Origin of the sequence: Komagataeibacter melaceti (assembly GCF_003403295.1) — a bacterium.
GTDB lineage: Bacteria > Pseudomonadota > Alphaproteobacteria > Acetobacterales > Acetobacteraceae > Komagataeibacter > Komagataeibacter melaceti.
Genome location: NZ_QUWV01000209.1, coordinates 1 through 53,871 on the forward strand (window position 1 = coordinate 1; position 53,871 = coordinate 53,871).

The window sequence follows — 53,871 nt, forward strand, 5'->3', positions numbered from 1 at the left end:
CCATCTTCATGCCCTTGGGCGGGCGGCCACTGGTGATGGTGAACAGGATGCCGCGCTCACGCAGGCGTTCGACCGCCCTGATCGCGCGCGGCGTCAGGATCTTGTCCTTCGTGACCAGCGTGCCGTCCACATCCGCCAGTACAAGCTTAATCTGACTGGCTGATGGTTTAGCTGCGTCCTGAGGCATATTTACTCGTCTCCCTTATGTGCCGCGACATCATGCGCGGGACAGTACAAAACTTTCCATTGCATGCGCCCATCCATCCTGCGTGTTGGGCCTGGTCACGTAACGGGCCTGGGCTTTCACATTCTCCGGTGCGTTGCCCATGGCGATACTGACACCAGCTTCCTTCAGCATGGGAATGTCGTTGTTCATATCGCCTATGCATGCCGTTTCATGGATGCTGATATCCAGCAGGCGCGCCAGTTCCTTGGCCGCGTATCCCTTGTTCGCGCGCGGATGGGTAATGTCCAGATAGATGGGTGAGGAGCGATGCACGCTGGCTTCTCCCCCCAGCAGGGCCGCCAATTCACGCTCCACCACCGGCAGGTGCGCGGTGTCGGGCGAGACACCCATGATCTTGCCGACATCGTGGTAATGCCCGGCAAAATCAGCCACCTGCACCGGGGTGGTCTGCACCACCTCACGCTCATGGCGGACCTGTGGGGTATCCATCTTGCGCACCAGCCAGTCATGGCCAATGAACAGCCAGGGTTCGACATCATGGGCGATCAGGAATTCCACCGCCCTGTGCACGGCTTCCGGGGCAAGTGACAGGCGTTCGCGTATCGTGCCGTCGGCATTACAGATCAGGCCGCCATTCAGCCCCGCTATGGGAGTGCTGATGCGCAGTGCCCGGACATACTGCATCATCCCGCGCGGCGCGCGGCTGCTGACAAGGCTCAGGCGTATGCCCGCGTGCCCCAAATCATCGGCGGCCTTGTGGGCAGCCGGTGTGATCTCGCGTTCGGGGGTGATGAGGGTGCCATCAATATCGGACACGACAAGGCGTACGCCGCCTGCGGGGGAAACGGATACGGACATGCGGATTATCCAATTTTCAGCCAGTGACGGTGGTCACGCGCCAGAAGCGCATCGGCGGCCTTGGGGCCTTCGCTGCCCGCGGTGTAGAGCGCGAGCGTCTGGCTGTCCTGCCCCCAGTCCAGAACCGGCTGTACGGCCCGCCATCCGGCCTCGATATTATCCGCGCGCTGGAACAGTGTCGCATCCCCGATCATGCAGTCATAGATCAGGGTTTCATATCCGGTGCTGGGGCCTTCACTGAACCATTCGGCGTAATCGAACTTCATGCGCACGCCGCCCAGCCGCACGGCGGGGCCGGGAATCTTGGCTGAGAACTGCATGGTCACACCCTCGGTGGGCTGGATGTGCATGACCATGATGTTGGGGGCCAGACGGTCCACCGGCGTATCACGGAACAGGGCATACGGCGCCGACTTGAAGTGAATCGCGATCTCGGTCTTGCGCGCGGCAAGACGCTTGCCCGTGCGCACATAGAACGGCACACCGGCCCAGCGCCAGTTGTCGATCTGGAATTTCATGGCCACGTAGGTTTCGGTCAGGGAATGGGGGTCAACACCCGGTTCCTGCCGGTAACCGGGCACTTCCGTCCCCCCTACCGTGCCTGCGGCGTACTGCCCGCGCACCACGTCATCGGGTGACAGGGTGTGGATGGCGTCGAGAACCTTGGTCTTTTCGTTGCGCACGGCGTCGGCATCAAACGAGATGGGTGCTTCCATCGCCGTCATGGCCAGAAGCTGCATGACGTGGTTGGGCACCATGTCGCGCACGGCGCCGGTGCCTTCGTAAAACCGGGCGCGCTGTTCCACGCCGACCGTCTCGGCGGCGGTGATCTGGACGTGGTCTATGTTCTGGCGGTTCCACAAGGGTTCGAAAAACCCGTTGGAAAAACGCAGGGCAAGGATGTTCTGGACCGTTTCCTTGCCCAGATAATGGTCGATCCGGTAAATCTGCTGTTCGGTCAGCGTATCCAGCAGCCGGGTATTGAGCGCTATGGCCGAGGGCAGGTCATGGCCGAACGGCTTTTCCACGATCACGCGGCGGAAGGCATTGCGCCCCTCACGCACGAGGCCGGCCTCACCCAGCCGGTCCACGATGGGACCGAAGAAAAGGGCGGCCACCGCAAGGTAGAAAATGCAGTTCCGGTCCCCCACGATGGTGGAGATGTCCTGATAGGTCTGCCCGATCTCGAAATCACCGCGCACGTAGCGGATACGCGGCGCAAGCCAGTCCCATATATCCGCGCGCAGGGCCACGGCCTCGGCCCCGCGACGGGCGACGAAATTCTCCAGCGCCACGTACATGCTCTGGCGCAGTTGCGCATCGGTCAGGTCCGCGCGGTCAACGGCAACGACACTGAACCCATCATCGAGCAGCCCGGCGCAGGCGAGGTTATAGATGGCGGGAAGCAGGAGGCGATGCGTCAGATCCCCACCCCCGCCAAAAATGACGAATGATCCCGGCGGACAGCGCCGGGGCGCGTTTTCGGTGCCGGAATCCCCCACCTGCGAGACCGCTGAGGCGATAATATTTTCCATGTCTGCTACCGTTCCTGAACTGTTTTCCGCCAGCATCCCCCTTCCGGCTGTTCCGAACGCAGTCTTGTCATGCTGTCTTTTCCGGAAAGCAGCCGGGGGCGGGAATGGTGGCGCCCGGGGGACCCGGTCAGTAACCGACCGGGTCTCGGATCAGTTGTTCGTGCCTTCGATGTGGCCACCAAAGCCGAAGCGCATGGCCGACAGCATCTTCTCGGCAAAGTTGTTGCCGGTGCGCGAACGGAAGCGGGTGAACAGCGATGCGGTGATGACGGGAACCGGCACCGCTTCCTCGATCGCGGCCTCGATGGTCCAGCGGCCTTCGCCGGAATCGGCCACATCGCCCTTGTAGTTGGACAGGTCCGGGTTGCCCGCCAGCGCGCTGGCCGAAAGGTCGAGCAGCCAAGACGACACCACGCTGCCACGGCGCCAGACCTCGGCAATGTCGGTCACGTTCAGGTCAAAACGCTGGTCTTCGGGCAGGTCGGTGGAGTTCTTGGACTTCATCACGTCGAAGCCTTCGGCAAAGGCCTGCATGATGCCGTATTCGATGCCGTTATGGACCATCTTCACGAAGTGGCCGGAACCGGCGGGACCGCAATGCAGGTAGCCCTGCTCGGCGCGCGGGTCGAAGCCGGGCTTGTCGCGGTTGGGCGTGCGCGGGATGTCACCGATCCCCGGCGCCAGGGCGGACAGGATGGGATCGATATGGTCAGTCGCTTCCTTGGTGCCGCCGTACATCATGCAGTAGCCGCGTTCCAGCCCCCACACACCGCCGGACGTGCCCACGTCAATATAGTCGATGCCCTTTTTCGCCAGTTCGGCGGCGCGGCGGATGTCATCCTTGTAGAAGGAGTTGCCGCCATCAATCACGATATCGCCACGCCCCATCAGCGTGCCGAGTTCCTGCACCGCCTGTTCCGTCACCTCGCCCGCGGGCAGCATGAGCCAGATGATCTTGCGGCCGGACAGCTTGCCAACCATGTCCTTAAGCCCGGTGGCCGCCGTGGCCCGGCCACCTTCGGCCTGTTCGCACACTTTCGCGGTAACGGCGGGATCGCGATCATAGGCCACCACGTCATGACCATGGCGGGTGAGGCGGATTGAAATGTTGCCGCCCATCTTGCCAAGACCAACAATACCGATTTGCATAATAAAATACTCCTGAAGATGGGATAGGGGTCCATCCCTATAGCCTTCATGGCCATTTCCCAATGACCGCTATCAAGAAACCCGCCTTTTCGTGAGAAAAGGCGGGTCGGAAATCACGGTTCAGACCGCGCGGGCGATATCCTGCCCCAGTTTTTCAAGACCTGCTTTCAGGTCCCCGTGGATATGGACGCGCAGCACGCGGCGGCCCCGTTCGGCCAGCACCTCCATGTCACCACGGGCCTGAGCTTCCTTCACGATGCCGAAGGTGTATTTCTCACCCGGCACCGGCAGGTTCACCACGTCATCGCAGGTGATCTGCACGAACACACCCGTGTTGGGCCCGCCCTTGTAGGCCTGCCCTGTCGAATGCTGGAAGCGCGGGCCGAATTCGGCCGCCGTGGCGACCTTCAGCCCATCGCGCACGGACAGCCGCACCTTCTGTATCCATTCGCGCGTGGCCATGTCACGGTCGATATAGGCCAGCAGCGCCACGTAATCACCCGCCCCGGCACGGGCGAAATGCGCCTTGAGGATCGCCTCCGCCGTCGTGCCAGCCTTCAGCGCCGCCGCGTTTTTCGGGTCGGCATAGAAGGAGAACGGGCCATCCTTGGCAAACGGCTCGTAAGGCGGCAGCTTGCCGGTTTCGTTATAGGCGTTGGTGATCTTCTTGGTCTCGATCTTCGAGGCCTCGACATCAGGCTGGTTGAAGGCATTGATGCCGATGATCGAACCGGCCACGGCGGTGGCGAATTCCCAGCGGAAGAACTCCTCAAGCACCTGGCGGCGCTCATGCAGTTCAATGGTCACCACCGGCTCGCCCGCCTCGGCCAGCGCGGCGAAGGCCGCGTCCTGCCGGGGGCACGGATCTTCAGCCAGGCGCAGGTAGGCGAAGACACGGTCCTTGCCATATACATCGGGCTTGCCGATCGTCTCGTCATCAATGGGGATCAGGCCCTTGCCGTCCTTGCCCGTTGATTCCGCCAGAAGCTGCTCCAGCCATGCACCCATGTCGTAAATGCCGGGGGACGCGATGATGGTCACCTTGTCACGCCCGAAATCACGCGCGGCCACGCCAAGCACACTGCCCAGCACCACGCCGGGGTTCTGCGCAGGCGGGACGGAGGCGGCGCAGGACTTTTCACCACGCTGCGCGGATTCAAGCAGGAGCTTCAGCGGCAGGCCCGCCACTGCGGCAGGCACCAGACCGAAATCGGACAGAACGGAATAACGGCCACCGATCTGCTTTTCACCGTAGAAGATTTTCCAGAAACCGTCCTTCTTCGCCACGTCTTCCATGTGCGAGCCGGGATCGGTCACGGTGATGAAGTGCGATCCGACCTTGTCGCCCAGCACCTTTTTCGCCTGATCGAAGAAATAGGCCTTGAGGATGTTCGGCTCCAGCGTGCCGCCGGACTTGGACGAGACGATGAACAGCGTCTTGCTGATGTCGATCTTGTCCTGAAAATCCCTGATCTGCTGCGGGTCGGTGCTGTCGAGGACATAAAGATACGGGAAACCTTCATGCTTGCCAAATGTCTGGGCCAGCACTTCCGGGCCAAGGCTGGAGCCACCCATGCCCAGCAGCAGCGCATGCTGGAAGCCGCGCGCCTTTACCTCCGCCTGGAATTCCTCAAACTTCGACAGGGCGGCGATCTGGTCATCGGTGATGTCCAGCCATTTCAGCCAGCTTGCCTCGTCCTGCCCGGTCCACAGGCTGGCATCCTTGTTCCACAGGCGACGGACCTTGCCGGCCTTGCGCCATGCATCCTGTTCCGCCTTGACCGCCTTGTCCAGATCGGCCGGCAGCTTGAGGGCGGTGGACGTGACCTTCTTGCCCAGGAACGCCGCCTGCTTGGCCGCGACCGAACCCAGCAGGTCGTCAAACGCATCGGCGAAGGAAGCAACACCCTCATCCACCAGCGTTTTCGTTACACCTGCCAGATCAAGGCCAAGGCGCTCGGCTTCCGCCAGCACCTTGCGCGCGCCGGGCAGATCCTGCGTCAGGGTCTCGGCCACCTTGCCGTGGTCACGGAAGGCGTCGAACGTTGCAGGCGGGATGGTGTTGACGGTCTCGGGGCCGATCAGCCCGTCCACATACAGCACGTCGCTGAAGGACTTGTCCTTCGTGCCAGTGCTGGCCCACAGCAGGCGCTGCGGCATGGCCCCGGCATCGGCCAGCTTCTTCCAACGGGGGCTGGCGGTGACTTCGCGCCAGTATTCATACGCCATCTTGGCGTTGGCGATCGCAACCTTGCCGCGCAGGGCCTTGAGGCTGGCCGCTTCCTTGTCACCAGCGGCGACGCGGGTGTCGATTTCCTTGTCGATCTTCACGTCGATGCGGCTGACGAAGAAGGAGGCGACGCTGGCGATGCCCTTCACGCTCTCGCCACGGCCCAGGCGGTCTTCCAGCCCGGCGATGTAGGCTTCGAGCACCTTCTTGTACGCATCGAAGGAGAACAGCAGGGTGACGTTGATGCTCAGCCCGTCCGCAATGGCGGTGCGGATGGCGGGAACGCCTTCATCCGTGCCGGGAATCTTGATCATGAGGTTACGGGCATCGACCGCCTTCCACAGGCGGCGGGCCTCGTGCAGCGTGCCGGCCGTGTCGCGCGCCAGATAGGGCGAGACCTCAAGGCTGACATAACCGTCCACGCCCTTCGTCTGTTCATAGACGGGGTACAGCACCTTCGCGGCGGCGCGGATATCGTCAATGGCTAGCAGTTCGTACAGCGTCCCGGCATCGACAATGCGGTGCTCCAGCACCGAGCGGATCTGCGCGTCGTAATCCGTGCCCTGCCCCATGGCTTTCTGGAAGATGGCAGGGTTGGAGGTCACACCCTTCAGGCCGTCCTCATCCACCAGTTTTTTCAGGCTGCCATTTTCGGTATAGGACCGCTGGATGAAGTCCAGCCAGGGGGACTGACCGTAACGGGCCAGTTCCTTCAACGGATTTTCTTCACCAGATTCACGCGCATTCATGGCTGTCGCACTCATGGCTGTGCTTCCTTTGCTTCCCGGCGGCGGGAGGGACCGCGCCGCCTGACGTTCCACGACGGGGCGGGCGGGAACGCAAAGCCCCGCCCGCCCTGCCGTCCCTTTTATTTCCCGGCCTGCCTGCGGGCGGCGGCCACGACGGCCTCGACCGTGAAGCCGAACTTGACCTCCAGCTTCTCCGCCGGGGCGGAGGCACCAAAGCCGTGCATGACGATCGTCTCGCCCGCAAGGCCGGTGTAGCGGTCCCAGCCAAGCTGCGCCGCCTGTTCCACCGCCACGCGCGCGGTCACGTCCGGCGGCAGCACGCTGTCACGATAGGATTTGGGCTGGGCCTCGAACAGGTCCCACGACGGCATGGAGACGAGCCGCACCTTGATGCCGTCCGCCTTCAGCTTTTCCGCCGCCTTGATGATGAGACCGACCTCGCTGCCCGTTGCCATGAGTATGACATCGGGACGCCCCTCGCTATCCGCAAGGATATAGGCCCCTTTTGCCAGACCCGTGGCAGGCGCATAGGTCTTGCGGCAGATGGTGGGCAGGTTCTGGCGGCTCAGCGCCAGCACGCTGGGGCGGTCCGTGATCTTGATCAGCGTGCGCCAGGCTTCCGCCACCTCGTTGGCATCGGCGGGGCGCAGCACGGTCACGCCGGGGGTCGCACGAAGCTGGGCAAGCTGCTCGATGGGCTGGTGGGTCGGTCCATCCTCGCCCACGCCGATCGAATCATGGGTGAAGATGTAGGTCACCGGCAGCTTCATGAGCGACGACAGGCGGATGGGCGGCTTCATGTAATCGGAGAAGATCAGGAAGCCCGAGCAGTAGGCCCGGATGCCATACAGCGCGAGACCGTTGCTGATCGACCCCATGGCGTGTTCACGCACGCCGAAATGCAGGTTGCGCCCGCCATAGCTGCCGCCCCACTGCGGCGGCTGGAAATCACCCGCGCCATCAAATGTCAGGTGCGTCTTGGTGGAGGGCGAAAGGTCGGCCGAGCCGCCGATCATCCACGGATAGTTCTTCGCGATGACATTGAGCACCTTGCCCGAGCTGGCGCGCGAGGCGACACCCTTGGCATCCGCGTCGAACACCGGAATGTCCGCGTCCCAGCCCTCGGGCAGGGTGCCGGCGAAGATATGGTCAAGCTGCTTCGCCGCATCGGAGAACTTGGCGCGATAGGCGGCGAACAGCTCTTTCCACGCCTTGCTGGCCTCGGCCCCACGCGGGCCGATTCCCTGCTGGAAGTGCTCGGGCACGCCCTCGGGCACATAGAAGCTCTTGTCTTCCGGCCAGCCGTAGAATTTCTTGGTCTCGCGGATTTCCTCCACACCCAGCGGCGCGCCATGGGCTTCCGCCGTGCCGGCAAGGTGCGGCGCGCCCCAGCCGATGATGGAATGGACGATGATCAGCGTGGGGCGGGAGGTCTCGGCCTTCGCCTCGGCCAGCAGGCGGCGGAAATCACCGGTGTCGTTGGCGTCCTTCAGTTCAAGGACGTGCCAGCCATAGGCCTCGAAGCGCTTGTGCACGCTTTCGGTGAAGGCGATGTTGGTCGAGCCTTCGATGGAGATCTGGTTGCTGTCATAGATCCACGTAAGGTTGCCCAGCTTGAGGTGCCCCGCGATGGACGCGGCCTCGCTGGAAATGCCTTCCATGTTGTCGCCATCACCGCACAGCGTATAGATGTGGTGGTCAAACAGCTTGAAGCCGGGGCGGTTGTAGCGCTCCGCCAGCCATTTTTCGGCAATGGCCATGCCCACCGAGTTGCCGCAGCCCTGGCCCAGCGGGCCGGTCGTGGTCTCGACACCGGCGGTGTGGTGGTATTCCGGGTGGCCGGGGGTGAGCGAATCAAGCTGGCGGAACTGTTCCAGGTCTTCCAGCGTCAGCGCCGGGCGGTTGGCCGCGGGCTTGCCGGGGCGCACATCGCGGATGCCCGCCAGGTAGATCAGCGAATACAGCAGCATGGATGCGTGCCCGATGGAGAGCACGAAACGGTCACGGTTGGGCCACAGCGGGTCGGCCGGGTCGTAGTTCAGCACATCACGCCACAGCGTATAGGCCACGGGGGCAAGCGCCATGGCGGTACCCGGATGGCCGGAATTCGCTTTCTGCACCGCATCCATGGATAGCGTGCGGATGGTGTTGATGCACAGCGTATCGATATTAGTGGGCATGCTGCCGCCTCCTTCTGGCGCCATCGGGGGAGATGTAAACAGGGAACGCATAAAAACCGGCCTCCTTACAGCCATGGTTGTCGTCCTGCCCCGACCAGGCCAGAGACATGGGCCAGACAACCTTTCTTCTTTTTCTTTCCATACGACCCGTCCCGCCCGGCGGGCAGGATGGGGGTGCAAGGTCAAAAGGCTTTGTCGGCACGCACCTTCTCACGACCTTGGGGACGGAACAAGCCATCTCATCAAGCCGTTACCGGCGCCATTCGCCGGGCAGCCATCTGGCGGGCCTGCACCTGGTACCAGCGCAGGCGCCACAGGCCGGTTGCAGCCTTGCCCCATGCTGCCCGGAATTTGACACAGCCACCCGCCATCCCTCTCCTGTCGCGTCAGGACACACCACGGTCAGGGAGGTCGTGCATGCCGCTGTTACCCGCCAGCGATCACACCGATGGCATCCGTTTTTTCAATCCGGCCGCCATCCGTCCCGCAAACGCGCCACCTGCGCGCCTGCGCTGGCAGGCCATCATGAAATGGCAGTTCAGCCGCCCGCGCTCGGACTGGCCGCGCTGGATCGAGAACCCGCCCCCCATGGGCGACCCGTACGCCCCGCCCGCGCCTGATACGGTGCAGATCACGTTCATCGGCCACAGCACGTTCCTGATCCGCCTGCCCCGGCCTGATGGCACGGTGCTGAGTGTGCTGACCGACCCGGTTTTCTCGCCGCGCTGCTCGCCGCTGTCATTCATGGGGCCGAAACGGGTGCGCGCACCGGGGCGGGCGCTGGCGGACCTGCCGCCGGTTGATGTCGTGCTGGTCTCCCATGCCCATTACGACCATATGGACCTGCCCTCGCTACGCGCGCTGGCGCGGCGGGGAGATGACCCGCTGGTGGTCACCCCGCTGCGGAACGCCCGCTTCATGCGCGCGACGGGCCTGCGCCGCATCATGGAACTGGACTGGTGGCAGGACGTGGGCGTGCCCGGCCTGCGCGTGACCTGCACCCCGGCCCGCCACGGGGCCGCCCGCACGCCCTTTGACCGCAATAAGAGCCTGTGGGGTGGGTTCATGCTGCGCGACGGGGCGGGCCATCAGCTTTTCTTCGCCGGGGATACGGCCCATGGCCGCCACTGGTCGCTGATCCACGCGCGCCTGGGCGCGCCGGACATCGCGCTGCTGCCCATCGGGGCATATGCGCCGCGTGCGCTCATGGCCGGGGTGCACACCACACCGGAGGAAGCGCTGTCCGGCCTGCACGAACTGGGGGCAGAGCAGGGAATCGGCATGCATTTCGGCACCTTCCGCCTGACGGATGAACCGATGGACGAGCCCGTCCAGCGCCTGCGCGCCGCCATGCGCGCGGCAGGCCCCACGGCGCGGGGCATGGACGTGCTGGCGCATGGGGAATGTCGCAACATGGCATGGCGGCCACCTCCCGCCACATGATTGCCCGATGTTCTTTTCAGCCAAACCATCCTATGATGCGCCACGCCCGCAGGGGCAGCCCCCATCTTGCACAACCCGACCAGTCAGGCAGGCACATGACCGATACAATCGCCAGCGGCGACCAGGCCGCAGCCCCCGAATCCTTCAGCAATGCGGAAATCGAGGCCCTGTTCCTGTCCGCCGCGCGCGATGGGCAGACCGACCTTGTGACCGAATTCGTGAATGCGGGCCTCAACCCGGACATACGCAATGACAAGGGCCACACCGCGCTGATTCTCGCGGCCTATAACGGCCATGCCGAGACGGTGCGCGCCCTGCTGGCTGGCGGGGCGAAGCCGGACCTGCGTGATGACAAGGGATCAACCGCGCTGGCCGGTGTCGCCTTCAAGGGGGATCTGGCATGCGCGCGCATCCTGCTCGAACATGGCGCGGGCATTGACGTGCCCAACAATATCGGCCGCACGCCGCTGATTTTCGCGGCAATGTTCAACCGCGACTCCATGGTCACCTTCCTGCTTGAACACGGCGCCGATCCCGACCTGCGTGACGGGGAGGGTATCAGTGCCCGCAGCTTCGCCACGCGCCAGGGCAACACGGCCCTGCTGGCCGCCATGGACCGCCTGAAAGCCCCCGTGCGGGGCTGAACGCCCGCCCTTCCCCATCGCGCCACCCGACACCATGCGCCGCCCGCGCCATGCCGCGCGGCGCGCCTTCGTTCATACCCTGACCAAGCTGGAATTCCCCCTGATGAGCCGTTTCTGGAGTCCTGTCGTTCACACCCTGACCCCGTATGTGCCGGGGGAACAGCCCAGACTGGCCAACCTGATCAAGCTCAATACCAATGAGTGCCCGTACGGCCCCTCACCCAAAGCGCTCGAGGCCATCCGGGCCGCAACCGACGATACGCTGCGCCTCTACCCCGACCCCACGGCCCACGCGCTGTGCGCCGCCATCGCGCGCGCGCATGACGTGCCGGCCGACCATGTGTTCGTGGGCAATGGCTCGGATGAGGTGCTGGCCCATGCGTTCCAGGGGCTGCTCAACCATGATGACCCGCTGCTGTTCCCTGACATCAGCTACAGCTTCTACCCCGTCTATTGCGGGCTGTATGGCATCCGGCATGAGACCGTGCCGCTGGATGAGGGCATGCACATCGACATTGCCGATTACCGCAGGCCGTGCGGCGGCATCATCATCCCCAACCCCAACGCACCGACCGGCATGGCGCTGCCGCTGGACGACATACGCACCCTGCTGACCGACCACCCCGATGCGGTGGTGGTGATTGACGAAGCCTATGTCGATTTCGGGGCCGAGACGGCCATTGCCCTGGTTGCCCGGCACCCCAACCTGCTGGTGGTGCGCACGCTGTCCAAATCCAGCGCGCTGGCGGGGCTGCGGGTGGGTTACGCCATTGGCCAGCCCGACCTGATTGCGGCGCTGACGCGGGTAAAGGACAGCTTCAATTCCTATCCACTGGACCGGCTGGCGCAGGCCGGGGCCATTGCCGCGATCGAGGATCGGGAATGGCTTGCCAAAACCCGTGAGAAGATCATAAGCTCCCGGAACAGGCTGACAGACAGCCTGGGGAAGATGGGGTTCGTGGTTCTGCCGTCACAGGCGAATTTCGTATTTGCCCGGCATCCGGACCGTGATGGCGCATATCTGGCATCCGCCCTGCGGGAGCGGGCGATCATCGTGCGCCATTTCCGGACCCCGCGCATCGCGCAATGGCTACGCATCACCATTGGCACGGACGCCGAATGTCAGGCCCTGATAACGGGGCTGGCCGAAGTGCTTGCGCAGAACAGGGGCTGACCAGCCCCCGGTTCACCACATACCGCGCCCGTCCACCCCGCCCTGACCGGCGGGCAGGGGCGCATTACGTGCCGCGCGTCTTTCCAACCACATGGTTAATTGGCAACTCATTTCCTGGACCCGAGGTCCACAGGATACCTATCATGCGCGCATTCCACGGACAGATGTCCGACAACCAGCCGATCCGTCGCTCGCTGCCTGAAAAGCAGAAACAGCTACGCGACCTGCGTGAAACGCTGGCGACGATGAAATCGCACACATCCCCTGCCCTGCGCGAAAGCGTGCAGAAACGCATCCGCCAGCTTGAAAGCGAAATCAGCGCCGCGCCGGCCCTGAAAACCGATGCGAAACGCCGCGCGCCTTCGGGCAGCACCGGCACCGGGCCGCAGCGCTCCCCGCGCAGGCGACCCGAACGCGGGATCTGAACACAACAGAAAGCCGGGTGCTGGTTCAGCCCCGGCTTTTTTTGTGCCCGCATTTTCTCAGCATAAAAAAAGGGGCCTGCCGGAAATGGCAGGCCCCAAAGTCAGTCAGGCTGGAAGAACGAACCGATCAGTGACCGGTCAGTTCCTCGGCAATGTCGCCACGCATCGCGGCTTCATCCAGATGGCGGCGCGCCTCGGGTGAGATGGTCAGGACCATCGTCATCGCGGCGGAAGCCACATACAGGCCACAGAAGATCCAGATGATCCCCTCAATCCCGTGCCAGGATTCGAACCACGTCACGATGGCCGGGCCAACCCAGGTGCTCGCACCGGCACCCAGCCCAAGGGCGGACAGTGCGGCGGCCTTTTCCTTGGGGCAGATCTGCGGCACGAGACCCGACAGCGGCACGAAGGCGGCGATCGTCGCGCCATACAGCACGCCCATGATGGCGGCGATGGTGAAGTTGCCGGGGAACATCTGCGGCACATAATAGAACAGCGGCACGGTAATGGCGGCGCCGATGCCACCACCAATCGCCACGACCGCACGGTGGCCAAGGCGGTCCGCCGTCATGCCGGACATGAGGTTGACCAGGATGTTCGACAGGAAGATCAGCGACAGGAGCTGAAGCCACTGCGACAGCGAAAACCCGATCTGCTTGGTGAAGAACGCCGGCATGATCACCAGGAACGCATATTCCGACGACGTGTTGATGGTGCGCACCAGCATGGCGATGAACGTCTTGGGTTCGCGCCACAGGATGCTGATGGAGCTGAAGAAGATCGTGCCGACAGGCGTGCCCGGGGTGGCCAGGCGCTTCATGCCGGTCGGTTCATTCGTCATCATCAGGGCAAGCAGGCCACCGAACATGACCAGCGCCAGCGAGGACCAGAACGTCGCCATCTCACCGATCAGCGGAATGGTGAAGCTGGCGAACAGCGAACCCAGCGTGGGCAGCCCGCCCGAGAAGGCGAACCAGAACCACCCGGCGGCCGAGCCAAGCTGGCGCGGCGGGGTCGCTGCCGCGATCCAGACCAGAAAGCCGTAGGTGAACAGCGGGTAGCCAAAACCACGCATGGTGTAGGCGGCCAGCATGATCGGGTAGCTGTTCACCGCCACGCCGAAGGTCAGGAACGCCACCTCGAATACCGCCCAGATGCCAAGCCCGATCCACATGACCCGCTTGGGGCCCCACAGGTCGGACAGCGGCCCCGATGCCCATGAGGACAGGGAGACGGTTACGCCATAAATGGTGAACAGAAGCGCGGTGTCACGCGATGAGATACCATGCCCCTCAAGATAGGGGGCCAGATAGCCAGCCTCGACCCCGTCACCGATCATGAAGAACAGCAGGCCGACAAAACCCCAGAACAGGGGGGCGGGAATGCCAAGCCGGTCGGCGAAGGACGGGGATTCGGACAGATTGTCTGTCTGTTTCAAGGGGAGATTCTCCTCTTTCACAGGCAGCCGACACGAAAATGAGTGGCTCCGCCTCATTGCGGAGCGTCGATGCAGGCTGCGTCCGCCTGATCCGGCAAGCCGGAAACACCAGTGCGGAACCTCAGTTTCACAGGTTCGGGCGTGCAGTCACCCGCACCGGCTACAGCACGGGGCCGGATGCCGAATATCCGCCAGACCCCCCAGCGCAACATGCTGGCAGACCTGTTTTTCCCATGCGTGCCACCGGCAGAAGTCGTCAATCCAGCAGGAAAACGTGCCATAAGGCACGCATTGCAAAACAACCTTATGAAAAAACACAAAATCGTACCGAAAAAACAGGCACGATCATGTGATCTCTCATGCTGGAAAGACCAAAAACAAACCAGATATACAAAATCGTTGCGTTTCCGAACGATTTCACAGTGTTGCGATAGTTTCCAACCTCCGCAAAAACACAAAAAATATATTCAGTGGGTCCAATCTATACTCAAAAATCCCCGAGAATGTAAGAGAATTCTCGAATTTTTGCCACGATTCGACTTTTCTCCTTATTATATCAACATATTCCAGACCGCGTTTTCTGGGGTGCGTGGCGCGGGCGGCGATCCGCCTTCCACAACCGGCGGGTTCCTGCCATAGTCGCGGCACGCTCCCGCCCCATGCGGGGGCCATGCGCTCCAATACCGGGATATGGACAAACGGAACGGTCACGGTGAACATCAAGCTGCCTACCCACCTTGCCGCAGTGTCGGCCGCGTTGCTGTTCTGCGCCCCGCTGGCCTGTGCCCCCGCCCATGGGCAGAGCCTGTCCGTGCAGAAAGTGCAGCGCGCGCTGGCGGTCCTGCGCCTCAAGCCCAACCTGGCCAGCCAGGCCTGCCTCGACAAACTCGAGGACCTGCACAAGATGGAGAAATTCATCGATGAGGCCGGGGAGAACGCGCATAACCCCAACCTGTCGCTGGCGCACGATGTCATGACATCGGATTACGAGGACGCAACCGAATCCTGCGTGCCCGACGCCGCAAAGGTGTGCGAGGCCCCCGGCAGCCTCGCCAGCCCCAACCAGCAGAAACTGTGCGACGCGCTGGATGCGGTCATGTCGGTTGATGGCGATGATGAAGGCGAGGAAGCGATTTCCGCCCCGCAGGGCACGTCGAGCGACTGACCGGCCGCCCGCGTTTTCACATGTTCAGGGCAGCCGGGCCAGAAGCCGCAGCCCTTCCGCATTGCCCAGCACGGCTGATTTTTCCGCGCGGTTGAGTTCGCCTACGGCCGTGGCCAGATCCGGGGCCTCACGCACCTTCAGCAGGCCGACCAGCAGGGCAGGATTGATCGGGTCCCCCCGGTGGCGGGGCGGCGGCAGCAGGATTTCATGCACCCGGAGCAGTTCGGCCCGCGCGCGCAGGGCGGCAATGGCTTCGGGCACCGGATGGCCCGCCATCTGCCGCATATAGCTCACGGCTTCCTTCAGCACCGGTGGTGGCGCCGTTTCCTCGGGGATCAGCAGCAGGTGGGCGCGCCGGAACGCCTGACCGACCGCCGTGCTGCCGGTCAGCGCCGTCAGCGGGATGGCGCAGACCAGCCCCAGCGTGACCGGCAGCATCCATAAAAACAGCGGGAGCGAGACACTCCACGCGGCAGCGGCCAGGGCAATGCCCATGATGGTATGCACCATGTAAAGCCGCACGTTCTGCATGAGCTGCAGGCTGCCCGCGTCACGCCGCTGCGCGTTCCACCCCGAATCCCGCCCCATCAGGATGGAAATGACACCGCTGGTCTGGATCAGCATGGCGATCGGGGCCATGAGCCCCCCCACCACCGTTTCCACCACGATGGAGGCCGCCGCCGCCATGGCCCCGCCACAGCCCCGCCGCAACGGGCCATCGAGCAGCAGCACGATATACGCCAGCATCTTGGGGGCCAGCAGCACAAACATGGTGCCCAGAAACATGTATTCCGCCTGAACCGGGTCCACATGCGGCCAGTGGGGATAGAGCAGCTTGGTATCGCCAAAATATTCCGGCTTGTAGAAGCGGCTCTGCAGCGACACCACGATGCCGACCAGCAGGAAGATCAGCCACAGCGGCGAAGTGACATAGGAGCCGATACCCATGAGCATGTGCATGCGGCTGACCCAGTGCAGGCCGTTGGCCGGGATCACCTTGGCATGCTGCAGGTTGCCCTGGCACCACCGCCGGTCACGGATGGCGATGTCCGTCAGCGAGGGGGGGCTTTCCTCATACGATCCACTCAGGGCGGGCACCATATGGATGGCCCAGCCACCGCGGCGCATGAGTGCGGCCTCCACGAAGTCATGGCTCATGATCGCCCCGCCAAAGGGCTTGCGGCCCGACAGGTGGGGCATGCCCGCCTGCTCGGCAAAGGCCCGGGTGCGGATGATCGCGTTATGGCCCCAGTAATTCCCTTCCGACCCGTGCCACCACGCAATGCCATGGGCGATCAGCGGGCCATAGACGCGCCCGGCGAACTGCTGCATGCGCGCGAACAGGGTCGATCCGTTCACAATGACCGGCAGGGACTGGATCAGCCCCACGCCGGGGTTGCGCTCCATGGCCGCTGTCAGGCGCACGATCACGTCGCCCGCCATGACGCTATCGGCATCAAGCGTGATCATATGCTGGTAGGCCGCGCCATAGGCCCGCACCCACTGGGCGATATTGCCCGCCTTGCGGTCGGTATTGACCGCACGGCGGCGGTAGAACAGCCGCCCGCCCCATCCGGTCGCGCGGCACAGGGCCATATAGGCGGCTTCCTCCGCCACCCATATGTCCGGGTCGGTCGTGTCGGACAGGATGAACACGTCAAACGCGCGTTCCTGCAACGTGGCGGTCAGGCTGTCTATGGTCGCGCGCAGTCCGGCCATGACCCGGCCCGGGTCCTCGTTATAGGTTGGCATGAGCAGCGCCGTGCGGCTGGACAGGCGCGGCAGCGGCCCGGTGCGCGTAATGCCCAGCCCCAGCCCGCCATGCGCCAGCATCGACCCGAACCCCGCGATGGCGGAGGTAAAGGCCAGTGCGATCCACAGGAACAGCACCACAAACAGCACCAGCATGACCATGCCGGCCACGGAACGCTGCACGGCGTTGAACACCAGGTCCATCTCGTACCCGGCCATTCCGGTCATGACCAGCGCGCCGCCAATCACCAGCAGCCGCCGCAGCGTGATCAGCCGCCACTGTGTCGATGGGACCGGGCCGCGCCCGTGCAGGTCCGGCGCATCGGCCAGCGGGTGGACAGGCATGTCCAGCGGCGCGGGCGGCGGCAGGGCGGACCAGCCCTGCGGCAGCAGGGTGGCCGGATCGCCCACCGGCGGGCCCGACGCCGCCGGGCCGCCTACGGCGTCCATCGATAGACCCATTCTTCCGATACGGGGCCGTTATCATCAGCCAGCACGCAGTTCAGTTCCGCCACCTTGGCGTCACCCGGTGCGAATTCGAACGTGCTGCGCCAGCCATGGATGGGGGGAACCGGCTCAACCACCACATTGCGGATTTCACCCGCCGAGGTACGGCATTGCAGATGGAAATGCGGCTTGTCGGGCAGGTTCTGGAACGGGGCGCCCACAAAATCGAGGTCAAAGAAGCGGGTGTGCGAATCATCGGTCGATTCCCCCACGCGCGTCGCCGCCACGCGGGCCAGCTTGGTCGGCCACGGCGTGTCCCAGCCCCAGTACATGCGGTAGGTGAAGATGTATTCATGCCCCGCGTTCAGCGGCTGCTGGGGCCGCCAGAAGGAGACGATGTTGTCGTTCACCTCGTTGGGCGTGGGAATTTCGACCAGATCAACCGCGCCCATGCCCCAGTCCCCGATCGGCTCGATCCACAGCGAGGGACGCTTTTCATAATTCAGGGCCACGTCCTCGAAATCGGCGAAGGCGCGCTTGCGCTGCATGAGGCCGAAGCCATGCGGCCGGACATCGCTGAAGGCGGAGAACTGGAGGTCACGCGGGTTGCGCAGCGGCCGCCACAACTGCTGGCCGCTGCCCGTCCACATCGAGAGGCCCTCACTGTCATGGGCGGCGGGACGCCAGTCATCAACGCGGGTGCGGTCGTTCGCATCGAAATAGAACATGCCCGTCAGCGGTGCGATGCCGGATTCCGCAATGTTCTTGCGCGGGTAGAGATAGGACTGGACATCAAAGACCGTGGTCTCGCCCGGGCGGATGGTGAAGCGGAACGCACCGGCAAGGGAGGGACTGTCCAGCAGCGCATGCACCACGACGCTATCCACCCCCGCCTTGGGCTTTTCCAGCCAGAAGGCGCGGAACAGAGCGAATTCCTCACCCGCCGGGTCACCCGTGCCATTGGCGAAGCCACGGGCGGACAGGCCATAGTTCTGCCCCTTCGCCACGGCGCGGAAATAGGACGCGCCAAGGAAGACGCAGAATTCCTCCATCACGCCGGGCGTGTTGATCGGCGCGCGCAGGCGCAGCCCGGCAAAGCCGATGTCGTCATTCACCCGCAGGGCGGGATCGCCATAATCAAACATGTCCGGGTTGAAGGTGATGGGGCGGGACTGCCCGTCAACGACTTCGTTCATTTCAATGCGCGGCGCGTACAGATAGCCGCGCGGAAAGAACTCGACATCGAAACCAAGGTTCTCGCCATGCCACAATGCCTGTTCCGAACGGAACGACATGGAGTTGTACTGGTCGAAGTTCAGGTTACGCAGGGCCGGGGGCAGCGTCTGTGGCGGCGGCTGGTAGGCCTGCTGGGAAAGCTGGTGCGCCAGGGTACGGACGGTGGTGGAATCGAAATTGCTGCTCTGTGTCGCCCTGGCGGGCCGTATCGTACGCATGCCCGCAAGGGACAGGACGGAAAGGGCGGTTCCCGCTTTCATTAAATCACGTCGTAACACTGCGCTGAACTCCGGTTCGTTCTTCTTATTATGGCCAAGCAGATGCTGAAATGAGTGTGATCATCACGACCATGGCTTTTTCACGGCGGGGGCGAGCACATGGCCGCCAAAGTTTCCAGCGGGGCACGGGTCGCGTCACGCGCCGCATCCTCGATCTGCCGGTACAGCCGCAGCACGGTTTCACCCTCGGCCGAAAGCCCGGCGCCACCGCCACCACCCGGCTTGGCGGACACCAGCGGGCGGGTGAAGGCGGTGTTCATGGCCTCGACCAGCAGCCATGCCCGGCGGTAGGACATGCCCATCGCCCTTGCTGCGGCCGAAATGGAACCCGTCCTGCCAATCTGCTCAAGCAGCTTGATCTTGCCGTGTCCAAGCAGGGGGGTGCCGTTTGCATCAAGCCGCAACGTCAGGCGCATTTCTGTCATGGTTTTTCTTACTCCCGCCAGCAGCTATACCATTGGTCGTTTCTACCGGAAACGTCTTCTTCTGGAAGGGAATTCTGCCATCATGACCCGATCCGGCCACCCGGCCGCGCCCATGCCGCCGCCCCTTTCGGGCCAGTGGCGGCCCATGCAGGCGGAAGACCTGCCCGCGGTGGAGGCGCTGGCAGCGCGCCTGCACCCCGGCTGCCCGGAGCGGCGCACGGTGCTGGAGGAACGCCAGACCCTGTGCCCGGCAGGCTGCCTGGTCCTGCCCGACCCCGCCGCCGGCGTGGGGGGATATGTGCTGAGCCACCCATGGCGCATGGCCTCTCCCCCGGCTCTGGACACCTACCTACGCCACCTGCCCGAACGGGCCGATTGCTGGTACCTGCATGATATCGCCATAGCTTCCCACCTGCGCGGGCGTGGCGACATGCATGCCGCCCTGCGGATCATGACGGCGCAGGCCCGGCGGCAGGGCGTGGCGTGGCTTGCGCTCATGGCGGCCGAGGGCGCGCGGGCGGTCTGGGCGCATATGGGCTTTACGCCCATTGCAGGCATACCGCCGCATGTAACGCGCAGCTATGGGCCGGATGCCTGCCCCATGCGCCGCGCCATCCCTCCGGCCCCCTGACCCCGCGATACGTTACGCGGGGAGGCTGGCGCGCAGCCCGCACGTGCGGATGGACTGGCGCGCGGCAATGATCGCCGCATCAAGTGCTGCCGTATCCATGTCGCGCCAGCCATCGAACGCGGACAGCGCCAGCGCGGCCGACAGATCATCGGCCCGGGCGAGTGCCAGCTCATCCTCGCCCAGCGTGGGTTCGATCGGGGTATAGGCCTGCCCCTTCTCATCACGCCCGCCCAGCATTTCCAGATAGGCGGCGATGCCGAAGGCGATCCGGTCAAGCGGACGCCCGCTGGCCAGGGAGCGGCGCACGGTATCGGTCCAGAAGACCCGCACCTTGGACGCGCCATCACTGCATATGCGCAGCAGCGTATCCGCGACCGCCGGGTTGGAGAACCGGCTGAGCAGGCGCTTGCGGTAGGCATCAAGGTCCACGCCCGCCGGGGCGTCGATCTGGGGCATCGCGTCCTGTGTCCAGTATGCGTTGACCAGACGGTCCAGATCCGCATCCGCCACCGTTTCATGGGCATAGCGATGGCCCAGCAGCAGCCCGGTCGAACCCAGTAGCAGGTGCGCGGCGTTGAGCATGCGCACCTTCACCTGCTCGTAACCGGCCACGTCATCCACGAACTCCACCCCGGCCTTTTCCAGCGCGGGGCGGCCGTTGCAGAATTTGTCCTCCAGCACCCACTGGCTGAAATCCTCCGCCAGCACGGGCAGTTCGTCATCCAGGCCGCTGGCTTCATTCAGCGCCTTACGCGTATCGGCATCAACGCCCGGGGTGATGCGGTCCACCATGGAGCACGGGAAGGTGACATTGGCGTCGATCCATTCCGCCAGGTCCGCATCCAGCGCGCGGGCATAGCCCACGAAGGCTTCATGCGCGACATGGCCGTTGCTGCGCAGGTTATCGCATGACAGGACGGTAAACGGCCCCGTGCCCGCCGCGCGCCTGCGGCGCAGGGCCTCGACCACATAGCCGAACACGGTGGCGGGCTGGCCGGGATTGTCCAGATCGGCGCGGATGGCGGGGGTATCGAGCCGGAAACGCCCGGTTTCCTCGTCAATATTATAGCCGCCTTCGGTTATCGTCATGCTGACGATACGTGTCTGCGGGTCAACAAGGCGGGCCAGAACGGCATCGGGGTTGGCGGGGGCAAGCAGGTATTCGCGCAGCGCCCCGATTACGGAGACAGTGCGCGCGCCATCGGCCGTGACCTCCGTCAGGGAATACAGGCAGTCCTGCTGCTGGAAGGCCCGGGCCTTGGCCTCGCTACGCGCGCCGCCGCTCAGGCCGACACCCACGATCCCCCATTCCGACTGCCCGGGCAGGCCGAGGCATTTGTTGACGTACCATGCCTCATGCGCACGGAAAAAGTTGCCAACACCAAAATGAACGATCCCACGCCCCACGTCCCCCAGTTGATATTGTGGCGCCTGCACGCCAGCGGGAAGATGCTTCAGGGTTGTTTCATTCAGCATGGTGTCTTTCAAACTCCTTGTATGTATGTCTGCTGGCCGGTCCTATCGCCTGTCCGCCCCTGCGGCCTCGACCGGCCCGAAGGAAACTTCAGCCAGAAGCGGGTGTCCCGAAAGCGGGAACGGGCCATCATCGGTGCGCCCGTCCGACCAGATGTTGCGTATGGCAAGCCGCATGTCGGCATGCAGCAGCCCCACGGCAAAACGCATGACAGGCGTCCAGTGTTCCCCTGTCTGTTCCAGGCGGTCGAGCATGTCACGCATGCCCTCGCTATCCAGCGCCTGCCCACGGCGGGCTGCAGCGGTCGCATCGCAGCGGTCGGCCATCTGGCCCAGGAACCCGACCAGCATGTCACGCTCATGCGCCAGCATGTCGCCCGTGCGCGCGGTTTCACCTTCCACCGCCGCGCGGGCAATGAAGATAGCATCCGAACGGAGCCGACGCAAAAGCCCCGGCAGGCGCGCCACCAGCGGGTCATGCCGGGCCAGCGCGCCGGGATGTTCCACCTCGGCCTCCTGCACGCCGTCATTGATGTCCTGCAACAGCGCGCGGCATGTCACGTCCGCCGTGGCCAGCATGTCATAATCGGGGTGCTGGCGCAGCGCGCTGGCCAGCAGGTCGCCCAGCCTGCGCAGCAGGGTGGCGGAATCCCGCAGCACCTCGCGCCGGGCCTCGTTGCGCAGCACGAAGAACGAGACCGCGAACGACACAACCACCCCCGTCATGATCGAGGCGATACGCTGCAGCGGGCGAGAAAACGGCGCGCCGGTGGATGGAAACAGCAGCACGACCATAAGGGTCACGATCGCGACCCGCATCTTGGGCCGCAACGCCACGATAACCGCCAGCGGCATGAGCATGACCCAGAACACCATGGGCAGCGAAAAGCCGTACCACTGCTCCAGCGCGATGGCCGACATGCCCGCCGCCGCCCCGATCAGGGTGCCGACAACCTGCTCACGCCCGGTGGAAAGCGTCTGGGTCAGGCGGGTCTGGGTAATGACGATGACCGATGTGATCAGCGCCCAGACCGGCTCCTCCAGATGGATGAGGTGGGCGACAATACCGGACAGGATGAGCGAAACGGTCATCCGCACGACCTGCCGCCACGTTCCCTTCTGCACGATGGAACGCAGCGTGGCCTCCAGGCGCGTTCCCATGCGGATCAGTGCCCTGTGCCATCCGGCAGCGGGAAGGGCACCCAGCGCAGCCCGTCGGCGTTCTGCACCAGGAACAGCACGGTCCGGCGGTGGCCCGTACGCGCCGCGTCGATCTGGCGGCGCAGGTCGGCAGGCGTATTGACGGCGGACTGCTGCACCTCGGTTATCACGTCACCGGGGCGCAGGCCGCGCTCGGCGGCGGGGCTGTCCTCGCTCACGCCGGTCACCAGCACGCCCTTCTGCCCTTCGGCCATGTTGTATTTCTGGCGCGCGATGTCATCAATCTCGCCCACGGTAAAGCCCATGCCCGTAATCGCCACGGTGTTCTGCGCCGGGTCATGGGCGGGCGAATGGGCACCTTCGGTCTTGTCGGACTTTTCTTCGGGCAGGGCGCCGATGGTGATGGGCACCTCCATCTGCTTGCCCTTACGCCAGATACCCAGATGCGCCACGCTGCCACCGGCCAGTTCGGCCACCAGGCGCGGCAGGGCGCGGCCATCAATGTCCTTGCCGTTCAGGCTCTGGATCACGTCCCCGGTCTGGAGATGGGCCACATCCGCCGGTCCCTTCGGCTCAACACCCGCGATCAGCGCGCCATGGGCGCCCTGCAGGCCCAGCCCCTCGGCAATTTCCTGCGTCACGTCCTGAATACGCACCCCGATCCACCCGCGCGTTACGGTGCCGTGGTGGCGGAGCTGTTCGATAATGCCCTGCGCCTCGGCCGAGGGGATGGAGAACCCGATGCCTATCGACCCGCCGGAAGGCGAGAAGATGGCGGTGTTGATGCCGATGACCTCCCCTTTCAGGTTGAACAGCGGGCCACCGGAATTGCCCTTGTTGATGGGGGCGTCCGTCTGGATGAAGTCATCATACGGGCCCTGTTCGATATTGCGCCCGCGGGAGGAAATGATCCCCGCCGTGACCGTGCCCGACAGGCCGAACGGATTGCCGATGGCCAGCACCCAGTCCCCCACCCGCGCGTGGTCACTATCCCCGAACGGTACGGCGGGCAGCGGCTTGGGGCTGTCCACCTTCAGCACCGCGAGGTCGGTCCGGTCGTCATGGCCGAGCAGCCGCGCCTTGAGCACGGTGTTGTCCTGTAGCGTGACGGTGATCTGGTCGGCATGGCGCACGACGTGGTTGTTGGTCACGATCACGCCCGAGGGGTCGATGATGAAGCCCGAGCCCAGCGCCTGCATCTTGCGCGGCGGCGCGTTGGGGGCGTTCTGGCGGTTCATGAAATCATGGAAGAATTTCTCGAACGGCGAGCCTTCGGGGAAGTTGGGCACCTGCGGGGTGCTATCCCCGTCATCGCCGCCTTCCTCGTCATCATCGCCGGGGCGGACCATCTCGGTGGTGGAGACATTGACCACGGCGGGCAGCAGTCGCGCCGCCAGGTCGGCAAAGCTGTCGGGCATGTTGCGCCCTTCGCCCGGCAGGCGCAGGGGGGCAGCGGCGGCCGCCGGTTCCTGCGCATGGGCGGTATATGCCGCGCAGGTCGTAAGCAGCCCCAGGGCAAGGCAGGACCGGGAAAGGGCAGCGACACGAAAGGACATGGGGTGCATATATCCTGCTGAACTGGCTGAACTGGATCGGACGGACAGCTATACCATGGCCTTGGCAGGTGCGGAAATTATGGCGTCAGTTCCCGCATAATGGTGCGCGCGCACCAAGCTTGCCCGCCCCGCCCTGCGCCGCCCCACGGGCCGCGTTGCGCTGGCGTTCCCGCGCGCGGGCGACCGCCAGCAGCACGATGAACCCCACCACGTTGACCGCCACCTGCATCACGAACCCCGTGCCGAAACTGGTCAGCACCAGCCGCCCATACAGGTCCACAATGGTGCCCATGGTAAAGATTTCCAGCGAATGACGGCCAAACAGCGCCATGAGCTGCCCCGCGCGGGTGGCAGCCAGCCCCGTTGCCCGTGTGGAGGACTGGACAAGGTAGAACAGCGCCAGCACATCAAGCAGCCGCCATGGCGAAAGGATCATCTTGTCCGGCACCCTCATGGCCACGGGCCGCAGGTCATCAAAGCCCCAGTCCGTCCATGGAAAGGACTGCACGGCGGAAAACACCAGATACAGCCCGCATGCCGCCGCCAGCACGAACGAACGCGGCAGACTGCCGTCATGCCGCCCCGCCACCCGTGCCGCGCACACCCCCAGCACGAACAGGAACTGCCACGCCAGCGGGTCGAAATACCAGCCATCCGGATCAAGCCAGTTGGGAAAGTTGAGCCGTGGGTCAACATTGACCACCAGCCACACCGCACCGCTCATGCCCAGCACCACGCTGGTCCCCACCCCGCGCAGCAGCGCGTATAACGGCGCAAAGCCCAGCAGCAGCACGATATAGAGCGGCAGGATGTTCAGGTTGCCCGGCAACGCCACCAGCGAGAGCACCCGCCAGACCGAATCCAGCCCATGCGCCAGTTCCGGCTCCAGAAAATCAACCGGCACGGGCCAGAAATGCCGCCATATGCGAATGGTCGAGACACAGACCACAACCAGCACGATCTGGTACACATAAAGCTGCCAGCACCGCCGCCCGATGCGCATCAGCACCGTGGATACGGGCCTGGTGCCAAACGCCCGCCCGTAGGCCAGCCATGACGCATAACCCGCCAGCAGCACGAACACCTCCGCCGCATCGGCAAAGCCGATATTGCGCATGGTGAAGCGGTTGAGCACATTCTGCGGGATATGATCGACACACATCATGAGCAGCGCCACCCCACGCAGGGCGTCAACCCGGTGGTCCCGACGGTGACGGGGGGTGGCGTGTGAAGTAGTGCTGCCCATCGTGTTCCCTGCCTGCCTGACTCCGCGCATGAAAACCATTCTTATCATGCGGCGTGGAAGCTAAAGCAGCAAACCCGTTCCCGTGCCACTCCCCCGCCGCAGGGACGGCACGCACGCGGTGCATGGTCGGGCGTGAAGTGGCGTGACACCCCCACCACGGTTTCATGACTCGACCACACCCGCCCGCACCTTTTATACCCGCAGGGGCGACTAGAGCAGGAAACGCACCATCATGACCAATCCGGACAGGACAACCATCGAGACCGTGCTGCAGCAGGTCCTTACGGCAGACAGATCCACCAGCGCAGCGAAGCTGGGCAGTCTGGACGCCTTCATGGTGCGTGACGGGGTGCTCCATGTCGCCATCGCGACCGACCGCGCGCGCGCGGCCCAGTTGCAGCCCCTGCTGCCGGAACTGGAACGTGCCCTTGTGGCCGCGGTTCCCGGCTGCACCGGGGCCAGCGTGATCCTGACCGCGCACCGCCCGGCACCCACGCCCGCACCTGCCGCCCCGCCAGCATCTGGCGGGCACCGCCCGCTCAACCTTGGCGGCGCGCCAAAGCCAAAGGCCCCGACCGGCCCCCTGCCCCCACATGTGGGGGTGGTGATTGCCGTGGCATCAGGCAAGGGAGGCGTTGGCAAATCGACCACCGCCGTGAACCTGGCCGTGGGGCTGGGGCTGGAGGGGCTGAAGGTCGGCCTGCTGGATGCGGATATCCACGGTCCGTCCCTGCCGCGCATGATGGGGCTGAAAGACCAGCCCGAGGTTGCGGACGGCCATCTGGTCCCGCCGCGCAAATGGGGCATCAGCGCCATGTCGATCGGCATGCTGGTCAACGAGACCGAAGCCATGATCTGGCGCGGGCCGATGGTAATGGGCGCCATCAACCAGCTGCTGGGGGACGTGGAATGGGGCGCGCTGGATGTGCTGGTGGTGGACATGCCGCCCGGCACGGGGGACGCGCAGCTGACACTGGCACAGAAAACCGCGCTGGCCGGGGCCATCATTGTTTCCACCCCGCAGGACATCGCGCTGCTGGATGCGCGGCGCGGCATTACCATGTTCAGCAAGATGAACGTGCCGGTGCTGGGGATCGTGGAGAACATGTCCTATTTCTGCTGCCCCAACTGCAACCACCGCACCGAACTGTTCGGCCATGGTGGCGCGCGGGCGGAAGCGCAGGAAATGGGCGTGCCGTTCCTGGGTGAAATCCCGCTTCTGGCCGATATCCGCGCCAGCGCGGATGAGGGCGCGCCCATCGTGATCGCCGCACCCGACAGTGCTGCGGGGCAGGCCTATCGCAGCCTGGCCCATACGGTTGGCGCGACATTGCGCCGCGTGCTGGAACAGAAAAAAACCGCTGACTGACCCATCAGGCCGGACGCCGCGCGCCGCCTGCCACCATGGCAGCGGGCGCGGGTCAGAGCCTGCGGTCGCGCTTGATCCGGTCCCACGCCGCATTGATGCGGGCGATGCGGGCGGCGCCGCGCGCCTGTTCGGCGGCGGAGGCCCCGCGCGCGGTCATGATGTCGGGGTGGTGTTCGCGCACGAGGCGGCGCCAGACAACGCGCACTTCCTCATCACTCGCATCGCGTGACACGCCCAGCACGGCATAGGCATCCACCTCGCTCACGCCGGGGCGTGCGCCACCATCGCGCGCGCGATCCCATGCGCCGGGGCTGAGGCCAAACGCCTTGTGCACGCCGCGCAGGAAGGATTCCTCCCGCGCATTGATCTCCCCATCCGCTCGGGCGATCACGAACAGCGAGGCCAGAGCCTCCTCCAGCATGCCGGTGCGCCCCGCGAACGCGCGGCCCAGTTCTGTGGCGAAGGCGCGGTAGTCATCCGTGCGCTGGCGGGCGCTGTCGAACAGGCGGCCCACTTCCTTCATGTTTTCGGGCGGAAGGTGGAAGCGGCGCTTGAAGGCGTCGATCTCGGCGCGGTTCACCGGGCCGTCGCACTTCGCCATCTTGGCGGACAGGATGATGATGACCAGCCCGTACATCTGGTCGCGCTTGCCCATGACGGCCGCCATCTTGGCCGCGATGAAGGTGGCCGCGCCATTGGGGTCCGCGTTCAGCCGCGGGCCCCAGCGGTCGGTCCAGCCGCCCACCGGCGTTTCCAGCAGGGAACCGTTATCCGCCGCGTGGCCCAGCGCGGTGCCTACGACCGCCCCCATGGGGCCGCCGACCGCGAACCCCGCAACGCCACCAAAAATCTTGCCCCATATCGCCATGCCCGCAGGCTAGCACGGATACCGGCTCAACCCAACTGATCTTCCCTGTTCCCATCAGGCATTTGCGGTATTGCTGGCATCCATTCGCGCAATGCCTCCACCCTCAGGGCGGACGCCAGCGGGCGGTCCGGCGGGCGGGCGGCGTCGATCCGCCCGACCAGCGCCACCAGCGTCAGCCCGCGCTTATGCGCGATCAGGTCCAGCGCGCGCCAGAACTCCGGCTCCAGCGCCACGCTGGTGCGGTGACCCGACAGGTTGAGACTACGCTTGCGCAAGGGCCGTGCCCCACGCTGGGCGGGCAGTGGCAGGATGTCGTGGCCGTTCATGCGGGCAGCCTGTCCACCGCCCACCGTGCGGCATCCGCCACCACGGGATCAGCATCCGCGCACAGGGCTGCCACCGCCGGGCGCAGTTCGGCGCGCGCACTGTTGCCCACGGCCACCGCCACGTTGCGCACGAAACGCCCCCGCCCGATCCGCTTGATGGGCGAGCCGGAAAACCGGGCGCGGAAGCCCGCGTCATCCAGCGCCGCCAGTTCAGCCAGTGCGGGCGCGCGCAGGTCATCACGCGCGGCAAGCTTCATGTGGTGCGTGGCCGTGGCGAAGCGGTTCCACGGGCATACGGCCAGGCAGTCGTCACAGCCATAGATGCGGTTGCCCATGGCGGGCCGCAGTTCCACGGGAATGGGATCGCGGTTCTCGATCGTGAGATAGGAAATGCACCGCCGCGCATCCATGATTCCGGGGGCGGGAAACGCCCCGGTGGGGCAGGCGTCAAGGCAGCGGGTGCAGCTTCCGCACCCCCCGCCCGAGGGCGCGGACTGCGGCAGGTCCAGCGTGGTATAGACCTCGCCCAGAAACAGCCAGCTCCCGTGCTGGCGTGAGACAAGGCTGGTATGCTTGCCCTGCCAGCCCAGACCTGCCTGCTGCGCCAGCGGCTTTTCCATGACCGGGGCGGTATCGACAAACACCTTTACCTCCGGCTGGTCCACGCCCTGCCGCCGCCCTTCATTGACCACGAACTGGGCCAGGTGCTTGAGCATGCCCTTGACCACATCGTGATAATCCCGGTTACGGGCGTAAACCGAAATATTGCCCGCATCGGGCTGGCGGGTGGTGGCCAGTGCATCGCCTTCGGGCGCGTAGGTTACGCCAAGGGCGATCACGCTGCGCACCTCGGGCCACAGGCCGCGCGGGTCACCACGCTGTTCCATGCGCTGCGCCATCCAGCCCATGCCACCCGCAAAGCCGTTATCGACAAAGGCGGCAAGGCGGGCGCGCACCGTGTCATCCAGTCGCGCCGGGGCAAAGCCCACGGCATCAAAGCCCAGCGCCCGCGCATGGCCCGCTATCACCGCGGCCAGCCGCGCGCCGTCAGCCGGGGGCGATGCGCGCACGCCCCCCATCAGGCAACCGGCGGAATATCGGGAAAGGGCATTTCGTCACCGCTCCAGTCATCCATTGCCCATTGCGCGCGCAGGTGGCTGGCATGGGCCGTGAACGACCCGTCCACAATCGCCGCGCGCATCCCGCGCATGAGGCGCTGGTAATAGGCAAGGTTATGCCATGTCAGCAGCATGGGACCGAGGATTTCGTTCGTGCGGAACAGGTGGTGCAGATAGGCGCGGCTGTGGCGCGTGCAGGCCAGGCAGTCGCAATGCGGGGAGATGGGCCGCGAATCCTTGGCATGGCGCGCATTGCGCATGTTGAGCGTGCCACGCTCGGTATAGGCGCGCGCCGTGCGCCCCGCCCGCGTGGGCATGACACAGTCGAACATATCGACCCCGCGCTCCACCCCGCCCAGCAGGTCATCGGGCGTGCCGACACCCATGAGGTAGCGCGGGCTGGAATCAGGGATCAGCGGCGTGGTCACGTCGAGGGTTGAGAACATGAGTTCCTGCCCCTCCCCCACCGCAAGGCCGCCGATGGCATAACCCTCGAACCCGATCCCGGTCAGTGCCTTAACACTTTCGGCGCGCAGTTCCGGCTCGGTACCGCCCTGTATGATGCCGTACTGCGCATAGCCGGGGCGCTGGACAAAGGCGTCACGGCACCGCTCGGCCCAGCGCATGGACATGCGCATGGATTTCTGGATCACCTCCGGCGGGGCAGGCAGGGCGGGACATTCGTCAAAACACATGCTGATGGTCGCATCGAGCGCATGCTGGATATCGGTCGAGCGTTCAGGCGTCAGCCGGTGCTTGGAACCGTCGATATGTGAACTGAAGGTCACGCCATCCTGGTCGAGCTTGCGCAGCGGGCCGAGCGACATGACCTGGAACCCGCCCGAATCCGTCAGGATCGGGCCGGGCCAGTCCATGAAGCGGTGCAGCCCGCCCAGCTCACGCACCCGTTCGGCACCCGGACGGAGCATGAGGTGATAGGTATTGCCCAGCACGATACCCGCACCCGTGGCGCGCACGCTGTCCATGGTCATGGCCTTGACCGTGCCCACCGTGCCCACGGGCATGAAGGTGGGGGTCGGCACGCTGCCATGGGCGGTATCGAGCCAGCCGGCACGGGCATGGCCCGCGCGCGCTTCGGCACGCCAGCGGAAAGAGGTCATGGCAGGTCTCCCTCGGCGCGATGCAGCAGGCAGGCATCGCCATAGGAATAGAAACGGTAGCCGCTGGCGATGGCGTGGGCGTAGGCCGCCTTCATGCGGTGGTAGCCGCCAAAGGCGCAGACCAGCATGAACAGCGTCGAGCGCGGCAGGTGGAAATTGGTCAGCAGCATGTCCACCGCCCGGAAACGGTAGCCGGGCCGGATGAAGATGGCGGTCTCGCCATGGAAGGGATGCACCCGGCCTTCCTCATCCGTCGCGCTTTCCAGCAGCCGCAGCGAGGTGGTGCCCACCGCCACCACGCGCCCGCCCGCCGCGCGCGCGGCGTTGATGCGTTCCGCCGCGTGGGGGGAAATCGTGCCGCGTTCGGCATGCATCTGGTGGGCGGAAATCTGTTCGCTGCGCATGGGCAGGAACGTGCCCGCCCCCACGTGCAGTGTCAGGGTCTGGCGGATCACCCCTGCATGGTCGAGTGCGGCCAGCAGGTCGGGCGTAAAGTGCAGCCCCGCCGTGGGGGCCGCCACCGCCCCGCGATGCTGGGCGAAGATGGTGCTGTAATCCTTACGGTCCTGTTCCGTCGGGCCATCGGGGCGGGCGATGTAGGGCGGCAGCGCCAGACGGCCCGCATCATGCAGGAACTGGTCAAAGGCCGCGCCCCCGGCGCTGAAACGCAGGGTCACGTCCCCCGCATCCCCCCGGCTGGTGACCTCGGCCGTGACCGGCGTGTGCGCGAAGGTCAGCGTATCGCCCACGCGCAGGCGGCGGGCGTTGCGGGCCAGGGCGTGCCATGTGCCATCGGGCAGGATGCGGTCCAGCGTGATGCCGATCTTCGCCGCCCCGCGCATGGCCGTGAACTGCGCCGGGATCACCGCCGTATCATTGGCCACCAGAATGTCACCCGCGCGCAGGCAGCCCGGCAGGTCGCGCACATGGCGGTCCATGAACGGGCCTTCCGCCGGTACATCCAGCAGGCGCGCGCTGTCGCGCGGGCGGGCCGGGTGGTCGGCGATCCGTTCGGGGGGGAGCGTGAAATCGAAATCAGAAACCAGATCCGTCATGCGGCTCCTTTACGGAATCCGAACGGCTCTTGCCAGCCCGAACTCTCACCTTTCCCCGCCACGCCCACAGGCATTGGCCGCCATGCAGGGGGATATTGGACAGAAGCGGCGGGGGAAGCCAGAATACGGCAGCGATTCCCGCAGGGGAATTTTCATCCCACAGCCAAGGAAGAAACCACATGTCCTATGCCGCACTTGATGCCGTACGCATTACCAAGGCCTGCAAGACGGCCCTGCATGTTCTGGAAGCGGTTGAGGAACAGGACCGCAACGAAGTCCACCAGCGCAAGACGCTCATGATCCAGCGGATCGAGGCGCTGGCCCGCGCCGCCGCCGAAAGCAAGAATGGCGACCAGTCCATTACCCTGACATCGGAAGAATTCTGGCTGATCAGCCAGAACTGGTAAACCGCCCCACGCGGAAAACAGGAAACCGATATGACCTTTACACTGACAAGCCGTTCCTTTCGCGATGGCGACCGCCTGCCTGAAGCGCAGGTATTCGAGGGGATGGGCTATTCCGGCGGCAACATCTCCCCCCCGCTGGCGTGGCAGGACCCGCCCGAGGGCACCAAGAGCTTCGCCATCACGATGTACGACCCCGATGCGCCGACCGGCTCGGGCTGGTGGCACTGGGTGGTGATCAACATTCCCGCCACCGTGTCCTCCCTGCCCGCCGGGGCCGGGTCGGGCGACAACAGCCTGCCCGAACCCGCCGAGATGACCCGCACCGACTTTGGCGGGAATGTCTATGGCGGCGCCGCCCCCCCGCCGGGGCCGGAGCATCACTACATCTTCACCATCCATGCGCTTGATATCGAGCGGATCGAGCTGCCCAGCGATGCTTCGGGTGCCATGGTGGGGTTCGTCATCAACCAGCACAGCCTTGGCTCCGCCACGCTGACGGCCGTGTACGGCAAGAAGCCGAAATAACCCGGCCCTGAAACGAAAACGCCACCCGCCCCGGTCATGGGGCGGATGGCGCAGGGAACATGGTGCGGCTTTTTTCCGGAAGCTTCAGATAACGCCGCCCTGGTGAAAATGGGCGGCGTCCTAGCCCTGATAGGACGCGATCTCGATCAGGTTGCCATCAGGGTCCTGGCAGTAAACCGACGTGACCGGCCCCAGCGCGCCAAGGCGGGCCACCGGCCCCTCGGTCACCTGCACGCCACATTTTTCAAGGTGTTCAACCACATCACCACTGCTGACGGCGGTGATGAAGCACAGGTCGTTCGTGCCGGGCAGCGCGTCTTCCGCCGTGACCCACCCTTCCGCGCCGTGGGGGCGGAGGTTGATTTTCTGGCCGCCGAATTTCAGCGCCGTGCGGTTGTTGCGCCCGTATTCCTCACGCTCCATGCCCAGCACACGCTGGAACCACGAGGCCGAGACCTCAAGGTCACGCACACTCACCACAAGATGGTCAAGACGATCGACGGTAAAACGCATGGCGCTCACAAACCTCCGGTGTGTCCGGCCCGATGGATGGGCCGGACGGACCCGGGGGTCACGTTCAGCCGGTCAGGCCTTCGTAAAAATCATTACCCTTGTCGTCGATCACGATAAAGGCGGGGAAATTCTCGACCTCAATCTTCCATACCGCTTCCATACCAAGCTCGGGGTATTCCAGCACCTCGACCTTGCGGATGCAATCCTGCGCAAGCCGGGCGGCCGGGCCACCGACGGAGCCGAGGTAGAAGCCGCCATATTCCTTGCACGCCTCCCGCACCGCGCGTGAACGGTTGCCCTTGGCCAGCATGACGTAGGAACCGCCCGCCTTCTGCAGCATGGCGACATAGCTGTCCATCCGGCCCGCCGTGGTCGGCCCGAAGGAGCCGGTGGGCATGCCCTCGGGCGTCTTGGCCGGGCCTGCGTAATAGACGGGATGGTCCTTGAGGTACTGGGGCAGTCCCTCGCCCTTTTCCAGCCGCTCGCGGAACTTGGCATGCGCGATGTCACGTGCCACGACCATCGTGCCGGTCAGTGAAAGCCGCGTGCGCACCGGATACTGCGACAGCTTGCGCCGGATCTCGTCCATCGGCTGGTTCAGGTCGATCTGGACCGCCTCGCCTTCCAGGTCGTTATCGGTGGTTTCGGGCAGGAAGCGCGCCGGATCGGTCTCGAGCTGTTCCAGAAAAACGCCATCGGCGGTGATGCGCGCCTTGACCTGCCGGTCTGCCGAGCAGGAAACCCCGATGCCAACCGGCAGCGACGCCCCATGGCGCGGCAGGCGCACCACGCGCACGTCGTGGCAGAAATACTTGCCGCCAAACTGCGCGCCAATGCCCATGTGCTGGGTCAGGCGGTGGATTTCCTTCTCCATCTCCAGGTCACGGAAGGCATGGCCCAGCGGGCTGCCTTCGGTGGGCAGGCTGTCAAGCCAGTGGGTGGAGGCGAGCTTGACCGTTTCCAGGTTCTGCTCGGCCGACATGCCGCCGATCACGACCGCAAGGTGGTATGGCGGGCAGGCCGAGGTGCCCAGCGTGCGGATCTTGCCATCCAGCCATTTCAGCAGGTTTTCCTTGCTGGACAGCAGGGCGCGGGTTTCCTGGAACAGGAAGGTCTTGTTGGCCGACCCGCCGCCCTTGGCGATGAACATGAGGTCCATCTGCTCGGCATGGTAGTCGCCCGGCGTGGCGGAGATGTGGAACTGCACCGGCAGGTTGGTGCCGGTGTTCACCTCCTCGAACATGGAGACCGGGGCCATCTGCGAATAGCGCAACGAGGTGCCGGTATAGGTCTCGTACACCCCGCGTGAGAAGGCTTCCTCCTCATTGCCGTCCACCCATACGCGCTGGCCCTTCTTGCCATAGACGATGGCCGTGCCGGTATCCTGGCACATCGGCAGCACGCCACCCGCGGCGATACAGGCGTTCTTGAGCAGGTCCATCGCCACGAAGCGGTCGTTTTCCGAGGCTTCGGGGTCCTTGAGGATGCTGGCAAGCTGCGCCAGATGCGCCGGGCGCAGCAGGTGCGCCACATCATTAAAGGCGCGCGCGGCCAGCGCGGTCAGGGCCTCGGGGCGGACATGGACCACCGTGCGCCCGGCCAGGACCGAGGTTGTAATCCCCTCGATCTCCAGCTTTTTCCACGGGGTAGAGTCATCATGCAACGGAAAGAGCGGGCCATAGACAAATGGCTTGCGCGTGGGTGCGGATACATTCAACGGACGGTCTCCTGCCTTTTCTCCCCCGGATTGGTTCCGGGTGGCGGCGTTCAGGTATCAAGGCGCGCCCGGCGCATCCGGGCCACCGGATGGGAAATGTGGCTCAGCCCGGCCCCCCCGGCCCACGCTTGCGGAAGGCGGCGAGACTGACAACCTGCGAACCCTCACCCTTCTGCCCGTCGCCATCCGCGCGGGAATCCTCGCCATCAGGCGCGCTGGCCGTGGCTTCGGTCTCGGGTATCTGCACCGGCACCACGTTTTCCGTCGCGGCGGCCACGGGGGGCTGCTCGGGCACGGTAAAGCTCAGGGCCAGGCGGATATGCGGGTCGGCAAAGGCGGAGATGGCCGCCACGGGAATGACCAGGGTGGACGGAATCCCCCCGAACGACAGCCCGACCGATATGACGCCATGCACGTGATCCACCTTCAGGCCCCAGAACTGGTGCTGCAGGACGATGGTGATCTCACGCGGGTACTGGGCGCGCAGGTGTTCGGGCATTTCCACGCCCGGCCAGTCGGTCCGGAATGTCAGGTAGAAATGATGATCGCCCGGCAGGCCATGTTCAGCGGCATGATCCAGCGCGCGCAGCATGACCTGGCGGTATGCATCCTGAATCCAGGAATCATAGGGCATGAGGCTGTCGGGGAGGGCGGTGTCAAAACCGTTTTCCTCGTCATGATCATCGGACATTTCGGACTTCTCCGTAAGATCCGCCCGGGCGCATGCGACCGGACCGGATTTTTGCAGACATGCGGGTTCAGGCCACGCCGTGCCACACGAGCAAGCTGTGCGTCAAACCCGCCCCCATGGCAAGCCACAGGCACGGCGCATTTCTTCACGAAGCGGATAGCGGGCCATCATTGCCCGCCCGCCCCTGCAATGACGGATACACGAACGAATTCCAAAGTGGGAGGGCTTCTGTTGCCCGGTGCCCTCCCGAACCGCGCTTATCGCTTATGCAGCGACAGCGAGCACCTCAGAGTTATCGTTGGCACTTGTGATTTAGCCCGATAACGGTGGTACAATGCCGGGCAAAAGGCGGGTCTTTACCATGCGTGTCGAGCCTGTTTCGTCCCCGTATTCCCCAAGGGGGGAAAATGGTGGAGACGCCGGGTACCGCCCCCGGGTCCACAACACTTATTCCACGCGCCGTTTATCGCCATAGCCAAGGGGCAAGCCCCTCCGGCACTACCGAACATAGGGAGCGCCGGGGCATCTGGCAAGGGGCGTGGAAGCGTCTGGTCCGCCCCCGCCATCTGTGGCAGAAGGACAGGGCGGCGGACGGCGCGCATGGGGTGGATCGGGTGCGCCGGGCAGGCTGTCCGCGCCCTCCCCCACTGTTGCACCGCCCCTGCACATGCAGGCATTGATACAGGACGGTAGGACACATGTTTTCCAGTGAGCAGAAATCGGCAATCGAGGCCGCCCGCGCCGGTTGGGCGCAGACACGCCGCCTTGTCGTACCGGCAGTGGAAGACGTGCTGTATTCCCCCATTCCCGTGCTAGAGACCGGCTTCGTGCGCGCGGTCGATTATATGGGCGGTGACAGCGGCATCGTGCAGGGGGCACGTGTCTCCTACGGCAAGGGCACGCGCAGCACGTCCGATGACCGGGGGCTGATCCGCTACCTCATGCGCCACCGCCACACCAGCCCGTTCGAGCTGGCGGTGCTGAAGCTGCACGTGCGCGCGCCCATTTTCGTCACCCGCCAGTGGTTCCGCCACCGCACCGCCAGCATCAACGAATACTCGGCCCGCTATTCGGTGCTGGAAAAGGAATTCTACTTCCCCCGCCCCGAGGACATCGCCGCCCAGTCCACCAGCAACAAGCAGGGCCGCGCCGACAGCCTGCCGCCCGAACAGGCGCAGCAGGTGCTCGACATCCTGCGTGATGACGCCTCGCGCTGCTACGACCATTACATGGACCTGCTGAACGAGGACGAAAACGGCCAGACCCGCGACCCCTCCCGCCCGGCCGTAGCGCGTGAGCTGGCGCGCATGAACCTGCCGGTCAACATCATGACGCAGTTCTACTGGCAGATTAACCTGTGGAACCTGCTGCACTTCCTGCGCCTGCGCGCCGACAGCCACGCCCAGTACGAAATCCGCGCCTATGCCGAGGCCATCCTCCAGATCGTGGAGAAATGGGCGCCGCTGACATTCGAGGCCTTTACCGATTACATGCGCGACGCGGTGCTGCTGTCCGGCCCGGCGCTGCGCGCGCTGCGCGCGGCCATGGGCGGCCAGCAGGTGGATGCGGCAGCACTGGGCCTGTCCAAGCGCGAGATCCGCGAACTGGCCGGGATGTTCCCCGAAATCGCGCCACGGCTTGTGCCCTGAACCCGCGCGGAACATTCAACAAACCGTGATACCCCGGCCGCCACGCGGAAATCATACGCGGGCGGCTGTGGATTTTACGTCACACTCCACGCGGCAATTCCGCCCGCGCCCGGCTGGCCACCACCCGCCCGGCGGCGGATTTGCGCCCATGTGCGCCACGCAATGCAGGCACAATATATGTCCCGCAGGTGGCTAGCGGATTGCACAACAGCAATCCCATGCTAGAGAGTGACGCAGAAAAGGGCGTTATCGCCCCGTTCAGGATTCTTGCATACGCATTGGGCCAGCCTGCCGTGCCAGCACGGCAGATGAAGCGAAGACAGAGGAAGCGGAAACGAGCATGCGCGCAGAGACAGGATCGAATTCTTGGTCGTCCCGCCCGTTCCCGTCCCTGCGCCGACCGGCGCTTCGCGTGCTGGGTATGGCGCTTGGCCTGCTCGGGCTTGCCGCCTGCGCCGCCCCGCCCCCGACCGACCCCGACGCGCTGGCTGAATACAAGGAAGCCAACGACAAGTACGAGAAGCTCAACCGCAAGGGCTTCGACCTGACCATGTGGGCCAACAAATACACCCTGCGCCCGGTGGCCAAGGCATATATCTGGGCCGTGCCGCGCCCGCTGCGCAACTCGTTCGGCAGCCTGTACCAGACCATGAACGAACCGGTCGTGTTCTTTAACGACGTGGGCGCGGGCAAGCCCCGCCGCGCGGGTGACGCCTTCGTGCGCTGGTGCATCAACATGACGGCGGGCATCGGCGGGCTGATCGACGTGGCGAACTATGCCGGTTACACGCATCATGACAACGATGCGGGGCTGACACTGGCCACATGGGGCGTACCGTCAGGGCCGTACCTGTTCCTGCCGGTGCTGGGCCCCTCCTCCTTCCGTGATGGTCTGGGTTATGGCATCGATGTCGGGCTTTCCCCGTGGAACTACGTGCCGCGTGGCTACGGGCTGCTGACCTTCAACTGGGCCTATAACATCATGGGCACCATCAACGGCATGGCCACCAATGTCGATGCGCTGGACCAGGTCATGAAGGATTCGCTTGATCCCTACGCCACCATCCGCAGCGCCTACCAGCAGCAGCGCAAGGCAATGGCGGAGGCCATCAAGAACGACCACCGGGCCACCGTGCCTGACTGGTACTCCAACAGATAACCCGCAAAAAAGGGACATAGCGATGCAGACACCCTTCCCCCGTCGCCACGCACTGGCCCTGCTGGCAACATGCGCTGCCGCCCTGCCTGCTGCCCCGGCGTGGGCGGTTGATGCCCTGGCGCAGTCCCGTTCCTTTGTCAGCATGTTCGGCAACAAGCTGGTCAACATCGTCAACAGTGACCTGCCGCTGGAAAAGAAGAAGCAGGACATCCTGCCCCTGCTCAACCAGTATGTTGATGTGGACGCCATCGCGCGCTTCTGCCTTGGGCGCTACTGGCGCATCGCCACGCCCGAGCAGCAGACCCGCTACCTCAAGCTGTTCCATGACGTGCTGGTCAACGCCATTACCGACAAGATCGGGGACTATCGTGGCGTGACCTTCGTGGTCGGCACCAGCGCGCCGTCAGGTGATGACACGGCGGTTTCCACCGTCATCAACCGCCCCGGCCAGCCCGGCGCGGATACGCAGTGGATCATCAGCACCGCCAGCGGCAGCCCCAAGGTTGTGGACGTTGTGGGCGAAGGCGCCAGCCTGCGTCTGACACAGCGGCAGGACTACGGCTCCTTCATCGCCCGCAATGGCGGCAATGTGGACGCGCTGCTGCGCGCCCTCGACAAGCAGATCGCCAACCATCACTGATCGGGCACGCCCGCGCCATCATTATGGCGCGGGTATCCCTGCGGTCATTAATGGCGGATGCCAGCGCCTGATAAATGAGTCCTGAAAGTTTCCGGGTGCCACTTTTTTTCAAAAAAGCGGCGTTTCCTGAAGCTGTTTGAAAAAAGCTTCACCAAAACTTCTTCCGGTTTTCGCACGGCCCTAATGCAGGCGTGGGTTTTCCCCTGCGGGGCGCACGCTCTGGTAGAGCAGGATATCCGGCCCACAGGAATCGGGCTGGCTGTCACACACGCTCATACCCGCGCTGCCAAGCACCCGGCGGCCGACAATATCGTTTTCCCGCACATAGGAAATGGCCCGCCTGACCCCACCCTCATGCGCAAAGGCCAGCGCCATGCTGGTGGCCTGACAGGACAGTCCGGTTTGGTGTTCATGCGGAAAAATGGCGAAATGCAGTTCGTGACAGTCGGGCGACATGGTGGAAGGCTGCACACCCGCCAGCCCGATGAACCGCCCCTGATGGCGCACGGTGAACATGCCCACACCCTCACGCCCCCATGTCATGAGGTCGGTCATCATGTCGCGCTCACTCAGGATACGGTTGCATACCCCGCCTGCCAGCCGCCCCGTGACCGTGGCGCTGGACTTGAGGCGGACGACATCCTCCAGATCCCCCCACGAAACCGGGTCAAGCTGTAATCGGCCTGTCTGTATGCGGCATCTGCCACCCATGGCTGCCTCCGTCACGGCAGGGATTGCGACCTGCGGTTATTGAGGCAGATAACGGGCCGGGTGGCAAATGGAATCAGCGTTCGATAGGGCGGTACTTGATCCGGCTCGGCTCGGTCGCATCGGGACCGAGGCGGCGGCGCTTGTCTTCCTCATAAGCCTGGAAGTTGCCCTCGAACCATTCCACGTGGCTGTCCCCCTCAAAGGCGAGGATATGCGTTGCCAGACGGTCAAGGAACCAGCGGTCATGGCTGATGATGACCGCGCAGCCCGCGAATTCCGCCAGCGCGTCTTCCAGCGCGCGCAGGGTATCGACGTCAAGGTCATTGGTCGGTTCGTCAAGCAGGATGACATTGCTTTCGCGCCGCAGCATCTTGGCCAGATGCACGCGGTTGCGCTCACCACCCGACAGCACGCCCACCTTCTTCTGCTGGTCGGCCCCCTTGAAGTTGAAGGCCCCCACATAGGCACGCGACGGCACCGCACGCTTGCCAAGGTAGATGACATCGGTCCCGCCGGAGATTTCCTCCCACACGGTCTTGTTGTCATCCAGGCTGAAGCGTGACTGGTCCACGTAACCCAGCTTGACCGTCTCACCAATGGTCAGCGACCCGCTATCGGGCGTTTCCTGCCCCATGATCATCTTGAACAGGGTGGACTTGCCCGCGCCGTTCGGCCCGATCACGCCCACAATGCCGCCGGGCGGCAGCTTGAAGCTCAGGTCATCGATCAGCAGGCGGTTGCCGAAGCCCTTGCGCAGGTCTTCCGCCTCGATCACGGTGCTGCCAAGGCGCGGGCCGGGCGGAATGACGATATCGGCCACGCCATTGGCCTTCTCGTTATTCTGGGCCAGCATTTCCTCATACCGGGCGATACGGGACTTGCTCTTGGCCTGACGTGCCTTGGGGGAGGAGCCGATCCATTCCTGCTCCGCCGCAAGGGCGCGCTGGCGGGCGCTTTCCTCTTTCTCTTCCTGCGCAAGGCGCTTGCGCTTCTGCGTCAGCCACGAGGAGTAGTTGCCCTCGAACGGGTAGCCACGGCCGCGCTCAAGCTCGAGAATCCAGTTGGTGACGTTGTCGAGGAAGTAACGGTCATGGGTAATGACCATCACCGTGCCCTCATAGTCACGCAGGGTCTTTTCCAGCCACGACACGCTCTCGGCATCAAGGTGGTTGGTCGGTTCGTCAAGCAGCAGCAGGTCGGGCTTTTCCAGCAGCAGGCGGCACAGGGCCACGCGGCGGCGCTCACCACCGGAGAGCTTGTCCACCGGGCTGTCAGCCGGCGGGCAGCGCAGGGCCTCAAGCGCGATTTCAAGCTTGCGGTCCAGTTCCCAGCCGTCGCCCGCGTCGATCACTTCCTGCAGTTCGGCCTGTTCGGCCAGCAGGGTGTTCATTTCGTCATCGCTCATGGGTTCGGCGAACTTCATCGAAATCTCGTTGAAGCGGTCCACGGCCTTTTTCAGCTCGCCAAAGCCCAGCGCCACGTTCTCGCCAACCGTCAGGCTTTCATCCAGCTTGGGTTCCTGCTCCAGGTAACCCACGCGCGCGCCCTCGGCGGCCCATGCCTCGCCACCGAATTCCTTTTCCACGCCCGCCATGATCTTGAGCAGCGTGGACTTACCGGCGCCGTTGACACCCAGCACGCCAATCTTGACGCCGGGCAGGAAGGACAGGGTAATCCCCTTGAAGACTTCACGCCCACCCGGATACGCCTTGGTCAGGTCCTTCATCACATAGACATATTGTGTGGCGGCCATGACGGTCGGCTCCTGATAACTGAATGATAAAGTGGCAGATTACGCGCATGGCCCGCATGGGCGCGCGGCGCGGCGGACCATGATGCCGCAAGCTAGAAAGCCTGCGCCCGGCAGGACTTGAACCCGCAACCAAGCCGTTATGAGCGGCCCGCTCTAACCAATTGAGCTACGGGCGCGCAGGCAGCCCCTGATCTCGCGCATGTGGAGGGATTTGGCAAGGTCCATGCACACTTTTCCATGCATTTTTTACACCCCCGCCGCACCGGTGCGGCATGGGGCGGCGTTCCCGCCCGGGCGCATCGGGGCGGGCGCGGACCAGAACATGACTTGCGCACAAATCGGTGCGGGCTATACGGTCACCCCGTCAGATCACGCCGGGGCGGCTGCGCCACGGCACGTAATGAAAAAGACAGGCGGCAGGAGGCCTGACATAATGGACGTATCGAAGATTTCACCCGGCAAGGATGTACCCAACGACATCAATGTCGTGATCGAGATTCCGCAGGGTTCCGGCGTCAAATACGAAATCGACAAGGACAGCGGCGCCGTGGTGGTGGACCGCATCCTGTTCACGCCCATGGTCTATCCGGCCGCCTATGGCTTCATTCCCAACACGCTGGCCGCTGATGGCGACCCGACCGACGCGCTGGTGCTGATGCCCGCCGCCGTGGTGCCGGGCTGCGTGGTGCGCGCGCGCCCCATCGGCATGCTGAAGATGGAAGACGAGAGCGGGCAGGACGAAAAGATCATCTGCGTCCCGCACGACAAGGTGCATCCCTATTATTCCAAGGTGGAAAAGCTCGAGGACCTGCCCGAGATCGTGCTGAAGGAGATCGAGCACTTCTTCACCCGCTACAAGGACCTGGAAAAGGGCAAGTGGGTCAAGGTTTCCGGCTGGGCCGACAAGAAGGCCGCCGGTGAGGCGATCCTTGAATCCGTCAAGGCCGTAGCGGCCAAATAAAGCCTGTGCACACCCGCCGGGCACGACGCGTGCCCCGGCGGTCAGGCCACCTCTGACAGGGCGGGGCGGCCACCGCAGGCGACAAGCTGGCCGATCAGCGAATGATAGCGCGCCATGTAGGTGCGCATGTCCAGCTCCTGCTCCGCCTGCGCGCGCACCTGCATGCGCAGGCGGCGGGCCAGACGACGGTCCTCCAGCAGTTCCAGCACCCCATCGGCAATGCGCCGGGGTTCAAGGAAGGGCACCAGCCGCGCGGTGCGGCCGTCGTGCACGAATTCCTCCACCGGCGGGGTCCGGCTTCCCACAATGGCGCAGCCGCAGGCCATGGCTTCGCGCAGGGACCATGACACCACGAACGGGTAGGTCAGGTACACATGGGCATCCGAGCGCTGGAGCAGGCGGCGGAAACTGCCATGGTCCACCCTGCCCGCAAAATGCACCCGCGACAGGTCCAGCCTGTCCCCCAGTTCCGCCAGCATGTGCTGCCGCCATGTGCCCCCACCGGGCGCGCGACCGCCATAACTGACCCCATCCCCCCCCACCATGATGACCCGCGTATCCGCCCGCGTGCCCAGAATGTGGGGCAACGCGCGCATGAAGACATGGAAGCCCCGATAGGGTTCGAGATCACGCGCCACATAGGTCACCAGTTTTTCACCCGGCCGGACATGGATGTCCCCCATGGTGAAGGGCTGCATACGGGCCTGCGGGGCGGGGGCGCATTTTTCCAGATCCACGCCTTCGGGCAGCAGGGTCAGGCGGCCACGCGCCCATTCGGGATAGGTCGCGCGCTGGAAATGGGTGGGCGTATGCCCCCAGCCCGGCCCGGCAAGGGCCAGCAGGTTCAGGCTGTTACGCGCGCGGACAAGGGGGGCCACGTCGGGCTGGGGCGCAAATTCGGGGTCGAACCCGACATCGAGGCCGGTGGGGTGATAGAAGAATTCATAATATCCCAGCATCGGCACATCAGGGTACACATCCCCCAGTTCCAGCATCTCGCCCCAGCCATGGTGGCCTATGATGATGTCGGGCACATAGCCCAGCCCGCGCAATGTGCGCGCCGCGCGGGCCACCTCCGCCGCGCGCTGCATGCCGCGTGCCAGTTCCCCCACGGGGGCCGGGGCATCGACCCGGGCGGCTGGTGGCAGGCGGTAACAGACCCGCCGCACGCCGGGCATCTGCATGCGGCCCGTCTCGCTTATGAAAACAATCTCGTTACCGCCCTGCCTGTGCAGGTCTCGCAGCAGGTGCACGAACTGGGCCGGAAAATTCTGGTGCACGAACAGGTATTTCATAAGCCCCTCCCCTCGCCCCGGTTCATGGTTTCGCAGGGCCGGACGCCCGGCCGTGGCGCACGGGCGCGGCTGTTACGTCACGGGCCGGCCTGCGCCGCCACCATGGCGCCCGATCTTCGGTCGTGACCTGTGTGGCCCTGTCGCCTGGCGCGACCGCGCGGGCAGGAACGGGCCGCCGCATGCGCCGCACCCGTGCCACCGGCGGGGCGGGTTCTGCCGCGTTTTCCACCATATCCACGGGGGGCTGTGGCTGTTCGACCGGACGGGGCAGGATCTGGATGCGGAAGGCCTCAAGCGGGGCGAGGCCGGGGGCCATGACGGGGCCATCCCCCACCGGGCCAAGGCGGGTGCCATCGGTAAAACTGGCCTCGACATGGCATTGAAACGCCTTTGCCGCCGCCCCCTTCAGCCGCACGCGCAGCCCCAGCACCGGCAGCGCCATGCCCCGGCTGCCGCAATATTCTCCGCCCTCAACCCATGGCGAGAACCAGTCCTGACCCAGTATGGCCTGATATTCCAGATCGCACGCGGCAACCCCGGCTGAGGGCTGGATGGAAAATCCCTCCACCCACTGGCCGCTACCACATGTGCCCATCCACTCCCCCAGTGCGGCCCTTACGTCGCCCCGGCGCTGGATATGGGCGACCATGCCGCCTTCCTCCGCCTGCCTGACCACGGGATCATTCCCCTGCGGCGCGGATGCGGGCATCTGCGCGGGCAGACCGGGGCCGGACAGCCGCACCACCTGCACCCCTGGCAGGTCGGTGCTTTCCGTCCCGTCACGATAGGTGGTGACCAGCACCGCGCCGCCATGGGCGGGCACCCGCACCAGCGCCGCCCCGCCCTGCGCGCCAATCCAGCCATCCGCGTCAAATGTGCTGACCCGCACATCCGCCACGCCCGGCGGGGGAGTGATCCGCATGCCCGATACACGACCGGGGGGCATGGCCACCTGCGCTGCTGCGTGGAAGATGCAGTACGTGCCAGCTTCCAGCCGGACAAGCCGGGCGCTGGCCTGTAGCGCACCCGCTGGCCCGGCGGGGGCGACATCGGGCTGGATTTCCATGATCAGCCCTCCCCCTGACGGAAGGGGGACGGCCTGCGCCAGCCGGGTGGAGACATGGGGAACAAGGCGGGCCTCTTTGCTGTGGTCATGAGCGGACCCGGGCATAAGACAGCAAAAACGTATTTAATTGGTGAACGGACAGCCCCGGCGGCACGCAGGCACCGCGCCCCGTCGCCCGGATGCGCGCGGCAGGTGCGCCAAGGTCAAAGGCCACGCTGCGCAGCCCCGCCTGCCACAGCAGGGTCAGGGTAAAGCACCATGTCTCCGGACAGAGGGAGGGCACAAAACCGACCTGCCCGGCGCAGCCGCGCACAAGCCCCACCGCATCCTCCGCTTCGTACGGGCCGGTAATGAAGACATGCCCGGTTTCCAGCAGGGGCGCATCATCGCAGGTATGGCCCACCACCATGAACTCCAGCGGCAGGTCACGCGCCATGGCGTCACGCGCGGCGGCCAGCAGCACGCCATGCCCCTTTTCCGGGCCGATCGCGCCCACCACCACAACCCGGCACCGCCCCGTGGGCGGCGGCAGGCCGGAAGCCGGGAGATCACTCCGCGCCGCCGAGAAACGGGCCAGATCCTGACCGGGGCGGTCATCTTCCAGCGGGCGTATGTTGCAGCCAATGGCAGGGAAATACCGCCCCAGCCTGCGCGCCACATCAGCGCAGGGCACGATCACACGCCGCGCACCGGCCAGATCGCGCGCCGTATCCCGGCGCAGGCGCTCCACATCCGCCTCATCACCCAGCGCGCCCAGCGTGCGGATACAGGCCCGGCATTCCGCCACATCCGGCTCACCACAGTATCGGCCCGCGGGACCAACCAGCGTGATGCGCGGGCAGATACCGGCATAATCATGCACATGGCGGTCGTACCGCACCCCCAGTTCACGGCCCAGCAGCGTGCATAATTCGCGCACCCGCCCGCCATGGCCCAGATGATGGTGCACCTCGATCCGCGCCAGCCCCAGCGCGCGCAGCAGCGCGACAAGCACGGGCGCATGACGCGGCCATTCGAAGGTAAGTGGCGGGCAGTCACCCCCCTCCCTGCCATCATCAAGCACGAACCCGCCCGGCGCGGGGGTGAGCACGACCGGCAGCAGCCGCCCGGCCTGCCACATCCGGGCACGGCGGGCCACGACCCGGCCAACCCCACCCGCCCCGGCATGGGTGAGCAGCAGCACCGCGCCGCGCAATCCCACGCCTGCCGCGCGCCAGACCAGCAGGGAAAGACGCTGCCGTGCCGCCGCCAGCGGGTCGGCCCTGACATGTGCCCGCACCAGCGCGTCATAACCGGGAAAAAGCCGGTTCAGCACCCACAGGTTGCGCTGCTGCAACGCCGGGCGCGCACCGCCGAAGGAGGCACCCCCCACATGCCCCACGAACACACCGGGAGCCGCCCGGTGCCGCCAGCCCGCCAGCCGGGCGCGCATGGAAAAATCATTTTCCTCCCCATATCCCCGCCCGAACAGCTCCGGGCGAAAAAGGCCGATCTGGCGCAGGCAGTCGTGGCGGACCAGCATGCAAAACCCATGGGCAGTGGGAATGTCCACATCCCGGCCGCCATTGGCACGCAGCGCCGTGGCCATGAGGTGGCGCACCACCTCCAGCCCCCCGGCCAGCGGTCGTGGCCGGGCCGGGTCCGGCCATGTCAGGATCGAGGCATCGTTGGAAAGGGGCGAGACCGTGCCCGTATCGGCACGCGCATAGGCCACGCGCAGCATTTCATCCAGCCAGCCGGACGCAACCAGCGTATCGCTATTGAGCAGGACGACATCCATGCCCTGCGCATCGGCCAGCGCCGTATTGACCGCCGCGGGATAACCGCTGTTGGTCACATGCCGCCGCAGGGTAATACGCCCCTGTGCCGCATGCTTGTCCAAGGCGCGCGCCAGCAGGGGATCGGGCGTGGCGTCATCCACTACCATGACCTCTACCCCCGCGCCTGCCACACACAGTGGAAGGCTCTGATACACACTGTCCAGACAGGCCAGCGTGCGCGCCCGGTCGGCATAGACCGGAATGACCACCCGGCAGCAGGCGGCCCGGGGCGGCACCCGCACGGGCGCGACCCTGCGGATATTCGGTGCGGGAAACACGCGCCGCGCCCGCGGCAGGCGCACCGGCAGGGGGGAGCCGGTCACATCCTGCCCTGCCCCGGTCACGACCCGCACGGCGCCATGGGGCGCAAGTTCCGGCCATGCCACACCAAACCCCCATACCGGCAGGCCGGGACCGTTGATGCCCTCCCGTATGGTGCCGGACAGGGCCAGCGGCCGCCGTCCCCGTGCATCTTCCACATAAAGTGTCGGGCAGTGCTCCGGCCGGGCAGGCATGAAAACCCAGCCCGCGATGCCCTGTTCTTCCGGCCACAACGCGCCTGTCACGCGGCACAATGCCGCGCTGTCCGGGCGACCACCCAGCAGCACCGTGCCATCATGGGTCACCATGATGTCACGCGCGCGGCGCCAGCGCGGCGGCAGGACCGCATGCTCCGGGGTGGTGCCGGGCAGGCGGACCCTGCGCCCGTCCAGCCTGACCTCCGGGCATGTCCCATCGGGCAGGCCGCCCCAGTGCAGCCCGCCATCCGGGTCCAGCGCGCACCAGCCCGGCAGGGCCATGCGCTGGCAGACAAGGCCAGCGGCAACGCGCAGCGCCGGATCATATCCGTATATGCTGAAAAAATGCCCCAGTTCCGCCGCCGCCCGCGCCCATGCGCCCGCCATGCAACAGGCCAGCACCAGCAGCCGCGACCCCGCGCGGAACGCTCCACGTTCCATGACCGCTTCCACCGCACTGGCGGCACCCGCGCCATCACCGGCGCCCAGACGGGCCGCCGCCAGTGCGTAGCGCACCGCGTCATCCGCCGGGGCCAGTCGGGTCGCGCGCTCCATCCACGCACGGGCCAGCGCATGCCGCCCCTGTCCTGCCAGCACCCGCGCATGGCGCATGGCCGCCAGCATGTCGGCCCCCGGCATGGCCGGATCAGGTGGCGGCATGACCTGCATCCATGCGCGCCAGTTCGGACCGGGCCGCCGCCAGCCCCTGTGCCGCCGCCTGCCCGAACCAGTGCCGGGCCTGCGCGGCATCCACGGCACCGGCCAGGCCACGGGCCAGATAACGCCCGAGCATAAGCTGCGACAGCGCATGGCCACGCGCCGCGCCAAGGCGGAACCAGTGCAGGGCGCGCGTGCGATCGGGCGTTATGTCGTGCCCACCGCCATACATTGCGCCAAGGGAAAACAGGGCTTCCACCCGCCCCGCATCAGCCGCCGCGTGGTACAGCGCCAGCGCCCCGGCATGGTCACGCGGGCCGCCGCGCCCCTCCAGCCGGAGTTGCGCCGCAACCAGACAGGCTTCCGGCAGGCCGTGATGGGCAGCCTGTTCCAGCCAGTGGCGGGCGCGCACTGCATCGGCCTCCACGCCCTCACCACCCAGCAGCATGCGCCCCAGCCAGTACTGCGCATTGACCACCCCACCCCGGGCGGCGCGTTCCATCCACACCACCGCCTGCCCCGGCCGGGGCGCGCACCCCATACCCGCATGCAGGCTGACCGCAAGGTTGAACGCCGCGACCGGATCTCCCGCCCGTGCCGCTGGCGCGAAATCAATGGCCGGGGGGCTGGCCATAGTCGTGTCTGCCTCCTGCGCCATGAAAGCCGCCGCCAGATCCGTCATGGCCGCGACATCGCCCAGCGCGCAGGCCCGTTCCAGCCAGATGCGGGCCTGCGTGGCATCCGCCGCGACCCCGCGCCCGTGCCTGTGAAGAAACGCCAGCATGCGGCACGCCATGGCATGGTCCTGCTGCGCCGCCATGCGGTACCATTTCACTGCCTCATGATCGCCTGCAATGGCGGCTTCACCATGGATATGCAGATCCCCCAGCAGGGCCGCCGCCTCCCGGTCACCGGCAAGGGCCGCGCGGCGCAGCCATGTCTCGGCGGCCATGACATCACGCGGGGTGCCGGTTCCGCCGCGCAGCAGCAGCGCACCATAGCGCGCCTGCGCGGGCCGCACGCCACTGTCGGCGGCACGGGCGTACCAGCCTGCCGCACATGCACCATCAGGCGGCAGGCCCCAGCCACGTTCATGCAGCAGGCCCAACATGTACTGCGCCGTAGGCAGGCCGTATTCCGCCGCGCGGGTCAGGGCGGCCAGCGCATCAGGGTCGGAACCCGGCACGCCGCCCGCTGAAAGATGGGTCACCGCCAGCCCAAGGTCACCCTGCGGGCACCCCGCATCTGCCGCGCGCATGCACCATGCCCGCGCCGCCTGCGGGTCGCGCACGCCCTCCGGTCCCGTGGCCAGCAGATAGCCATACAGGGCCTGTGCCTCGGGCAGGCCCGCCTGCGCCGCGCGGCCTGCCCAGCCGGTGGCCGCTACCGGGTCGGGCCAGCGTTCCAGCCCCTCGGGCAGGGTGACGGGCAGCAACCCGTCCGCCCCCTGCCGGTGGGGCGGATCGACCAGCAGCATGAGTGCCAGTGAAAACCCGGCCTCCGCATGGCCCGCGCTGGCGGCGGTGTGCATCCAGCGCACGCCCTCCACGGGGCTGCGGGGCACGCCGGTTCCCTCCAGATAGGCGCGGGCCACCTGATACTGCGCTGCGATCATTCCCTCCTGCGCAAGCGTGCCCAGCAGGGCGAAGCCCCGTGCCGCGCGCGCTTCATGTTCGAGCATGCGGCACGCACGCCGCAAACGCGCGGTGGAAGACAGCCCCCCCGCCAGGCCAGACAGGAACCCGCGCACCGGACGCCGCCCGCTCAGGGTTCGCGCATGCCGTTGGTCACGGCGGGGATCAGGCGGTTGAGCAGGTACTGCATCATGGTTCGCCGCCCGACATGAATGTCAGCCTCTACCGGCATGCCGGGCTGCGGCTGGAAGAAAGGCGGCACCCCATGCAGGGTGTAGCGGTCAATGGACAGGCGCACGCGGTAATAGGCCGCCTGCGGATCAGGCGCGCCATCATCGCCCTGCCGGGCCTCGCGCTCCGTCGGGGGATTGCGGGTATCGAACGAATCGGCGCTGATGACACGCACGCTTGCCTCCGCCCCGCCGTACTGGGTGTAGGGAAAGGCCGCGAATTTCAGCAATGCCCTGTCACCCGTGCGCACATAGCCCGCATCCACACCGCGCAGGCTGGCTTCCACATCCAGATGGCCACCCAGCGGCACCAGCGTCATCAGCGCGGACGCGGCGGTAATGACGGACCCGGTGGACAGATGCGCGATGCTGAGCACCACCCCGTCGCGCCCGGCGCGCATGACGATCAGGTCATGGTGCAGCATGGCCTTGCTGTAGCTGCCATCGGCATCGGCCAGCCGGTGCTGGGCCAGCGCCAGATCCTGATAGACCGTGGCGTGCCAGTTGCTGGCGTAGCCATCACGCTGGGCCTTCATGGCGTCCAGCCGGGCGCGGGTGCTTTCGGCATCATGCCGGGCGGCGACCTGCGCGCGCACCACTTCCATCAATGTATCCTGCGCTGCCAGCGTGGACAGGCGGCTGCCCACCTGTTCGTGCTGGAGGCGCAGGCGCATGTCCTGCACATCACGCGCGACACGGGCGCGGGCGGCGTAGAGCGCGGCACTTGCCTCATGGCCCTGCAGTTCACTTTCCAGCCCTGCGATCTGGCGGTCGTAGCTGGCCATCTGGGCATTGTATTCCGCCTGCCTGCGCAGGTAGGCCGCCGCTTCCTGCACCGATGCAGGGTCCTTTACATCCGGGGCATAGGGCTGGCCGGTCGCCTCCGCCGTGCGGCGGGCGACCTCCGCACGGTAGGCCGTAACCTGCCTGCGCAGGTTGTTGACATCCGCATCGGTCATGGTCGGGTCAAGGCGGGCCAGCACCTGCCCCTTGTGCACCCGGTCACCTTCATGCACGTCAATGGAGCGGATGATTGCGGTCTCCAGCGGCTGGAGGACCATGGTATCGTCAAACGGGCTGAGCCTGCCGTTGACACTGACCACCCGGTCCAGCGGGAAGAACGTCATCACCACCAGCCCCGCCGCGACCAGGGCCGCCACGATCCAGACCACGTAGCGCGCCGCGTCCGATGGCGGCAGTTCGATCAGTGCCGCGCTGGGGGAATAGAAGGCCAGCAGTTCGGGCGGCATGTCGGCCGGTGCCTGCGCCCCAGGTGGGACGACGGTCGGCAGCGCCGCCGGGCCATCCCCCTCCGGCCCCGGTGCGGGGGAGAGTTCGCGTTCCTGCCCGTTCATGCCGCATCTCCGCATTCATGGGGTACGGGCGGGGGTGGTTCATCATCGCCCCCCGTTTCGTGCAGGCGGTTCTGCTGCATCCATAACGTGCGGTAGAGGTCACAGCGCGCCAGCAGTTCGGCATGGGTGCCGATATCGACCACATGCCCCCGGTCCAGCACGCAGATCCGGTTGCAATCCACCAGCGAGGCAAGGCGGTGCGACACGATCACCATGGTCCGCCCATGAGCCAGATGGCGCAGGTTGGCGTTGACCACGGCCTCACTTTCGGGATCGAGGGCGGAGGTCGCTTCATCAAGGATCAGGAGGCGCGGGTCGGAAATCACCGCGCGCGCGATGGCAAGACGCTGGCGCTGGCCGCCCGAGATGTTGGTCGAGCCTTCCTCGATCCACGTATCGTAGCCTGCGGGCATGCGCTCGATGAACTCCTCCGCCCCTGCCAGGCGTGCGGCACGCACCACATCCTCCAGCGTCAGGCCGGGACGACCGGCAATGATGTTGTCGCGGATGGTGCCGCGAAACAGGAAGTTGTCCTGCAGCACCACCCCGCATGAACGGCGCAGGTAGGTCAGGTTGATTTCACGCAGGTCCACTCCATCCAGCCGCAGGTGCCCGGTATAGCCCCGGCTGACCCCCTGCAGCAGCCGGGTGATGGTAGACTTGCCCGAACCACTGCGCCCGACAAGGCCCAGCATCGTCCCCGCGGGCACGGAAAACGTAATATCGGACAGCGCGGGCGCAGCCGCACCGGGATAGGTAAAGCCGACATCGGCAAAGGACAGCGCCCCGCTTATGGGCGGGCGCAGGCCAGTGGTGAGCGCGCGGGTCTCGGTCGGGCGGTTGAGCACGGAACCTGCCTCGGCCAGTGCGCTGCGCACTTCGTTCAGGTCATCGATCAGCCGCGCCATGCTGACAAGCGGGGCGGCCACGCGCCCGCCCAGCATCGCGAACGCCATGAGTGCCCCCGCCTCCAGCCCCGATGTGGTGGCGGTAATGGCAAGATAGGCCCCGACCAGGATGATGCCGCGATTGATGAACAGGTCCAGCGGCATGACGGCGGTGGCCACCCAGTTGCCCATGCGCCCCGCATCCAGCGAGGCGGCGACGACGCTGGCGGTCTTTTCGTCCCACACTTCCCTGCGCACCGGCTCCAGCGCCAGTGTCTTGACCGTACGGATACCCGCAACGGTTTCATGCAGGGCGGCGCTGCGGTCCATCTCGGCGCGGACCTGCCGGGCCACGAGCCGCGCCATGGCGGGCATCGCCACCACAATGACCGCCCCGATCAGCCCCGCCGCCGCCAGCGTCATCCATGCCAGCGGCAGGCTGAGCCAGAACAGGAACGGCAGCACAACCAGCAGCGTGAACAGGTCAAGGAAGGTATTGAGCAGCCGGCCGGTCATGAACTGCCGCACCCGGTAGATGGCCCCGACCCGGCCGATCACGTTGCCCGCCTGCTCGCGCTCGAAAAACTCCAGCGGCAGGGCAAGGAGCCGGTCGAACACCGCAAGCGAGATGCGCGTATCAAGCCGGGTGGTCAGCACCAGCGTGATCTCGCGCCGGGCATGGGTCAGCAGGATTTCGTAAAACGCCATGACCCCCACCAGCCCGGTCAGGGAAACCAGCGTGGCCATGGAGTGGAAGTTCACCACCCGATCGATCACCTGCATCACGATAAGCGGGGGAAAAACCGCCAGGATGCTTATGGCCATGGATGCGATGACCACATCGCGCAGCAGTCGCCGTTCCCCCAGCACCAGCCCGCGCAGCCACGCGAAATCGACTGGCGGCTCCACCACCGTACCGGCGCGCGCACCGCGCACGAGCAGCACGGCCCCGGTCCAGACCCCGCGCAGGCGCAGTTCATTGACCGCCACGGGGGCGGCGTCGGGGCTGGCGAACGGGTCGGCCAGCCAGACCACGCCGCGTGCCTCATCCGCGCCGACCATAAGCCCCGCCGAGCCATCGGCGAACATCAGCACCACCGGCGGCATGTCGCGCATGCGCACCAGCGCGCGCCAGTGCAGGTGCAGGCCACGGGCGGTGCCGCCATTTTCCTCCACCCAGCGCATCAGCACGGGAATGGAGGGGGAGCTTTCATCTGTCGCAGCGATAAAATCACGCACGTCAAGCGCCATGCCATGGAAGCGCGCCGCGCACAGCACGGCCTGCAGCCTGATCTGTTCCGGCGTGTGGCGCGATGCCGCCTGCCCGCTGGCGGCCGGGTCCGCTGAGTGGTCTGTCTGCCCCACGGCACCCCTTCCGCCCTGCTGGTTGTGGTCCTTACGGTGGCCAAACCTAGGGGCAGAAAGCTGAAGGGTTCCTTAACGGGGGTGGTTTTCGCGCCCGTTCAGGCGTCGGGCATGGCAAAACGCGCGCCCACCAGCACATCCCCCCGCAATGCCGCGCGCCATGCCTGCGCCTGCCCCACGGGCGGCAGCACCGCCACGCGCGCGAACCATTTCAGCCCCCCCGTGGCGCGCTGGCGGAACACATCCCCCAGTGTCGCGGCAACCGTCCCGCCGCGCCCTGTGCAGCACTGGCAGCCCGTCATGTGCCCGAATGCGGTTGCGGGCCGGGCGGCCACCACAACCACCCCGGCCCAGCCATGGGCGGGAATTCCGTCAGTCCCGGTCACGAGCAGGGTGTCCGGGCGCGGGACCAGACCGCTCGTGTCCGTCAGGAATTCCAGGGGGATGCGCCCATCGGCGGTCATGACTGTCTCCATTCACCGGGGCGGGGCCGGACATTGCCTCCCCTCCGGCAATGATACTGGACACCGGCTGGAAGTTGGGGGAATAAAGAGTACCAGACATACACCGGGCAATACAGGGCCGGATATTCGGGCCATGACCACGGCCCATGCCTGCTGTCCCGTCCCGCCATGAGACTTTCAGGATAACAATGACCACTCGCCCCCATCTCCTTGACGCCCTTCGTGAACAGGTTCTGCTTTGTGATGGCGGCATGGGTTCACGCGTGCAGCTTCTGGATCTGGAAGTGGAACGTGATTACTGGGGGCAGGAAAACTGCACCGAAATCCTGAACCTTTCCCGCCCCGAACTGGTGCGTGAAATCCACCGTGGCTATTTCGAGGCCGGGGCGGACATGGTGGAGACCAACAGCTTTGGCGGCACACCCATAACGCTGGGTGAGTTCGGGCTGGCCGACCGCGCGCGTGAGATCAACCGCACCGCCGCCCATCTGGCGCGCGAGGCGGCGGAAAGCTTTTCCGACGGACGGCACCGCTACGTGGTCGGTTCCATCGGGCCGGGCACCAAGCTGCCCTCGCTTGGCAACATTGATTACGACACGCTGGAAGCGGGCC

General features: G+C 65.5%; 47 protein-coding genes, 1 tRNA gene and 1 other RNA gene. 15 read left to right on the forward strand and 34 right to left on the reverse strand.

What is annotated here, in order from left to right; translation table 11 throughout:
- From DY926_RS16150 to DY926_RS18035, 7 genes are all read right to left on the reverse strand, one after another.
- Positions 1 to 187, reverse strand: a 187-nt coding sequence (locus DY926_RS16150) for an HAD family hydrolase (protein WP_148707834.1), incomplete at its 3' end; no start/stop codon positions are given.
- 30 nt (positions 188 to 217) lie between these two features.
- Positions 218 to 1,045, reverse strand: a complete 828-nt coding sequence (locus tag DY926_RS16155; RefSeq protein WP_186336206.1) for a Cof-type HAD-IIB family hydrolase — start codon at positions 1,043 to 1,045, stop codon at positions 218 to 220.
- Positions 1,046 to 1,050: 5 nt separating this feature from the next.
- The gene (gene zwf / locus DY926_RS16160; RefSeq protein ID WP_116704315.1) at positions 1,051 to 2,580 is read right to left on the reverse strand and encodes a glucose-6-phosphate dehydrogenase; all 1,530 of its coding nucleotides are present in this window, start codon (positions 2,578 to 2,580) and stop codon (positions 1,051 to 1,053) included.
- Between the two features lie 150 nt (positions 2,581 to 2,730).
- Positions 2,731 to 3,729 carry a phosphogluconate dehydrogenase (NAD(+)-dependent, decarboxylating) gene (gnd, locus tag DY926_RS16165; protein WP_116704284.1) on the reverse strand — a complete coding sequence of 333 codons (999 nt, stop codon included), beginning with the start codon at positions 3,727 to 3,729 and terminating at the stop codon, positions 2,731 to 2,733.
- 120 nt (positions 3,730 to 3,849) lie between these two features.
- On the reverse strand, positions 3,850 to 6,708 hold the full coding sequence (locus DY926_RS16170; RefSeq protein WP_116704316.1) for a bifunctional transaldolase/phosoglucose isomerase: 2,859 nt from the start codon (positions 6,706 to 6,708) through the stop codon (positions 3,850 to 3,852).
- Between the two features lie 119 nt (positions 6,709 to 6,827).
- Entirely contained in the window at positions 6,828 to 8,939 is a 2,112-nt protein-coding gene (tkt, locus tag DY926_RS16175) for a transketolase (RefSeq protein WP_116704285.1), read from the reverse strand.
- 191 nt (positions 8,940 to 9,130) lie between these two features.
- A complete protein-coding gene (locus DY926_RS18035) occupies positions 9,131 to 9,259 on the reverse strand; it encodes a hypothetical protein (RefSeq protein WP_274541814.1) in 129 nt (42 codons plus the stop codon).
- Between the two features lie 46 nt (positions 9,260 to 9,305).
- On the opposite strand from DY926_RS18035, the gene DY926_RS16180 reads away from it, so the two are divergent.
- The 4 genes from DY926_RS16180 to DY926_RS16195 all read left to right on the forward strand — a co-directional run bounded on the left by DY926_RS16180 (position 9,306) and on the right by DY926_RS16195 (position 12,574).
- A complete protein-coding gene (locus DY926_RS16180; RefSeq protein WP_116704286.1) occupies positions 9,306 to 10,331 on the forward strand; it encodes an MBL fold metallo-hydrolase in 1,026 nt (341 codons plus the stop codon).
- 95 nt (positions 10,332 to 10,426) lie between these two features.
- Positions 10,427 to 10,975, forward strand: a complete 549-nt coding sequence (locus DY926_RS16185) for an ankyrin repeat domain-containing protein (protein WP_116704317.1) — start codon at positions 10,427 to 10,429, stop codon at positions 10,973 to 10,975.
- 103 nt (positions 10,976 to 11,078) lie between these two features.
- A complete protein-coding gene (gene hisC, locus DY926_RS16190) occupies positions 11,079 to 12,149 on the forward strand; it encodes a histidinol-phosphate transaminase (RefSeq protein ID WP_116704318.1) in 1,071 nt (356 codons plus the stop codon).
- A gap of 143 nt (positions 12,150 to 12,292) precedes the next feature.
- The gene (locus DY926_RS16195; protein ID WP_116704287.1) at positions 12,293 to 12,574 is read left to right on the forward strand and encodes a hypothetical protein; all 282 of its coding nucleotides are present in this window, start codon (positions 12,293 to 12,295) and stop codon (positions 12,572 to 12,574) included.
- Positions 12,575 to 12,701: 127 nt separating this feature from the next.
- Here the strand turns inward: DY926_RS16195 and DY926_RS16200 are convergent, their stop codons facing one another.
- Entirely contained in the window at positions 12,702 to 14,015 is a 1,314-nt protein-coding gene (locus DY926_RS16200; RefSeq protein ID WP_116704288.1) for an MFS transporter, read from the reverse strand.
- A 177-nt stretch (positions 14,016 to 14,192) separates the two neighbouring features.
- Here DY926_RS16200 and DY926_RS17140 point away from each other — a divergent pair, with 177 nt between their 5' ends.
- The gene (locus DY926_RS17140; RefSeq protein WP_148707835.1) at positions 14,193 to 14,654 is read left to right on the forward strand and encodes a hypothetical protein; all 462 of its coding nucleotides are present in this window, start codon (positions 14,193 to 14,195) and stop codon (positions 14,652 to 14,654) included.
- A 31-nt stretch (positions 14,655 to 14,685) separates the two neighbouring features.
- Positions 14,686 to 15,180: a hypothetical protein gene (locus DY926_RS16205; RefSeq protein ID WP_241503282.1), complete on the forward strand. Its 495-nt coding sequence runs from the start codon at positions 14,686 to 14,688 to the stop codon at positions 15,178 to 15,180.
- Positions 15,181 to 15,204: 24 nt separating this feature from the next.
- Here DY926_RS16205 and mdoH read toward each other — a convergent pair whose 3' ends face one another.
- The 3 genes from mdoH to DY926_RS16220 all read right to left on the reverse strand — a co-directional run bounded on the left by mdoH (position 15,205) and on the right by DY926_RS16220 (position 19,318).
- Entirely contained in the window at positions 15,205 to 17,382 is a 2,178-nt protein-coding gene (gene mdoH, locus DY926_RS16210) for a glucans biosynthesis glucosyltransferase MdoH (protein WP_116704289.1), read from the reverse strand.
- Complete coding sequence (locus DY926_RS16215; protein WP_116704290.1) at positions 17,370 to 18,875, reverse strand: glucan biosynthesis protein; 1,506 nt, start codon at positions 18,873 to 18,875, stop codon at positions 17,370 to 17,372. The genes mdoH and DY926_RS16215 overlap by 13 nt, the downstream gene beginning before the upstream one ends.
- A 98-nt stretch (positions 18,876 to 18,973) precedes the next feature.
- Positions 18,974 to 19,318: a winged helix-turn-helix domain-containing protein gene (locus tag DY926_RS16220; RefSeq protein ID WP_116704291.1), complete on the reverse strand. Its 345-nt coding sequence runs from the start codon at positions 19,316 to 19,318 to the stop codon at positions 18,974 to 18,976.
- 82 nt (positions 19,319 to 19,400) lie between these two features.
- Here DY926_RS16220 and DY926_RS16225 point away from each other — a divergent pair, with 82 nt between their 5' ends.
- Positions 19,401 to 19,949: a GNAT family N-acetyltransferase gene (locus DY926_RS16225; RefSeq protein WP_116704320.1), complete on the forward strand. Its 549-nt coding sequence runs from the start codon at positions 19,401 to 19,403 to the stop codon at positions 19,947 to 19,949.
- Between the two features lie 12 nt (positions 19,950 to 19,961).
- On the opposite strand, the gene DY926_RS16230 is transcribed toward DY926_RS16225, so the two are convergent.
- The 4 genes from DY926_RS16230 to DY926_RS16245 all read right to left on the reverse strand — a co-directional run bounded on the left by DY926_RS16230 (position 19,962) and on the right by DY926_RS16245 (position 25,385).
- Positions 19,962 to 21,425: a mannitol dehydrogenase family protein gene (locus DY926_RS16230; RefSeq protein WP_116704292.1), complete on the reverse strand. Its 1,464-nt coding sequence runs from the start codon at positions 21,423 to 21,425 to the stop codon at positions 19,962 to 19,964.
- Positions 21,426 to 21,467: 42 nt separating this feature from the next.
- Positions 21,468 to 22,583 carry an FUSC family protein gene (locus DY926_RS16235; RefSeq protein WP_116704293.1) on the reverse strand — a complete coding sequence of 372 codons (1,116 nt, stop codon included), beginning with the start codon at positions 22,581 to 22,583 and terminating at the stop codon, positions 21,468 to 21,470.
- A gap of 5 nt (positions 22,584 to 22,588) precedes the next feature.
- Entirely contained in the window at positions 22,589 to 24,139 is a 1,551-nt protein-coding gene (locus DY926_RS16240) for a DegQ family serine endoprotease (RefSeq protein WP_116704294.1), read from the reverse strand.
- A gap of 85 nt (positions 24,140 to 24,224) precedes the next feature.
- Positions 24,225 to 25,385 (reverse strand): OpgC family protein, encoded by a 1,161-nt coding sequence (locus DY926_RS16245; protein ID WP_116704321.1) that lies wholly within the window; start codon positions 25,383 to 25,385, stop codon positions 24,225 to 24,227.
- 232 nt (positions 25,386 to 25,617) lie between these two features.
- On the opposite strand from DY926_RS16245, the gene DY926_RS16250 reads away from it, so the two are divergent.
- Positions 25,618 to 26,754 (forward strand): Mrp/NBP35 family ATP-binding protein, encoded by a 1,137-nt coding sequence (locus tag DY926_RS16250; protein WP_116704295.1) that lies wholly within the window; start codon positions 25,618 to 25,620, stop codon positions 26,752 to 26,754.
- A 52-nt stretch (positions 26,755 to 26,806) separates the two neighbouring features.
- On the opposite strand, the gene DY926_RS16255 is transcribed toward DY926_RS16250, so the two are convergent.
- From DY926_RS16255 to queA, 5 genes are read right to left on the reverse strand one after another with little or no spacing between them, the layout of a single operon-like run.
- Positions 26,807 to 27,622 (reverse strand): TerB family tellurite resistance protein, encoded by an 816-nt coding sequence (locus tag DY926_RS16255; protein WP_116704296.1) that lies wholly within the window; start codon positions 27,620 to 27,622, stop codon positions 26,807 to 26,809.
- A gap of 26 nt (positions 27,623 to 27,648) precedes the next feature.
- Entirely contained in the window at positions 27,649 to 27,948 is a 300-nt protein-coding gene (locus DY926_RS16260; protein WP_116704297.1) for a ribbon-helix-helix domain-containing protein, read from the reverse strand.
- The gene (gene queG / locus DY926_RS16265) at positions 27,945 to 29,027 is read right to left on the reverse strand and encodes a tRNA epoxyqueuosine(34) reductase QueG (protein WP_186336207.1); all 1,083 of its coding nucleotides are present in this window, start codon (positions 29,025 to 29,027) and stop codon (positions 27,945 to 27,947) included. The genes DY926_RS16260 and queG overlap by 4 nt, the downstream gene beginning before the upstream one ends.
- A complete protein-coding gene (gene tgt, locus DY926_RS16270; protein WP_116704298.1) occupies positions 29,027 to 30,187 on the reverse strand; it encodes a tRNA guanosine(34) transglycosylase Tgt in 1,161 nt (386 codons plus the stop codon). The genes queG and tgt overlap by 1 nt, the downstream gene beginning before the upstream one ends.
- A complete protein-coding gene (gene queA, locus DY926_RS16275; RefSeq protein ID WP_116704299.1) occupies positions 30,184 to 31,242 on the reverse strand; it encodes a tRNA preQ1(34) S-adenosylmethionine ribosyltransferase-isomerase QueA in 1,059 nt (352 codons plus the stop codon). Before queA ends, tgt begins: the two co-directional genes overlap by 4 nt.
- Positions 31,243 to 31,421: 179 nt before the next feature.
- Between queA and DY926_RS16280 the strand changes: the two genes are divergently transcribed.
- Together DY926_RS16280 and DY926_RS16285 are read left to right on the forward strand one after the other, a co-directional pair.
- The gene (locus tag DY926_RS16280; RefSeq protein WP_116704300.1) at positions 31,422 to 31,649 is read left to right on the forward strand and encodes a hypothetical protein; all 228 of its coding nucleotides are present in this window, start codon (positions 31,422 to 31,424) and stop codon (positions 31,647 to 31,649) included.
- A gap of 30 nt (positions 31,650 to 31,679) precedes the next feature.
- Entirely contained in the window at positions 31,680 to 32,174 is a 495-nt protein-coding gene (locus tag DY926_RS16285) for a kinase inhibitor (RefSeq protein WP_116704301.1), read from the forward strand.
- Positions 32,175 to 32,294: 120 nt separating this feature from the next.
- On the opposite strand, the gene DY926_RS16290 is transcribed toward DY926_RS16285, so the two are convergent.
- The 4 genes from DY926_RS16290 to ssrA form a co-directional block, all read right to left on the reverse strand.
- The gene (locus tag DY926_RS16290) at positions 32,295 to 32,687 is read right to left on the reverse strand and encodes a VOC family protein (RefSeq protein ID WP_116704302.1); all 393 of its coding nucleotides are present in this window, start codon (positions 32,685 to 32,687) and stop codon (positions 32,295 to 32,297) included.
- Between the two features lie 64 nt (positions 32,688 to 32,751).
- Positions 32,752 to 34,404, reverse strand: coding sequence for a fumarate hydratase (locus DY926_RS16295; RefSeq protein ID WP_116704303.1), 1,653 nt, complete (start codon positions 34,402 to 34,404; stop codon positions 32,752 to 32,754).
- Positions 34,405 to 34,507: 103 nt separating this feature from the next.
- A complete protein-coding gene (locus DY926_RS16300; protein ID WP_116704304.1) occupies positions 34,508 to 35,095 on the reverse strand; it encodes an SspB family protein in 588 nt (195 codons plus the stop codon).
- A gap of 215 nt (positions 35,096 to 35,310) precedes the next feature.
- Positions 35,311 to 35,632: a transfer-messenger RNA gene (gene ssrA / locus DY926_RS16305) on the reverse strand.
- Between the two features lie 161 nt (positions 35,633 to 35,793).
- On the opposite strand from ssrA, the gene thyX reads away from it, so the two are divergent.
- The 3 genes from thyX (at position 35,794) to DY926_RS16320 (ending at position 38,543) form a co-directional block, all read left to right on the forward strand.
- A complete protein-coding gene (gene thyX / locus DY926_RS16310; RefSeq protein ID WP_116704305.1) occupies positions 35,794 to 36,744 on the forward strand; it encodes an FAD-dependent thymidylate synthase in 951 nt (316 codons plus the stop codon).
- 421 nt (positions 36,745 to 37,165) lie between these two features.
- Entirely contained in the window at positions 37,166 to 37,903 is a 738-nt protein-coding gene (locus tag DY926_RS16315) for an MlaA family lipoprotein (RefSeq protein ID WP_116704306.1), read from the forward strand.
- 22 nt (positions 37,904 to 37,925) lie between these two features.
- The gene (locus DY926_RS16320) at positions 37,926 to 38,543 is read left to right on the forward strand and encodes an MlaC/ttg2D family ABC transporter substrate-binding protein (protein WP_116704307.1); all 618 of its coding nucleotides are present in this window, start codon (positions 37,926 to 37,928) and stop codon (positions 38,541 to 38,543) included.
- Positions 38,544 to 38,723: 180 nt separating this feature from the next.
- Here DY926_RS16320 and DY926_RS16325 read toward each other — a convergent pair whose 3' ends face one another.
- The 3 genes from DY926_RS16325 to DY926_RS16335 form a co-directional block, all read right to left on the reverse strand.
- Positions 38,724 to 39,254: a GNAT family N-acetyltransferase gene (locus DY926_RS16325; RefSeq protein WP_116704308.1), complete on the reverse strand. Its 531-nt coding sequence runs from the start codon at positions 39,252 to 39,254 to the stop codon at positions 38,724 to 38,726.
- A gap of 73 nt (positions 39,255 to 39,327) precedes the next feature.
- Complete coding sequence (gene ettA, locus DY926_RS16330; RefSeq protein ID WP_116704309.1) at positions 39,328 to 41,007, reverse strand: energy-dependent translational throttle protein EttA; 1,680 nt, start codon at positions 41,005 to 41,007, stop codon at positions 39,328 to 39,330.
- A 102-nt stretch (positions 41,008 to 41,109) separates the two neighbouring features.
- Positions 41,110 to 41,183: transfer RNA gene (locus DY926_RS16335), tRNA-Ile, on the reverse strand.
- A 257-nt stretch (positions 41,184 to 41,440) separates the two neighbouring features.
- Here DY926_RS16335 and ppa point away from each other — a divergent pair.
- Positions 41,441 to 41,968, forward strand: coding sequence for an inorganic diphosphatase (gene ppa, locus DY926_RS16340; protein WP_116704310.1), 528 nt, complete (start codon positions 41,441 to 41,443; stop codon positions 41,966 to 41,968).
- Positions 41,969 to 42,009: 41 nt separating this feature from the next.
- Here the strand turns inward: ppa and DY926_RS16345 are convergent, their stop codons facing one another.
- The 7 genes from DY926_RS16345 to DY926_RS17610 form a co-directional block, all read right to left on the reverse strand.
- Complete coding sequence (locus tag DY926_RS16345; protein WP_116704311.1) at positions 42,010 to 43,263, reverse strand: glycosyltransferase; 1,254 nt, start codon at positions 43,261 to 43,263, stop codon at positions 42,010 to 42,012.
- Positions 43,264 to 43,285: 22 nt separating this feature from the next.
- Entirely contained in the window at positions 43,286 to 44,329 is a 1,044-nt protein-coding gene (locus tag DY926_RS16350) for a hypothetical protein (protein WP_116704312.1), read from the reverse strand.
- A gap of 85 nt (positions 44,330 to 44,414) precedes the next feature.
- Entirely contained in the window at positions 44,415 to 47,417 is a 3,003-nt protein-coding gene (locus tag DY926_RS16355) for a glycosyltransferase (RefSeq protein ID WP_241503283.1), read from the reverse strand.
- Positions 47,314 to 49,005, reverse strand: coding sequence for an SEL1-like repeat protein (locus DY926_RS16360; protein WP_116704324.1), 1,692 nt, complete (start codon positions 49,003 to 49,005; stop codon positions 47,314 to 47,316). Before DY926_RS16360 ends, DY926_RS16355 begins: the two co-directional genes overlap by 104 nt.
- A gap of 83 nt (positions 49,006 to 49,088) precedes the next feature.
- On the reverse strand, positions 49,089 to 50,543 hold the full coding sequence (locus tag DY926_RS16365) for an HlyD family type I secretion periplasmic adaptor subunit (protein WP_116704313.1): 1,455 nt from the start codon (positions 50,541 to 50,543) through the stop codon (positions 49,089 to 49,091).
- Complete coding sequence (locus DY926_RS16370) at positions 50,540 to 52,795, reverse strand: peptidase domain-containing ABC transporter (protein WP_116704314.1); 2,256 nt, start codon at positions 52,793 to 52,795, stop codon at positions 50,540 to 50,542. Before DY926_RS16370 ends, DY926_RS16365 begins: the two co-directional genes overlap by 4 nt.
- Before the next feature lie 98 nt (positions 52,796 to 52,893).
- Positions 52,894 to 53,259: a hypothetical protein gene (locus DY926_RS17610; RefSeq protein WP_186336208.1), complete on the reverse strand. Its 366-nt coding sequence runs from the start codon at positions 53,257 to 53,259 to the stop codon at positions 52,894 to 52,896.
- Positions 53,260 to 53,447: 188 nt separating this feature from the next.
- On the opposite strand from DY926_RS17610, the gene DY926_RS16380 reads away from it, so the two are divergent.
- Positions 53,448 to 53,871 (forward strand): homocysteine S-methyltransferase family protein (locus DY926_RS16380; RefSeq protein ID WP_186336209.1); only part of this gene is annotated, 424 nt, incomplete at its 3' end.

What these genes read in the sequence shown, in the direction of transcription:
- DY926_RS16345 (WP_116704311.1), bottom strand. Translation starts at nt 43,263, where the DNA reads ATGAAATACCTGTTCGTGCACCAGAATTTTCCGGCCCAGTTCGTGCAC.
- DY926_RS16185 (WP_116704317.1), top strand. Translation starts at nt 10,427, where the DNA reads ATGACCGATACAATCGCCAGCGGCGACCAGGCCGCAGCCCCCGAATCC.
- DY926_RS16365 (WP_116704313.1), bottom strand. Translation starts at nt 50,543, where the DNA reads ATGAACGGGCAGGAACGCGAACTCTCCCCCGCACCGGGGCCGGAGGGG.
- DY926_RS16315 (WP_116704306.1), top strand. Translation starts at nt 37,166, where the DNA reads ATGGCGCTTGGCCTGCTCGGGCTTGCCGCCTGCGCCGCCCCGCCCCCG.
- thyX (WP_116704305.1), top strand. Translation starts at nt 35,794, where the DNA reads ATGTTTTCCAGTGAGCAGAAATCGGCAATCGAGGCCGCCCGCGCCGGT.
- DY926_RS16195 (WP_116704287.1), top strand. Translation starts at nt 12,293, where the DNA reads ATGCGCGCATTCCACGGACAGATGTCCGACAACCAGCCGATCCGTCGC.
- DY926_RS16235 (WP_116704293.1), bottom strand. Translation starts at nt 22,583, where the DNA reads ATGGGAACGCGCCTGGAGGCCACGCTGCGTTCCATCGTGCAGAAGGGA.
- DY926_RS16205 (WP_241503282.1), top strand. Translation starts at nt 14,686, where the DNA reads ATGCGCTCCAATACCGGGATATGGACAAACGGAACGGTCACGGTGAAC.
- DY926_RS17610 (WP_186336208.1), bottom strand. Translation starts at nt 53,259, where the DNA reads ATGACCGCCGATGGGCGCATCCCCCTGGAATTCCTGACGGACACGAGC.
- DY926_RS16245 (WP_116704321.1), bottom strand. Translation starts at nt 25,385, where the DNA reads ATGGGCAGCACTACTTCACACGCCACCCCCCGTCACCGTCGGGACCAC.
- DY926_RS16290 (WP_116704302.1), bottom strand. Translation starts at nt 32,687, where the DNA reads ATGCGTTTTACCGTCGATCGTCTTGACCATCTTGTGGTGAGTGTGCGT.
- DY926_RS16170 (WP_116704316.1), bottom strand. Translation starts at nt 6,708, where the DNA reads ATGAATGCGCGTGAATCTGGTGAAGAAAATCCGTTGAAGGAACTGGCC.
- queA (WP_116704299.1), bottom strand. Translation starts at nt 31,242, where the DNA reads ATGACGGATCTGGTTTCTGATTTCGATTTCACGCTCCCCCCCGAACGG.
- DY926_RS16230 (WP_116704292.1), bottom strand. Translation starts at nt 21,425, where the DNA reads ATGCTGAATGAAACAACCCTGAAGCATCTTCCCGCTGGCGTGCAGGCG.
- queG (WP_186336207.1), bottom strand. Translation starts at nt 29,027, where the DNA reads ATGGGGGGCGTGCGCGCATCGCCCCCGGCTGACGGCGCGCGGCTGGCC.
- DY926_RS16215 (WP_116704290.1), bottom strand. Translation starts at nt 18,875, where the DNA reads ATGAAAGCGGGAACCGCCCTTTCCGTCCTGTCCCTTGCGGGCATGCGT.
- mdoH (WP_116704289.1), bottom strand. Translation starts at nt 17,382, where the DNA reads ATGGACGCCGTAGGCGGCCCGGCGGCGTCGGGCCCGCCGGTGGGCGAT.
- DY926_RS16180 (WP_116704286.1), top strand. Translation starts at nt 9,306, where the DNA reads ATGCCGCTGTTACCCGCCAGCGATCACACCGATGGCATCCGTTTTTTC.
- tgt (WP_116704298.1), bottom strand. Translation starts at nt 30,187, where the DNA reads ATGACCTCTTTCCGCTGGCGTGCCGAAGCGCGCGCGGGCCATGCCCGT.
- DY926_RS18035 (WP_274541814.1), bottom strand. Translation starts at nt 9,259, where the DNA reads ATGGCGGGTGGCTGTGTCAAATTCCGGGCAGCATGGGGCAAGGCTGCA.
- DY926_RS16350 (WP_116704312.1), bottom strand. Translation starts at nt 44,329, where the DNA reads ATGGAAATCCAGCCCGATGTCGCCCCCGCCGGGCCAGCGGGTGCGCTA.
- zwf (WP_116704315.1), bottom strand. Translation starts at nt 2,580, where the DNA reads ATGGAAAATATTATCGCCTCAGCGGTCTCGCAGGTGGGGGATTCCGGC.
- DY926_RS16355 (WP_241503283.1), bottom strand. Translation starts at nt 47,417, where the DNA reads ATGCCGCGCAGGCCCGGCACTGGTTCGGGCAGGCGGCGGCACAGGGGC.
- DY926_RS16220 (WP_116704291.1), bottom strand. Translation starts at nt 19,318, where the DNA reads ATGACAGAAATGCGCCTGACGTTGCGGCTTGATGCAAACGGCACCCCC.
- DY926_RS16320 (WP_116704307.1), top strand. Translation starts at nt 37,926, where the DNA reads ATGCAGACACCCTTCCCCCGTCGCCACGCACTGGCCCTGCTGGCAACA.
- hisC (WP_116704318.1), top strand. Translation starts at nt 11,079, where the DNA reads ATGAGCCGTTTCTGGAGTCCTGTCGTTCACACCCTGACCCCGTATGTG.
- tkt (WP_116704285.1), bottom strand. Translation starts at nt 8,939, where the DNA reads ATGCGTTCCCTGTTTACATCTCCCCCGATGGCGCCAGAAGGAGGCGGC.
- DY926_RS16155 (WP_186336206.1), bottom strand. Translation starts at nt 1,045, where the DNA reads ATGTCCGTATCCGTTTCCCCCGCAGGCGGCGTACGCCTTGTCGTGTCC.
- DY926_RS16225 (WP_116704320.1), top strand. Translation starts at nt 19,401, where the DNA reads ATGACCCGATCCGGCCACCCGGCCGCGCCCATGCCGCCGCCCCTTTCG.
- DY926_RS16240 (WP_116704294.1), bottom strand. Translation starts at nt 24,139, where the DNA reads ATGTCCTTTCGTGTCGCTGCCCTTTCCCGGTCCTGCCTTGCCCTGGGG.
- DY926_RS16260 (WP_116704297.1), bottom strand. Translation starts at nt 27,948, where the DNA reads ATGAACGGCCACGACATCCTGCCACTGCCCGCCCAGCGTGGGGCACGG.
- ettA (WP_116704309.1), bottom strand. Translation starts at nt 41,007, where the DNA reads ATGGCCGCCACACAATATGTCTATGTGATGAAGGACCTGACCAAGGCG.
- DY926_RS16280 (WP_116704300.1), top strand. Translation starts at nt 31,422, where the DNA reads ATGTCCTATGCCGCACTTGATGCCGTACGCATTACCAAGGCCTGCAAG.
- ppa (WP_116704310.1), top strand. Translation starts at nt 41,441, where the DNA reads ATGGACGTATCGAAGATTTCACCCGGCAAGGATGTACCCAACGACATC.
- DY926_RS16325 (WP_116704308.1), bottom strand. Translation starts at nt 39,254, where the DNA reads ATGGGTGGCAGATGCCGCATACAGACAGGCCGATTACAGCTTGACCCG.
- DY926_RS16285 (WP_116704301.1), top strand. Translation starts at nt 31,680, where the DNA reads ATGACCTTTACACTGACAAGCCGTTCCTTTCGCGATGGCGACCGCCTG.
- gnd (WP_116704284.1), bottom strand. Translation starts at nt 3,729, where the DNA reads ATGCAAATCGGTATTGTTGGTCTTGGCAAGATGGGCGGCAACATTTCA.
- DY926_RS16250 (WP_116704295.1), top strand. Translation starts at nt 25,618, where the DNA reads ATGACCAATCCGGACAGGACAACCATCGAGACCGTGCTGCAGCAGGTC.
- DY926_RS16360 (WP_116704324.1), bottom strand. Translation starts at nt 49,005, where the DNA reads ATGCTCGAACATGAAGCGCGCGCGGCACGGGGCTTCGCCCTGCTGGGC.
- DY926_RS16300 (WP_116704304.1), bottom strand. Translation starts at nt 35,095, where the DNA reads ATGTCCGATGATCATGACGAGGAAAACGGTTTTGACACCGCCCTCCCC.
- DY926_RS17140 (WP_148707835.1), top strand. Translation starts at nt 14,193, where the DNA reads ATGCCGAATATCCGCCAGACCCCCCAGCGCAACATGCTGGCAGACCTG.
- DY926_RS16255 (WP_116704296.1), bottom strand. Translation starts at nt 27,622, where the DNA reads ATGGCGATATGGGGCAAGATTTTTGGTGGCGTTGCGGGGTTCGCGGTC.